58 protein-coding genes (1 of these 58 only partly in view) are annotated in these 55,142 nt (G+C 66.3%); 32 read left to right on the forward strand and 26 right to left on the reverse strand.

Going from position 1 to position 55,142, the window contains the following annotated elements; all coding sequences use genetic code 11:
* From HBE63_RS24405 to rraA, 3 genes are all read left to right on the forward strand, one after another.
* On the forward strand, positions 1-359 hold a 359-nt coding region (locus HBE63_RS24405), incomplete at its 5' end, for a hypothetical protein (RefSeq protein ID WP_166907047.1).
* 44 nt (positions 360-403) lie between these two features.
* Positions 404-1,168 carry a MerR family transcriptional regulator gene (locus tag HBE63_RS24410; RefSeq protein ID WP_166907048.1) on the forward strand — a complete coding sequence of 255 codons (765 nt, stop codon included), beginning with the start codon at positions 404-406 and terminating at the stop codon, positions 1,166-1,168.
* Positions 1,169-1,188: 20 nt separating this feature from the next.
* Positions 1,189-1,668, forward strand: a complete 480-nt coding sequence (rraA, locus tag HBE63_RS24415) for a ribonuclease E activity regulator RraA (protein WP_166907049.1) — start codon at positions 1,189-1,191, stop codon at positions 1,666-1,668.
* Positions 1,669-1,738: 70 nt separating this feature from the next.
* Here rraA and HBE63_RS24420 read toward each other — a convergent pair whose 3' ends face one another.
* Positions 1,739-3,208: an NAD(P)/FAD-dependent oxidoreductase gene (locus tag HBE63_RS24420; protein WP_166907050.1), complete on the reverse strand. Its 1,470-nt coding sequence runs from the start codon at positions 3,206-3,208 to the stop codon at positions 1,739-1,741.
* A 78-nt stretch (positions 3,209-3,286) separates the two neighbouring features.
* Here HBE63_RS24420 and HBE63_RS24425 point away from each other — a divergent pair, with 78 nt between their 5' ends.
* Positions 3,287-3,928 carry a TetR/AcrR family transcriptional regulator gene (locus HBE63_RS24425; RefSeq protein WP_166907051.1) on the forward strand — a complete coding sequence of 214 codons (642 nt, stop codon included), beginning with the start codon at positions 3,287-3,289 and terminating at the stop codon, positions 3,926-3,928.
* Positions 3,929-3,952: 24 nt separating this feature from the next.
* Entirely contained in the window at positions 3,953-5,158 is a 1,206-nt protein-coding gene (gene dinB, locus HBE63_RS24430) for a DNA polymerase IV (RefSeq protein WP_166907052.1), read from the forward strand.
* Here the strand turns inward: dinB and HBE63_RS24435 are convergent.
* Positions 5,155-5,586 (reverse strand): hypothetical protein, encoded by a 432-nt coding sequence (locus HBE63_RS24435; RefSeq protein ID WP_166907053.1) that lies wholly within the window; start codon positions 5,584-5,586, stop codon positions 5,155-5,157. The two genes, dinB and HBE63_RS24435, sit on opposite strands and share 4 nt — an antisense overlap.
* Positions 5,532-6,692 carry an FAD-dependent monooxygenase gene (locus tag HBE63_RS24440; RefSeq protein ID WP_166907054.1) on the reverse strand — a complete coding sequence of 387 codons (1,161 nt, stop codon included), beginning with the start codon at positions 6,690-6,692 and terminating at the stop codon, positions 5,532-5,534. Before HBE63_RS24440 ends, HBE63_RS24435 begins: the two co-directional genes overlap by 55 nt.
* Before the next feature lie 59 nt (positions 6,693-6,751).
* Between HBE63_RS24440 and HBE63_RS24445 the strand changes: the two genes are divergently transcribed.
* Both HBE63_RS24445 and HBE63_RS24450 read left to right on the forward strand, forming a co-directional pair.
* Positions 6,752-7,369, forward strand: a complete 618-nt coding sequence (locus HBE63_RS24445) for a TetR/AcrR family transcriptional regulator (protein WP_166907055.1) — start codon at positions 6,752-6,754, stop codon at positions 7,367-7,369.
* A gap of 61 nt (positions 7,370-7,430) precedes the next feature.
* Positions 7,431-7,721 (forward strand): YiaA/YiaB family inner membrane protein, encoded by a 291-nt coding sequence (locus HBE63_RS24450; RefSeq protein WP_064883028.1) that lies wholly within the window; start codon positions 7,431-7,433, stop codon positions 7,719-7,721.
* Here HBE63_RS24450 and HBE63_RS24455 read toward each other — a convergent pair.
* Together HBE63_RS24455 and HBE63_RS24460 are read right to left on the reverse strand one after the other, a co-directional pair.
* Entirely contained in the window at positions 7,710-8,717 is a 1,008-nt protein-coding gene (locus tag HBE63_RS24455; RefSeq protein ID WP_166907056.1) for a PHP domain-containing protein, read from the reverse strand. The genes HBE63_RS24450 and HBE63_RS24455 overlap by 12 nt on opposite strands.
* Before the next feature lie 9 nt (positions 8,718-8,726).
* Entirely contained in the window at positions 8,727-9,104 is a 378-nt protein-coding gene (locus tag HBE63_RS24460) for a thiol-disulfide oxidoreductase DCC family protein (RefSeq protein ID WP_166907058.1), read from the reverse strand.
* A gap of 80 nt (positions 9,105-9,184) precedes the next feature.
* On the opposite strand from HBE63_RS24460, the gene HBE63_RS24465 reads away from it, so the two are divergent.
* Complete coding sequence (locus tag HBE63_RS24465) at positions 9,185-10,819, forward strand: SulP family inorganic anion transporter (protein ID WP_166907060.1); 1,635 nt, start codon at positions 9,185-9,187, stop codon at positions 10,817-10,819.
* Here HBE63_RS24465 and HBE63_RS24470 read toward each other — a convergent pair.
* Positions 10,812-12,158: an NAD-dependent succinate-semialdehyde dehydrogenase gene (locus HBE63_RS24470; protein ID WP_166907062.1), complete on the reverse strand. Its 1,347-nt coding sequence runs from the start codon at positions 12,156-12,158 to the stop codon at positions 10,812-10,814. The two genes, HBE63_RS24465 and HBE63_RS24470, sit on opposite strands and share 8 nt — an antisense overlap.
* Before the next feature lie 150 nt (positions 12,159-12,308).
* Between HBE63_RS24470 and HBE63_RS24475 the strand changes: the two genes are divergently transcribed.
* The 5 genes from HBE63_RS24475 to HBE63_RS24495 all read left to right on the forward strand — a co-directional run bounded on the left by HBE63_RS24475 (position 12,309) and on the right by HBE63_RS24495 (position 17,213).
* On the forward strand, positions 12,309-13,160 hold the full coding sequence (locus tag HBE63_RS24475) for an LLM class F420-dependent oxidoreductase (RefSeq protein ID WP_166907064.1): 852 nt from the start codon (positions 12,309-12,311) through the stop codon (positions 13,158-13,160).
* 634 nt (positions 13,161-13,794) lie between these two features.
* Entirely contained in the window at positions 13,795-15,009 is a 1,215-nt protein-coding gene (locus HBE63_RS24480; protein ID WP_166907065.1) for an EspA/EspE family type VII secretion system effector, read from the forward strand.
* 20 nt (positions 15,010-15,029) lie between these two features.
* Complete coding sequence (locus HBE63_RS24485) at positions 15,030-15,353, forward strand: ESX-1 secretion-associated protein (RefSeq protein ID WP_166907067.1); 324 nt, start codon at positions 15,030-15,032, stop codon at positions 15,351-15,353.
* Positions 15,354-15,860 (forward strand): YbaB/EbfC family DNA-binding protein, encoded by a 507-nt coding sequence (locus tag HBE63_RS24490; RefSeq protein ID WP_166907069.1) that lies wholly within the window; start codon positions 15,354-15,356, stop codon positions 15,858-15,860.
* Positions 15,861-16,034: 174 nt separating this feature from the next.
* Complete coding sequence (locus HBE63_RS24495; protein ID WP_166907070.1) at positions 16,035-17,213, forward strand: hypothetical protein; 1,179 nt, start codon at positions 16,035-16,037, stop codon at positions 17,211-17,213.
* Between the two features lie 12 nt (positions 17,214-17,225).
* On the opposite strand, the gene HBE63_RS24500 is transcribed toward HBE63_RS24495, so the two are convergent.
* The 4 genes from HBE63_RS24500 to HBE63_RS24515 all read right to left on the reverse strand — a co-directional run bounded on the left by HBE63_RS24500 (position 17,226) and on the right by HBE63_RS24515 (position 27,085).
* Entirely contained in the window at positions 17,226-18,536 is a 1,311-nt protein-coding gene (locus tag HBE63_RS24500) for a glycosyltransferase 87 family protein (RefSeq protein WP_166907072.1), read from the reverse strand.
* A gap of 38 nt (positions 18,537-18,574) precedes the next feature.
* Entirely contained in the window at positions 18,575-20,041 is a 1,467-nt protein-coding gene (locus tag HBE63_RS24505) for a glutamate synthase subunit beta (RefSeq protein ID WP_166907074.1), read from the reverse strand.
* Positions 20,034-24,632: a glutamate synthase large subunit gene (gene gltB, locus HBE63_RS24510; protein WP_166907076.1), complete on the reverse strand. Its 4,599-nt coding sequence runs from the start codon at positions 24,630-24,632 to the stop codon at positions 20,034-20,036. Before gltB ends, HBE63_RS24505 begins: the two co-directional genes overlap by 8 nt.
* 395 nt (positions 24,633-25,027) lie before the next feature.
* Positions 25,028-27,085, reverse strand: a complete 2,058-nt coding sequence (locus HBE63_RS24515; RefSeq protein ID WP_166907078.1) for a heavy metal translocating P-type ATPase — start codon at positions 27,083-27,085, stop codon at positions 25,028-25,030.
* Between the two features lie 62 nt (positions 27,086-27,147).
* On the opposite strand from HBE63_RS24515, the gene HBE63_RS24520 reads away from it, so the two are divergent.
* Both HBE63_RS24520 and aqpZ read left to right on the forward strand, forming a co-directional pair.
* A complete protein-coding gene (locus HBE63_RS24520) occupies positions 27,148-27,948 on the forward strand; it encodes a PaaI family thioesterase (protein WP_166907080.1) in 801 nt (266 codons plus the stop codon).
* A 162-nt stretch (positions 27,949-28,110) separates the two neighbouring features.
* A complete protein-coding gene (gene aqpZ / locus HBE63_RS24525; RefSeq protein WP_166907081.1) occupies positions 28,111-28,884 on the forward strand; it encodes an aquaporin Z in 774 nt (257 codons plus the stop codon).
* A gap of 1 nt (position 28,885) precedes the next feature.
* Here the strand turns inward: aqpZ and HBE63_RS24530 are convergent, their stop codons facing one another.
* The 4 genes from HBE63_RS24530 to HBE63_RS24545 form a co-directional block, all read right to left on the reverse strand.
* Positions 28,886-29,710, reverse strand: coding sequence for a hydrolase (locus tag HBE63_RS24530; RefSeq protein ID WP_208301199.1), 825 nt, complete (start codon positions 29,708-29,710; stop codon positions 28,886-28,888).
* 50 nt (positions 29,711-29,760) lie between these two features.
* Positions 29,761-30,312 carry a Dps family protein gene (locus tag HBE63_RS24535; protein ID WP_166907083.1) on the reverse strand — a complete coding sequence of 184 codons (552 nt, stop codon included), beginning with the start codon at positions 30,310-30,312 and terminating at the stop codon, positions 29,761-29,763.
* A gap of 68 nt (positions 30,313-30,380) precedes the next feature.
* Positions 30,381-31,280: a DNA-3-methyladenine glycosylase gene (locus HBE63_RS24540; RefSeq protein WP_166907085.1), complete on the reverse strand. Its 900-nt coding sequence runs from the start codon at positions 31,278-31,280 to the stop codon at positions 30,381-30,383.
* Between the two features lie 9 nt (positions 31,281-31,289).
* Entirely contained in the window at positions 31,290-31,649 is a 360-nt protein-coding gene (locus tag HBE63_RS24545; RefSeq protein ID WP_166907087.1) for a DUF427 domain-containing protein, read from the reverse strand.
* Positions 31,650-31,702: 53 nt separating this feature from the next.
* Here HBE63_RS24545 and HBE63_RS24550 point away from each other — a divergent pair, with 53 nt between their 5' ends.
* Together HBE63_RS24550 and gjpA are read left to right on the forward strand one after the other, a co-directional pair.
* Complete coding sequence (locus HBE63_RS24550; RefSeq protein ID WP_166907089.1) at positions 31,703-32,158, forward strand: SRPBCC family protein; 456 nt, start codon at positions 31,703-31,705, stop codon at positions 32,156-32,158.
* A gap of 300 nt (positions 32,159-32,458) precedes the next feature.
* On the forward strand, positions 32,459-33,886 hold the full coding sequence (gene gjpA / locus HBE63_RS24555; protein ID WP_243858266.1) for an outer membrane porin GjpA: 1,428 nt from the start codon (positions 32,459-32,461) through the stop codon (positions 33,884-33,886).
* A gap of 72 nt (positions 33,887-33,958) precedes the next feature.
* On the opposite strand, the gene HBE63_RS24560 is transcribed toward gjpA, so the two are convergent.
* Positions 33,959-35,353 carry an FAD-binding oxidoreductase gene (locus tag HBE63_RS24560; RefSeq protein WP_166907090.1) on the reverse strand — a complete coding sequence of 465 codons (1,395 nt, stop codon included), beginning with the start codon at positions 35,351-35,353 and terminating at the stop codon, positions 33,959-33,961.
* A 52-nt stretch (positions 35,354-35,405) separates the two neighbouring features.
* Between HBE63_RS24560 and HBE63_RS24565 the strand changes: the two genes are divergently transcribed.
* Complete coding sequence (locus HBE63_RS24565; protein ID WP_166907092.1) at positions 35,406-35,879, forward strand: DUF4262 domain-containing protein; 474 nt, start codon at positions 35,406-35,408, stop codon at positions 35,877-35,879.
* A 109-nt stretch (positions 35,880-35,988) separates the two neighbouring features.
* A complete protein-coding gene (locus HBE63_RS24570) occupies positions 35,989-36,207 on the forward strand; it encodes a hypothetical protein (protein WP_166907094.1) in 219 nt (72 codons plus the stop codon).
* A gap of 68 nt (positions 36,208-36,275) precedes the next feature.
* On the opposite strand, the gene HBE63_RS24575 is transcribed toward HBE63_RS24570, so the two are convergent.
* From HBE63_RS24575 to HBE63_RS24590, 4 genes are all read right to left on the reverse strand, one after another.
* A complete protein-coding gene (locus HBE63_RS24575; RefSeq protein WP_166907096.1) occupies positions 36,276-37,094 on the reverse strand; it encodes a class I SAM-dependent methyltransferase in 819 nt (272 codons plus the stop codon).
* A 62-nt stretch (positions 37,095-37,156) separates the two neighbouring features.
* Complete coding sequence (locus HBE63_RS24580) at positions 37,157-38,176, reverse strand: NAD-dependent epimerase/dehydratase family protein (RefSeq protein WP_166907098.1); 1,020 nt, start codon at positions 38,174-38,176, stop codon at positions 37,157-37,159.
* 60 nt (positions 38,177-38,236) lie between these two features.
* Complete coding sequence (locus HBE63_RS24585; protein WP_166907100.1) at positions 38,237-38,743, reverse strand: nuclear transport factor 2 family protein; 507 nt, start codon at positions 38,741-38,743, stop codon at positions 38,237-38,239.
* A 42-nt stretch (positions 38,744-38,785) separates the two neighbouring features.
* Complete coding sequence (locus HBE63_RS24590; protein ID WP_243858267.1) at positions 38,786-39,190, reverse strand: hypothetical protein; 405 nt, start codon at positions 39,188-39,190, stop codon at positions 38,786-38,788.
* Between the two features lie 35 nt (positions 39,191-39,225).
* On the opposite strand from HBE63_RS24590, the gene msrA reads away from it, so the two are divergent.
* On the forward strand, positions 39,226-39,738 hold the full coding sequence (gene msrA, locus HBE63_RS24595; protein ID WP_166907102.1) for a peptide-methionine (S)-S-oxide reductase MsrA: 513 nt from the start codon (positions 39,226-39,228) through the stop codon (positions 39,736-39,738).
* A gap of 4 nt (positions 39,739-39,742) precedes the next feature.
* On the opposite strand, the gene HBE63_RS24600 is transcribed toward msrA, so the two are convergent.
* Positions 39,743-41,104, reverse strand: a complete 1,362-nt coding sequence (locus tag HBE63_RS24600) for a cytochrome P450 (protein ID WP_166907103.1) — start codon at positions 41,102-41,104, stop codon at positions 39,743-39,745.
* A 93-nt stretch (positions 41,105-41,197) separates the two neighbouring features.
* Between HBE63_RS24600 and HBE63_RS24605 the strand changes: the two genes are divergently transcribed.
* Entirely contained in the window at positions 41,198-41,782 is a 585-nt protein-coding gene (locus HBE63_RS24605) for a TetR/AcrR family transcriptional regulator (RefSeq protein WP_166907104.1), read from the forward strand.
* Here the strand turns inward: HBE63_RS24605 and HBE63_RS24610 are convergent.
* The gene (locus HBE63_RS24610; protein WP_166907105.1) at positions 41,759-42,328 is read right to left on the reverse strand and encodes a TetR/AcrR family transcriptional regulator; all 570 of its coding nucleotides are present in this window, start codon (positions 42,326-42,328) and stop codon (positions 41,759-41,761) included. The two genes, HBE63_RS24605 and HBE63_RS24610, sit on opposite strands and share 24 nt — an antisense overlap.
* A 54-nt stretch (positions 42,329-42,382) precedes the next feature.
* On the opposite strand from HBE63_RS24610, the gene HBE63_RS24615 reads away from it, so the two are divergent.
* The 3 genes from HBE63_RS24615 to HBE63_RS24625 all read left to right on the forward strand — a co-directional run bounded on the left by HBE63_RS24615 (position 42,383) and on the right by HBE63_RS24625 (position 44,208).
* Entirely contained in the window at positions 42,383-43,054 is a 672-nt protein-coding gene (locus tag HBE63_RS24615) for a class I SAM-dependent methyltransferase (RefSeq protein ID WP_166907106.1), read from the forward strand.
* 102 nt (positions 43,055-43,156) lie between these two features.
* The gene (locus HBE63_RS24620) at positions 43,157-43,549 is read left to right on the forward strand and encodes an XRE family transcriptional regulator (RefSeq protein ID WP_166907107.1); all 393 of its coding nucleotides are present in this window, start codon (positions 43,157-43,159) and stop codon (positions 43,547-43,549) included.
* Positions 43,546-44,208 carry an RES family NAD+ phosphorylase gene (locus HBE63_RS24625; protein ID WP_166907109.1) on the forward strand — a complete coding sequence of 221 codons (663 nt, stop codon included), beginning with the start codon at positions 43,546-43,548 and terminating at the stop codon, positions 44,206-44,208. Before HBE63_RS24620 ends, HBE63_RS24625 begins: the two co-directional genes overlap by 4 nt.
* A gap of 10 nt (positions 44,209-44,218) precedes the next feature.
* Here HBE63_RS24625 and HBE63_RS24630 read toward each other — a convergent pair whose 3' ends face one another.
* From HBE63_RS24630 to HBE63_RS24645, 4 genes are all read right to left on the reverse strand, one after another.
* Positions 44,219-45,301, reverse strand: coding sequence for a prenyltransferase (locus HBE63_RS24630; protein WP_208301200.1), 1,083 nt, complete (start codon positions 45,299-45,301; stop codon positions 44,219-44,221).
* Between the two features lie 9 nt (positions 45,302-45,310).
* Positions 45,311-46,033 carry a class I SAM-dependent methyltransferase gene (locus HBE63_RS24635; RefSeq protein WP_166907111.1) on the reverse strand — a complete coding sequence of 241 codons (723 nt, stop codon included), beginning with the start codon at positions 46,031-46,033 and terminating at the stop codon, positions 45,311-45,313.
* The gene (locus tag HBE63_RS24640; protein ID WP_166907113.1) at positions 46,027-47,298 is read right to left on the reverse strand and encodes a glycosyltransferase family 4 protein; all 1,272 of its coding nucleotides are present in this window, start codon (positions 47,296-47,298) and stop codon (positions 46,027-46,029) included. The genes HBE63_RS24635 and HBE63_RS24640 overlap by 7 nt, the downstream gene beginning before the upstream one ends.
* A gap of 129 nt (positions 47,299-47,427) precedes the next feature.
* Positions 47,428-47,883, reverse strand: a complete 456-nt coding sequence (locus tag HBE63_RS24645) for a PPOX class F420-dependent oxidoreductase (RefSeq protein ID WP_166907116.1) — start codon at positions 47,881-47,883, stop codon at positions 47,428-47,430.
* Between the two features lie 214 nt (positions 47,884-48,097).
* Between HBE63_RS24645 and HBE63_RS24650 the strand changes: the two genes are divergently transcribed.
* From HBE63_RS24650 to HBE63_RS24680, 7 genes are all read left to right on the forward strand, one after another.
* Positions 48,098-48,358, forward strand: coding sequence for a hypothetical protein (locus tag HBE63_RS24650; protein WP_166910157.1), 261 nt, complete (start codon positions 48,098-48,100; stop codon positions 48,356-48,358).
* Positions 48,359-48,394: 36 nt separating this feature from the next.
* The gene (locus HBE63_RS24655; protein ID WP_166907117.1) at positions 48,395-49,195 is read left to right on the forward strand and encodes a DUF427 domain-containing protein; all 801 of its coding nucleotides are present in this window, start codon (positions 48,395-48,397) and stop codon (positions 49,193-49,195) included.
* Between the two features lie 84 nt (positions 49,196-49,279).
* A complete protein-coding gene (locus HBE63_RS24660; protein ID WP_208301201.1) occupies positions 49,280-51,106 on the forward strand; it encodes a hypothetical protein in 1,827 nt (608 codons plus the stop codon).
* Positions 51,103-51,369: a hypothetical protein gene (locus tag HBE63_RS24665; protein WP_166907120.1), complete on the forward strand. Its 267-nt coding sequence runs from the start codon at positions 51,103-51,105 to the stop codon at positions 51,367-51,369. The genes HBE63_RS24660 and HBE63_RS24665 overlap by 4 nt, the downstream gene beginning before the upstream one ends.
* A complete protein-coding gene (locus HBE63_RS24670) occupies positions 51,366-51,806 on the forward strand; it encodes a hypothetical protein (RefSeq protein WP_166907122.1) in 441 nt (146 codons plus the stop codon). Before HBE63_RS24665 ends, HBE63_RS24670 begins: the two co-directional genes overlap by 4 nt.
* Positions 51,803-53,086 carry a hypothetical protein gene (locus HBE63_RS24675; protein WP_166907124.1) on the forward strand — a complete coding sequence of 428 codons (1,284 nt, stop codon included), beginning with the start codon at positions 51,803-51,805 and terminating at the stop codon, positions 53,084-53,086. The genes HBE63_RS24670 and HBE63_RS24675 overlap by 4 nt, the downstream gene beginning before the upstream one ends.
* Before the next feature lie 10 nt (positions 53,087-53,096).
* Positions 53,097-53,663 carry an isochorismatase family protein gene (locus tag HBE63_RS24680; RefSeq protein WP_166907126.1) on the forward strand — a complete coding sequence of 189 codons (567 nt, stop codon included), beginning with the start codon at positions 53,097-53,099 and terminating at the stop codon, positions 53,661-53,663.
* Here the strand turns inward: HBE63_RS24680 and HBE63_RS24685 are convergent.
* Positions 53,656-54,471: an enoyl-CoA hydratase/isomerase family protein gene (locus HBE63_RS24685; protein ID WP_166907128.1), complete on the reverse strand. Its 816-nt coding sequence runs from the start codon at positions 54,469-54,471 to the stop codon at positions 53,656-53,658. The genes HBE63_RS24680 and HBE63_RS24685 overlap by 8 nt on opposite strands.
* A 96-nt stretch (positions 54,472-54,567) precedes the next feature.
* Between HBE63_RS24685 and glgX the strand changes: the two genes are divergently transcribed.
* On the forward strand, positions 54,568-55,142 hold the beginning of the coding sequence (gene glgX / locus HBE63_RS24690; protein WP_166910158.1) for a glycogen debranching protein GlgX. It continues 1,543 nt past the right edge of the window; only the first 575 of its 2,118 coding nucleotides appear in the window; its start codon is at positions 54,568-54,570; its stop codon lies off the right edge, out of view.

A 55,142-nucleotide genomic window follows, 5' to 3' on the forward strand; every position in this document is an offset into this window, starting at 1 on the left:
AGAAAGCCGCGGCCAAGAAGACTCCGGCCAAGGCCGCGAAGAAAGCTCCGGCGAAGAAGGCCCCGGCCAAGAAAGCCCCGCCCGCTCCGCCTGCGGCTCCGTCCGCCGCCGCTGCGCCCCCGGCCGAGCCGGCGCCTGCTCCTGTGATCCCGTTGCCGGATGTCGCCAAGGCAGCCAAAGAGGCTGCCGCCCAAGCCAAGTCGACTGTCACCTCGGCCGCCAACCCGGTGTCGGGCCCGGTGCCGTCCCCGTTGGCCGACCCCCCGTCGTCCAAACTGCCGCTGGTGGCGGTGGTGGCCGTGGGTGTTTTGGCTCTGCTCCTGGTTGTGCTCAGCCGCCGAAATTCCGAGGACAGCTGACCTCGGCTTGACCCTGACGCGACGTCAGGGCCAATAGTGGCCTCATGCACGCAGGTCCGCAGGTGAGATCCGTCGGTGCGGTCGCCGCGCTGACGGAGATCTCGGTGCGGACCCTGCATCACTACGACCACGTCGGTCTGGTGGTGCCCAGCGTGCGTACCGCGGCGGGTTACCGCGGCTACACCGACGCCGATATCGAGCGATTGCACCTGGTGCTGGTGTACCGGTCGGTCGGGCTGGCGCTGGATCAGATCCGGTCTCTGCTCGACGATCCCGATGCCGACGTGCTCGCCCACCTGCAACGCCAGCACAGCCTGCTGTGTGATCAGGCCGAGCAGCTTCAGCAGACCATCAAGGCAGTGGAGGAATTGATGAGCGCCCACAACCAGGGAATTCAGCTCACCGCCGAGGAGCAGGTGGAGATCTTCGGCAGTGCGGTTTTCGACGAGTACGCCGAGGAGGCCGAACAGCGCTGGGCCGACACCGAGGAATGGAAGCAGTCCCGCCAACGCACCGCGCAGATGACCAAGCAGGACTGGATCGAGTTCAAGACGGAGAACGACGCGCTGCTCGCGGCACTTGCCGAGGGTAAGCGCGCCGGGGTACGGCCTGGGTCGGCGCAGGCGGACGAGCTGGCGGCCCGGCATCGCGCCAACATTTCCCGGTTCTACGACTGCAGCGACGACATGCACGTCTGCCTGGCGCAGATGTATCTGGCGGATGAGCGGTTCACCCGCTACTACGACGGAATCGAACCGGGCCTGGCCCAGTTCGTGCACGACATCATCGTGCAAAGCATCGCCGGCTAGCCGGCTGCGATAATCGCCGGGTGAGTATCGAACCGCGCGCCACCGCTGATCTGGTCGACGAGATCTACCCCGACGTCCGTAGCTGCGACCTGCAGTTGCAGAACTACGGCGGCAAGGCCATGTTCGCCGGGCCGATCACCACGGTGCGCTGTTTCCAGGACAACGCGCTGCTCAAGTCGATCCTGTCGACCCCGGGCAACGGCGGGGTGCTGGTGGTCGACGGCGACGGGTCGCTGCACACCGCGCTGGTGGGCGACATCATCGCCGGGTTGGCCGCAGACAACGGTTGGTCCGGGGTGATCGTGCACGGCGCGGTGCGCGACGCCGCCGCGCTGCGCACCATCGGCGTCGGGATCAAGGCGCTGGGCACCAACCCCCGCAAGGGCACCAAGACCGGCGAGGGTGAGCGCGACGTCGAGGTCAGCTTCGGCGGCGTGACCTTCGTCCCGGGCGAGATCGCCTATGCCGACGAGGACGGCATCGTGCTGGTCGCTCCCTAACCGCGAGCAGACGCAAACTCGCCCTTTTCTCACGGGAAAAGGGCGAGTTTACGTCTGCTGGGCTGGGAAACTAAACCTTCACGGTGGCACGGTGTTTGGTGAAGAGCAGCGACTCCTCGTCGACCTTGCCGTAGCGGATGGTGCGCATGTCGAAGAAGTAGTTCTGCTTGAGCTTCCACGGCGCTTCCGAACCTGACTTCGGCAAGGTGTCCATGGCGCGCCGGAAGTAGCCCGGGGTGAAGTCCATGAACGGCAGTTCGTCGACACTGCCACCGGGGTGCTGCGGCTCGACGCGGTCGAAACCGTTGGCGTCCATGTAGTTCAGCACGCGGCAGATGAACTCTGACACCAGATCGGCTTTCAGCGTCCACGATGCGTTGGTGTACCCGAACGTGATGGCCATGTTTGGCACACCGGAGAGCATCAGGCCTTTGTAGGTCATGCTCTCGGTCAGGTCGATCGGCTGACCGTTGCGGTACGCCACTGCGCCGCCGAACAACTGCATGTTCAGACCGGTTGCGGTGACGATGATGTCGGCCTGCAACTCCTCACCGGAGGTCAGCTTGATGCCGGTTTCGGTGAAGGTGTCGATGGTGTCGGTGACAACGCCGGCCTTTCCAGAGCGGATGGCCTTGAACAGATCCCCGTTGGGGGCCAGGCAGACTCGCTCGTCCCACGGGGCGTAGCTGGGGCTGAAGTGCTTGTCGTAGTCGAAGTCCTGGGGCAGGCGGCGGGTCCCCATCTTGCGCAAGAACTGCTTGAAGATCGACGGGAAGCGGCGTGCGATCTGGTACTGGCCGGTGCTGTAACCGATCTGCTTCCACCGGTTGACGAAGTGCGCCAGGTCCTTCGGCAGGTACTTGTTGGTCTTCACGGCCACCGGATCGACCAGCGGCAGCGACCCGACGTAGGTGGGCGAGCGCTGCAGCATCGTGACGTGTCCGACGCCGCCGCTGACCAGCGACGGGATCAGGGTGATGGCGGTGGCGCCGGAACCGATCACGACCATCTTCTTGCCCGTGTAGTCCAGGTCCTCGGGCCAGTGCTGCGGGTGGACGATCTGGCCCTTGAAGTTCTCGGCCCCCGGGAACTCGGGCGAGTAGCCCTCGTCGTAGTTGTAGTAGCCGCTGCACACCGACAGGAACGACGCGGTGATCTGCTTGGCTTCGCCGTTGTGCTCGACGCTGACGGTCCAGCGGTTGTCGGCATCCGACCAGTCCACCGAGAGGACGCGGTGGCCCGTGCGGATGTGGTTCCTGATGCCGTTCTCGTCGGCGGCCTCGTTGATGTAGTTCCAGATCGACTGTCCGTCGGCGATGGACTTGGCCGATTCCCACGGCTTGAACCGGAACCCGAGGGTGAACATGTCCGAGTCGGAGCGGATACCCGGGTACTTGAACAGGTCCCAGGTGCCGCCGATGTTCTCGCGACGCTCGAGGAGTACGTAACTCTTGGTGGGGCAGCGGTCCTGCAGGTGCCAGGCCGTGCTGATGCCGGAGATGCCGGCGCCGACGATCACAACATCGAAATGTTCGGTCATGGGACCGACGGTATCAACACGGTGTTGAGTGGGTCAACAGTATGTTGATAAATTCAACACAGTGTTATCGTGCTGGATGTGACCACCTCCAGTACGGCGCGCGCCCCGCGCGGTCGCCGCGCCGCCCGGCCGTCGGGCGACGACCGTGAGGCGGCCATCCTCGCGACCGCCAGGCAGCTGCTGGAGACCAAGAAATTCACCGACATATCGGTCGATGACCTGGCCAAAGGCGCCGGAATCTCCCGGCCCACCTTCTACTTCTACTTCCCCTCGAAGGAAGCCGTGCTGCTGTCGCTGATCGACCCGCTGATCAAGCGGGCCGACACCGGATTCGACAGTGCACTGGAAGACATGCCGACCGATCCCAAGCGGGCCATCCGGCACGGGATCGAGATCTTCGTCAGCTCGTTCGGGTCACATCCGGCCACCGCACGCGCCGGCACCGAGGCACTGAACAGCAGCCCGGAGTTCCGCGTGTTCTGGTCCGGGCTGATGCAGAAATGGATCAACCTGACTGCGGCCCTGATCGCCGCCGAGCGCGACCGCGGCGCCGCCCCGGACACTATTCCCGCCATGGACCTGGCGACCTCGCTCAACCTGATGAACGAGCGCACCATCATGGCGGCGCTGGCCGCCGAACAACCCGCGGTCGACTACGACAAGGTGGTCGACACCCTTGCCCACATCTGGCTGACCAGCATCTACGGCGAGGCCCGCTAACCCGTCCGGCGCCTATGCGAACATATGTTCGTGTCCGAACCTGCGGCCATCCTGCACGCTGATCTCGATTCGTTCTACGCATCGGTCGAGCAGCGCGACGACCCGGCGCTGAGAGGCCGCCCCGTGATCGTCGGCGGTGGCGTGGTGCTGGCGGCCAGTTACGAGGCCAAGGCGTTCGGGGTCCGCACCGCGATGAGCGGTGGCCAGGCCCGGGCGCTGTGCCCGCACGCCATCGTGGTGCCGCCGCGAATGTCGGCATATTCGGAGGCCAGCGGGCACGTGTTCGAGGTCTTCCACGACACGACGCCGGTGGTCGAGCCGCTGTCGGTGGACGAGGCGTTTCTCGACGTGTCCGGGTTGGGCCGGGTGTCCGGCACTCCGGTGGAGATCGCCCGACGGCTGCGCGAACAGGTCAGCGAGCAGGTGGGCCTGCCCATCACTGTCGGCATCGCGCGGACAAAGTTCCTGGCCAAGGTGGCCAGCCAGGTGGCCAAGCCGGACGGCCTGCTGCTGGTGCCGCCCGATCGCGAGCTGGCGTTCCTGCACCCACTGCCGGTGCGCCGGCTCTGGGGTGTGGGCGCCAAGACCGCCGAGAAGCTACACGCCCACGGCATCGAGACCGTCGCCGACGTGGCCGAGCTGCCCGAGTCGGCCCTGCGCCCCATGGTCGGCGGCGCCATGGCGCGACAGCTCTATGCGCTGTCGCGCAACATCGATCGACGCCGGGTGACGACGGGGGTCCGGCGGAGTTCCGTCGGCGCCCAACGCGCACTCGGGCGGCGCGGCAACACGATGTCGGCCGCGGAGGTGGATGTCGTGGTGGTCAACCTCGTCGACCGCATCACCCGCCGCATGCGGGGAGCGGGGCGTACTGGTCGGACCGTCGTATTGCGTTTGCGCTTCGACGATTTCGGGCGGGCCACCCGGTCGCACACCATGCCTCGGGCCACCGCCTCGACCGATGCGGTCCTGGGTGCGGCCCGCGCGCTGGTGACCGCCGCCGCGCCGGTGATCGCCGAGCGGGGGCTGACCCTGATCGGGTTCGCGGTGTCCAACATCGACCACCAGGGCAGCCAGCAGTTGGAACTGCCCTTTGACTCGGAACCAGATCCGGTGGCCATCGACGGCGCGATCGACGAGGTACGTCATCGGTTCGGCAATGCGATGTTGACCCGTGGCGTACTGGTCGGCCGCGATCCCGGTCTGGAGATGCCGACGCTGCCCTACTAGACCAGTTGCGCGGCAACGAATCCGGCCAGCAGCACGGCGAATCCACCGATCTCGCCGGCGATGAGGGCCAGCATCCCCGCATGCAGGCCTGCGGTGGGCCGCTCGAACTGGTTGGTGGTGTCACGCTTGGCGCCGTGCTCGATGTAGGCGGCGATGGCCACGACGAAAAAGAACACGAGCACCATTGCGGCGGTGAGGTTAACCCAGGTGGGCCAGGCGCTGAGTTCGACGAATACCGCGACCAGCAGCGTCGCGAACGAATACAGCAGGGCGGCTCGGTGGGCGATGTCCACGTAGGGGTGGGCGAGGTGGTTCTCACTGGTTGCCATCTGCCGGTACTTCCACACACCCAGCACCAGGGCCAGTAGGAAGATCAGGCCGGCGGCGAGCAGGGTGATGACGGTGTCGATGCCGAGTTCCGCGTGCATCGCGTGAGTTTACGAGCTTGTCGAATACCGCCGGTCACCCGTAGTGCGGCATTGCGCGCCAGCACACCGGAAGCGGTGGCCGGGACGATCACCCGGGAACCCGGACCCATCCGGCGCTGCCGCGGCATCACGAGGCGGCGGTGTCGACGCTCGTATTCGCGCAGGGCCGTCGCGGGGTCGTCCCGGTTGGCCGCCACGCAGTCGGAAAGCGTTGCCGCACCGGCGATTGCCAGGCTCGATCCGTCCCCGAGCAGCGATACGCATGAGGCCGCGTCACCGAGCAGAACGATCCGCCCGCACGACCAGGTGTCCATGCGGACGCGGCTGACCGAGTCGAAGTAGAGGTCGGGGGCCTCCCGCATCTGCCGCAGCAGGTCGGGCACCCGCCATCCCATGCCGGCGTATGCGTCGGCGACGACGTCCTTGTGCGCCGACGAGTCGCGGTGGTCGAAGTCCGGCAGCGCCCGGTGGCGGAAGATGAACGCGGCGATGCCGCGACCGGTCGCCGGGTGCACGGCCGCCATACGTCCGGGCTCGTTGTACATCAGGACGGTGTCGCCGTCCGCCGCCTCGGCCAGGTCGACGGTGGCGACGTACATGCCGAGGTGCTCGATGAAGCCCGTTCCGACCACCAATTCCCGTACCCGCGAATGCAACCCGTCGGCGCCTACCACCAGATCGAATTCCTGCGGGCCGGCCTGCTCGAAGGTGACCTCGACGCCAGTGGCGTTCTGACTCAGCGAGGTGACCGTGTCGCCGTACCGGTATTCGGCGGCGTCGCGCCCGGCGTCGGCCAGGATGGCGGCCAGATCGCTACGGGGAATCTCGATTCCTTTCCCCAGTTGCATCGGCGCCCACCCGATGCGCCGGCCGCCCCGGTCTACGGCACTGAGCCCGGTGGCCCGGGTCGCCGCAGACCTGAGCGCAGGCAGCACTCCCATGCGCTCCGCGACGCCGTACGCCGGACCCCGCACGTCGACCGGACTACCACTGGACCGGTCACCACCGGCGCGTTCGACGACCGTGACCGCCATTCCCGACCGGGCCATCCAGAACGCCGCGGTCGAGCCGGCCACCCCCGCACCCACGATGAGCACCGTGTTCATCTCTGCACCTTTCTGCAGTTAGTGCAATATTGCACTAACTGCAGTTATACACTCGATGCATGCCCGCCGATACCGCCGCCGCCTCGCTACGCGAGCGCAAGCGCGAACGCACCCGCGCCGCCATCGTCGACGCCGCGCTCAAGCTGTTCGCCGCCAACGGATACGACGGCACGACGGTGGCCGATATCGCCGCGGCCGCTGATATCGCGCCGCGCACGTTCTTCAGCTATTTCGCCAGTAAGGACGACGTGTTGTTGCCGGGTGCCGACGCCCGGGTGCATGCCGCCCTCGACGCCATCGCGGAGCGCGGCCCCGAGGATCGTCCTGCCGATGTGCTACTGCGGGCCCTCGGCTCGGTGATCGACGGCGGCCACGACTTCGCCGACAAAGAGGGTGCGCTGCGCTTCCGGCTGGTTCAAACCATTCCGGCGATTCGGGGACGTGCACTGCAGTACCAGCTCGACGCCCAGCGGGAGATCGCGCAGCACCTGCAGGCGGCGTACGCCGACGAGCTCGACACCGTCGCCGCGGGTGCCATCGTCGGGGCCTTTGTCGGCGCGGTAACCGGCGCCGTCCAGGCCATGGTCGACACCGGCATACCCGCCGGCCACGAGGCCCGCGCCCGGGCCTTGCGGCGGGCCACTGAGATCGCGCTGCGGCCGTGGCAGCGGAATTGACCACGAAATCTGAGTAATGTCCCCCATCCACAGCACCACGGACTACGACAAGCTGCGAAACATGAACGCATTCAACGACTCATCCAGGGTCACCGCCGCATTCTTCCTCCAGGCCGCCATCGCCTTCGGGGCGAGTTTTCTCGGTCTGCTCGGCGGGGTCCTGTTCCTGCCACTGGATCTGTGGCAGCGACTGTTTCTGGCGATGACCGTCCTGTTCCTCGTGACGAGCTCGTTCACCCTGGCCAAGGTGATCCGCGATCAGCAGGAAGCCACCACCATCCGGGTGCGGCTCGACGAGGCCAGGATGGAAAAGCTGATCGCCGAACATAATCCGTTCACCTCAGCCGCCTGAGGCCCATTCCAGAAGCTGTTCTGCCGGCCAGGTGTTCACGATCCGATCGATCGGCACCTCGGCCTCCTGGGCACGCTGGGCTCCGTATCCGAGGAACTCGAGCTGGCCCGGCGCATGGGAATCGGTGTCGATGCTGAAGACGCAGCCGATGTCCAGCGCGTGCTTCAGCAGCCGGGTCGGTGGGTCGCGCCGCTCGGGCCGGGAGTTGATCTCGACGGCGGTGCCGTGGTCGAGGCACGCCGTGAAGACTTTCTCCGCATCGAATTTCGACTCCGGCCGCACGCCGCGTCCGCCGGTGACCAGCCGTCCGGTGCAGTGCCCGAGGACATCGGTGTGCGGATTCGAAACGGCCTTGATCATGCGCCGGGTCATGGCCGCGGAGTCCATGGCCAGTTTGGAGTGCACGCTGGCCACCACGATGTCCAAGCGTTCCAGCAGTTCGGGTTCCTGGTCCAACGATCCGTCTTCGAGAATGTCGACCTCGATCCCGGTCAGGATGCGCATCGGCGCCACCAGCTCGCGTAGCTCCTCGATGACGTCGAGTTGCTCGCGCAACCGGTCCGGGGACAGCCCGTTGGCCACTCGCAGCCGCGGGGAATGGTCGGTCAGCGCGCAGTACTCGTGACCCAGGTCGCGCGCGGCCAGCATCATCTCTTCGATCGGGGCGGATCCGTCCGACCAGTTGGAGTGGACATGCAGGTCACCCCGCAGTGCGGCGCGCACCTCACCTCCACCGAGATCCTCAGCCGCCGAACGTAATTCGACGAGCGTATCGGGCTCCCGACCGGCCCAGGCCTGGGCAATCACCTTCGCGGTCTTGGGTCCCACGCCCGGCAGCGTCTGCCAGCTGTTCGACGCGCCCAGCCGTTCCCGTTGCGCGTCGGTCAGCGCCTCGACGGTGTCGGCGGCATTGCGATAGGCCATCACACGCCGCGGGTCCTCGCGCGCGCGGTCCTTGTAGTACGCGATCTGGCGCAGTGCGGTCACCGGATCCATGCGCACCGCTCAGCAGTCCCCCGGCCGCGCGGCACAGTGCGGCGTGGCGCCCGGGAACCGGTAACGGTGGTTCGCCACCCAGCGGTAGGCGGCGTTCTGCAGCTGACGCACACCGGGAATCCGATACAGCCCCAACGGAATCCGGGTACCCATACCGGCCGACACGGCGGCGTTGATCGCTTCGGCACCGCGGTACACCTCGCCCGAGGAGTCCTGCCACCACGCCGCTTCGGTGAGCTCGTCGGCTGTCACGCCAAGCCGCTGGGCCGTGCCGGGCCGTTGAAACGGCTCGATGTGCAGCCCGCCGGTCCGTTGCCGCCGCACCAGGGAGTTGACGCTGCGGGTGCACATGCCGCAGTTTCCGTCGAAGTACAGGACGCCGCTCATACCTCCAGTGTGCCCAGCGTTTGCGATGCCGTACAGTGGATTGCGAAATCGTTCAATCCATAAATCCGTCAGGCAAATCCTTGATCAGGACTACGGCCGGCACCTTGGGCCGGCTACTGCCCCACCGCGACGACTACAGCGAATTGCCACGCTCGTGGCGCCGCGACATCCTCGCCGGTGTGACCGTCGGCGTGGTGGCACTGCCGTTGGCGTTGGCATTCGGGATCAGTTCGGGCGTGGGAGCCGCCGCAGGGCTGGTCACGGCAGTGGTGGCCGGCCTGGTCGCGGCCGTGTTCGGCGGTTCCCATGTGCAGGTGTCCGGCCCGACGGGGGCGATGGCGGTGGTTCTCGCGCCGATCGTCGCGCTGCACGGGCTCGGCAGCATCGCCCTGGTGACCGTTGCGGCGGGCCTGATAGTGCTGGCAGCCGGGGCCACCGGTCTGGGCCGGGCAGTGACGTTCATTCCGTGGCCGGTGATCGAGGGGTTCACCCTGGGCATCGCGACGATCATCTTCCTCCAGCAGGTTCCCGCCGCCTTCGCCCAGCAGGCCCCGGCCGGTGAGCGCACGCTGCCTGCCGCGTTTACGGCGATCGCCCACGCGGACTGGACCGCCGCGGCGAAAACCCTTGGGGTGGTGGCTGTCGTCGCGCTCCTCATGGTCGCCCTGCCCCGGCTGCACCGGGCCATCCCCGAATCGCTGACCGCGGTGATCGTGGTTACCGTCCTGGTCTCCGTCCTCCACCTTCCGGTCGCCGCGATCGGTGAGTTGCCGTCACACCTGCCCACTCCGGTGCTCCCCCACGCCGACCTCGGCGCCTTGCGCACCCTGCTGGGTGCCGCGCTGGCGATCGCCGCACTGGCAGCCATCGAATCGCTGCTGTCGGCGCGGGTCGCCGCCACCATGTCGCCGACCGGACCGTACGACCCCGATCGTGAGCTGGTGGGTCAGGGCCTGGCCTCGGTTGCGTCCGGAGTTTTCGGCGGCATGCCCGCCACCGGCGCGATCGCCCGCACCGCGGTCAACGTCCGGTCCGGCGCGAGGACGCGGGTGGCGGCGATCGTGCACTCGCTCGTCCTGCTGGGCGTGGTGTATCTGGCCACCGGCCCGGTGTCCACCATTCCGCTCGCCGCGCTGTCCGGTGTGCTGATGGTGACGTCGTTCCGGATGATCTCGGCGGGCACGATCCGGAAGATCCTGCGCTCCACCCGATCCGATGCATTGACGTTTCTGCTGACCGCCGCGGTCACCGTGTGCTTCGACCTGATCGAGGCCGTCGAGATCGGCGTCGTCGTCGCCGCGTTCTTCGCGTTGCGTTCGGTGGCGCGGCGCAGCAGCGTGGTTCGCGAGGAGCTGCCCGCCCCGCGGTTGCCCGGGGACGATCAGATCGCGCTGCTGCGGCTCGACGGCGCGATGTTCTTCGGTGCGGCCGAACGCATTTCGAGCGCGATCGCGGACGCCGAGCATCCGCAGACGTCCGTCGTCATCATCCGGATGTCGCAACTCGGCATGCTCGATGCCACCGGCGCCCACACACTGGCGGAGATCGCCACTGAATTGGAGGCCCGCGGTATCACGGTGATCATCAAGGGCGTTCGCCCCGAACACGCCGAGTTGCTGACCAACGTCGGCGTGTTCGAGTCACTGCGACACGAAAACCACCTGCTCGACTCGCTGGACGATGCGGTCGAACACGCACGAACGCACGTCAGGTGACCGTACGGATCAGCTTCTTGTTCACGAACTCGTCCATGCCGAACTTGCCGAGCTCGCGTCCGAAACCGGACCGCTTGATGCCACCGAACGGCAATTCGGCCCCTTCGGCGCCGACCGCGTTGACGAACACCATGCCCGCATCGATCCGGTCGGCTACCCGCGCGGCCTGATCCGCGTCGGTGGTGAATACGTAGGAGCCCAGTCCGAACGGGGTGTCGTTGGCGATTTCGACTGCCTCGTCCTCCGAGCCGGCCTTGTACACCACGGCCACCGGGCCGAACAGCTCCTGGCGGTAGGCGTCGTTGTCCTCGGTGACGCCGGTCAGCACAGCCGGTGGGTAGAAGGCACCGCGGCGCTCACCCGCCGCGGTCAGCTTCGCGCCCTGATCGACAGCGGCCTTGACCTGTTGCTCGAGTCGCTCGGCGGCCAGCTCCGAGGACAGTGGAGCGATCCCGTCGGCGGCAGCCAGCAGCTTCTCGGTGAACTTGGTCAGGAAGTCGTCGTAGATGTCGTCGGCGACGATGAACCGCTTGGCGGCGTTGCAGGCCTGCCCGGTGTTCTCCATCCGGCCCTCGACAGCGGCCTGGACGGTCGCGTCGATGTCATCGGTGGACAGCAGGATGAACGGATCGGAGCCACCGAGTTCCAGCACGCACTTCTTGAGGTTGCGGCCGGCGATCTCGGCCACCGCGGCACCCGCCCGTTCGGAACCTGTCAGCGATACCGCGGCCACCCGGGGGTCTTCGATGATCTGGGCAACCTGGTCGTTGGTGGCACGGATGTCGACGTAGGCGCCCTGCGGCAGACCGGCCTCCAGGAAGATCAGCTGCAACAGCTCGGCGGATTCGGGGCATTGCGGGGCGTGCTTGAGCAGAATTGTGTTGCCCACGATCAGGTTTGGACCGGCGAAGCGGGCCACCTGGTAGTAGGGGTAGTTCCACGGCATGATGCCGAGCAGCACACCGACCGGGCCTCGCTTGACCACCGCAGCGCCTTCGCCTTCGAGCAGGGTGATCTCCTCGTCGGCGAGGAATTTCTCCGCGTTGTCGGCGTAGTACTGGTAGATGGCAGCGCTGAAGTCGACCTCGCCGAGGGCCTGGTCGCGCGGCTTGCCCATCTCACGGACGATGACGTCGGCGAGTTGCTCGCGGCGCTGCTCGTGCAGGGCGGCGACCTTACCGATGAGCGCGGCCCGCTCGGCCACCGTGGTGGTACGTGCCCAGGTGCGGCCAGTCTTGGCAGCAGCCTCGATCGCGGCCTGGATCTCGGCGTCGGTCGAGGTCGGGTAGGTGGCGACCACCTTTGCGGTCGCCGGATCGGTGACTGCGTACTCGCTCATGTTCACTCCCAGATGGTCTGATCGCGGGATTCCGCATATTTCCCAGCCTGAGACTACCGATCGCAGCGGCCAGATGGCACCGAAGATACGGAATCAGCACGGCCCGGATCCTCTGGAATGAATGCTGCGACGGGACTAGTTTCTGATGACGTGCGCTTCGCCTTCAAAACATCCCCGCAGAACACGACCTGGGCCGACATGCTTGCCATCTGGAAAGCGGCCGACACGATCGACGTCTTCGAATCCGGCTGGACGTTCGACCACTTCTATCCGATCTTCTCCGACTCGTCCGGTCCCTGCCTCGAGGGCTGGACGACGCTGACCGCGCTGGCGCAGGCCACTGAGCGGTTGCGTGTCGGCGTGCTCGTCACCGGCATCCACTACCGCCATCCCGCCGTGCTGGCGAATATGGCTTCGGCACTCGACATCGTCTCCAACGGCCGCCTGGAGCTCGGCATCGGCGCCGGCTGGAACGAGGAGGAGTCGGGCGCCTACGGAATCGAACTGGGCTCGATCAAGGAACGCTTCGACCGGTTCGAGGAGGCCTGCGAGGTTCTCAAGGGCCTCCTGACCCAGGAGACAACGACGTTCGACGGCAAGTTCTACCAACTCAAGGATGCCCGCAACGAGCCGAAGGGCCCGCAGCAGCCGCATCCGCCGTTCTGTATCGGCGGCAGCGGTGAGAAGCGCACGCTGCGCATCACCGCGAAGTACGCCGACCACTGGAACTTCGTCGGCGGCCCGCCTGAGGAGTTCGCCCGTAAGCGCGATGTGCTCGCCGCCCATTGCGCCGACCTCGGCCGCGATCCCAAGGAGATCACCTTGTCGGCGCACGTGCGCCTCGGTGAGGACCGCGATTACGCGAAGGTGGTCGACGAGGCCGCGGCGCTGGGCGCCGAGGGCCTGGATTTGGCGATCATCTACCTGCCGCCGCCCTACGATCCTGCCGTACTGGAACCGTTGGCCGAGGCGATCAGAGATTCGGGCCAGCTGACCCGCTGACGCATATAGTTACGCCCTCGGATCGGCGCTTATGCGTCGGTTCGAGGGCGTTGTGAATTGCATTCAGCAAACAGCAACGGGGTGCGAGCCCACCGGGCCCGAAGGGACGGATACCCGTCAAACCCCGAAGCGAAGTAGCTCGTCTGCCGTGGCCAGGCGTTCGTTCTTGGCCGGGAACTCACGACTCTTCATCGGGTGACGGAACAATGACCAGGCAAAACGACTCATCCGTGACCGGCTGATCGGATTGATGTACACGGTGATCACTCCTGCGAATTACTGGTTGCTGTACCCGTAGTTCCACGTTACCGCAGCACTCTCACCACGTCATTAAATACCCGACATCCGGCAAACAGTGCGAGGCACGCCGCAAAAAAATCAGATGTTTCTGATGAGACTAATGTGGCGAATGAGGTGGCAAGATCGAGAGAATGGGAGATGTGGATCACGTTTCAGCACTTGTGGGGACGCCGTCGACCTGTGATGCAAGACACAACAGTTAATTAAGAGATCTCTCAAACTTGCCTTCGGCCGAGACGCGCGGCCGGGTGCGATTTCAGTGCGCGGTTCAAATTGCCGCGCTGGTTCCTGCGATCGCGCCGCTAAACTTTCTTCCAGGCAAGGGGGCGCGTTCATGGGTTTTCTCGACCGTTTTACCGACAGCGTGACGGATTTCGCGAACGGTCCTCTCAAACTCGCCAGCGGTGTAGTCAACGGCGCGAAGGACGGGGCGAGTCTCGTCGACAACCTCCTCGACGGGGACATGGGCGGCGCTCTTCAAGACGGCTTCAAGCTTGCGGACGACCTCGGAGACATCGGCGAGGGCCTCACAAGCCTCGGATTCGGAGTAGGACCACTGCCGACGGGATTCAACTCGATGAAGAGTCTCGTACCAGCCGAGTCCAAGATCCTATGGCTCGCTCAATTGGCGATCGACGGCATGAAGTTGACCACGGGATCGGGAAACCCCACTAACGGCGACGAATTCCGTGGCTCGAGTGAACGTCTCGCGACGGTTGTGGACACCCTCATCGCCGCAGAGCCGCATACGGACCGGTGGGATGGAACCGCCTCGCAGGTCTACAACGCGGTGAACGCCTCGCATCGACGCGTCACTTTCGAGGTAGAGGACGCTGACCTCGAAGTTGCAAAAGTCCTCGACATCGAGGCGGAACAGGTTGGCCGTACCCGGGAAACCCTCGACGACCAGATCGACTGGCTCAAGGCCTACGACTACGCGACCATGGCAATGAATGCCACGGGACCGAGTGCCGCACTAAAGATGGCATTGGATACCGTCGCTGCCGCCACAGCAACGGGAATCGCGGGTTCCGCGATCGGCGTCCTGTTCAAGAACAGCTTGGAGAACGCCTCGCGCATCCGCGACCATCTCGGCGGGTACGAAGGCGCGGCAAAAGACACCTCAGGGAAGCCCATGGGAGGGTGCGAAGTCTTCGCGGTGCCGGATCAGGACGATCCCGACGAACAGCTAGCTCGCCCCAAGAAGGAGACGCCGCTACCAGACTCCCATGCCCCAACCAAGGCGCCGTCGCGATCGGATTCCAAGACTACCTACACGGTGCCCAGCCCGGAAGAACCGATCGTCTACGGCCCACCGGCTACGCCTTACGGGAATCCAGCGCCCTTGAGCCCGACCACGCCGAGCACGCCCCCACCCACGACATCAAAAGCTCCCGCGGCTGCGGGACCGCCACCCGCTGCCCCGACCGCCCCGCAGCCCAAGGCCCCGGCAGCGGCTGCACCCGCCGCTCATACCAGCCAACGCGCGCCCGTCGCCCCACGTGCTCGCGGCGATGGCGCAACCCCCGTACCCACTGCCCGATCCTGAACTACGCCGAAAGAATCTCAATGCCAACCGATTACGAGAAGAACCTCTCGGTCCTCACCGATCACATCCGACACCTGGCCGAGAAGCAACACACGGCAGTCGACCAGATCACGGGAGCGAATCGGTCGATCGTCGACCCGGCGCGGAATGTTCTGGATACCCACGGACTCGTGTGCGGTGCAACTAATCTCGCCGTGGCAGCGGTTGAAGCCGCCCGTCGGACGGCCGGCGGAAAGATAGAGAAGGTATCCACCGAGCTCGCCGAGAAGTTGACCACCGCGGCCGCCAATTACGACAACACCGATTCCGCCGAAGGCGGGAACATCAATACGTGCGGGGTGTGAGTGGGCGACAACTGGGATGACGACCCCTGGGACGACGAAACCGACGATGTTGAACACGAATCGTCGCTCGATGCGCTCGACTTCACCAACCCGACCGAACAGCCCGGCGATAACTCGGAATTGGCGGCGCCGACTCCTGACGCCGCCGCCGCCGACGACGACGCCATCCTAGCGATGTTCTTCACCGTGACGAATCCCCCGGGGACAGTGTCGGTCAGTGCGTTGGCGAGTGGGCAGCCCGCACATGTCGACCTCTCACCGCGAGTAGCCGATATGACTGAATGCCAACTCGCCGACGAGATCCTCGTGATTGCGAGGCTCGCTGCACAGCAAGCCCTGGCTGGCCAGAACCTGATTCTTTCGAGTGCTCTGGAGCAATTGGGCGTCGATCGAACCTCGATCCGCAACCATCTGGAGCACGATGCAGGGCTACCGTCGCCCGAAGTCGTGCTCGCCGAGAAAGCTCAGATCTTCGCCACCCGATACCGAGATGACGGAGACGACTGACTGATGGCTCAACCGCTCCCGCCCAAACGACGCTCACGCTGGCCGTTCATCGTCGCGGCACTCGTCACGGTCGTCGTTGTCGTTGTCGGTGGCATCGTCTGGTGGTCCTCGGCAGGCGCTGAAGCCTGGGCACGGCATCGCTGGACGCCCCCGGAGCAGACCTTCCTGTCGTCGATGCACACAAATCCGGTTCCTGGGTGGAAGATTGACGTCGCAACCCTCGGGTTGCCAGCGGAGTCGAGAATCACCGTCGGCGACGACCCGAGCCTGCCCGGCCCCATCATCGAAACGGAAACGTCTCGCGCCTATCTCGTCGCCAGTAGTCCCGGACCCACACCGCAGTGGTGGCTGACCGGAGTTGACGCCAAGGACGGCCGCCGGTTGTTTCCCCCGGTGGCGTTGAGCACGACGACAGCGGCACCGAGTTGCTTCATCAACGGAGCGTCGGTGATCTGCATCTCGGATGATTTCCACCGGTCCACGGCCTGGGTAATCGATGGGCAGACCGGCGGGCTGACGTTTACCGGAGCGACGGAAGTGCGCCTGGTCAGTTGGGAGAAGCATTCAGCGAGGCAAACGGGCAACTACCTGGTAGCGGTGACTGAACATGAAGGCATCTACGGCGTGGGACCCCAAGCCCAGACGACATGGTTCGTACCTGGGGCAGGCGTCGTCGCCGAACACAACAGTGACGTCGCTTTCCAGGGAACCGGTCGCGAAGATGGCGCAACGCTGTTTTCTCTCACGGACGGTGAAGTGCTCGACCCGCAGTTTCCAGACAACACCGAATTGCTCAATACCGCATTCTTCAGTGGCGGTTTTGCACAGCAATTCACCGAGAAACCTGGGCACGATTTCGTCCAGTTATTTGACGGCACTGGGAAACTCACGACTAACAAGCGCTTCGAAGGCACCCTGAGGAGTACAGCGGGCAATCTGATCGGTATCGGAGACTCCCACAGCTACGTCGTCTACACCCTGCAAGGCGAGAAATTGCTCGACCTGTCCGGCGGCCACCTCCAATTGATCGGCACCACGCTGTGGGTCAGTGAGACCGACAAATCTACTCAGCAAACCCTCTATCGACCGTATGACATGCGGACGGGCGACAAGGGCGAGCCGTGCGAATTCAACTTGGGGACTGGCTATCTCGGATCCGACGGGACGGTGGCGGTGCGCGCTCCGGTCAATCCGAAGTCCGACCTGCTGGCGGATGCCTGGGATCTCACGAAGTGTGAACGAGTGTGGTCGATTCCGAGGAACGGACCACTGGGCCGGATTACCCGACTGGGCGACACTTTGGTCCGCCTGTCCGACGACGGGACCGAACTGTTTTCTCTTGTGAGTCCGTAATCGCAGGCCCGCTCAGGCGCGCGCCAATTCCTCGTCAAGGAACTCCGGCGGATAGTCGTCGAGGTCGTCGGACGTCATGGAGATCTCGTCGGGATCGTCTCGCTTTGCCGTCGCGCTCAGACGTAACCAACCCACGACGGCGATCACGAAACACACGAACGTCAGCGGGTACCACCCGCTCGCGAGCTGCCCGACCCAGAACCGCCGCAGGTCCAGAAAGTTCCAGTACATGCCGCTGAAGTACATGGTGGTGTGATTGCGCCCGGGCCGGTGCAGCGTCCACATGAAAGTCATCGCCAGCAGGCCGGCGGCCCGGTAGGCCCAGCCGCGGGCCCACTGACCCTGTGTCGTACACGCTTTCGCGACGAGCCAGAAGATCGCGGGGGCGAACCACACCCAGTGCGCCGCCCAACTGAACGGCGATACCGCGCAGCCGGTCAGGCCCACCAGCACCACCGCCAGCGCACGTTCCCCTCGTCGGTGCGCCCACGTCGCGGTGGCGAGGCAGGCCGCAAGTACCACTAGGCTCACCACGATCCACAACCATTCCGGCCGCGGGTTCGGTGCGAAGTACCTGGCGAGAAATCCGTTGATCGACTGGTTCGCCAGATGTTCGATGGAGCTGATGTGGGCGGTGTCGCCGAGGTGGCTCCAGAACCAGGCGCTGTCTCGCGGCAGCAGCGGCCAGGTGAGCGCAGCGGTCGCGACGAAAGTGACTGCAGCAGTGGCCGAGGCACGCCACTGCCGGGTGAGCAACAGGTATGGCAGGAACACGAGCGGAGTGAGCTTGACACCCGCGGCCAGGCCCAGCCCGATCCCCCGCCACCGGGCCCCGTCGGGGCGCAACAGGTCGAGGATCACCAGCGCCACGAGCAGGACATTGATCTGTCCCCACCACAACGTGGCCTGCACCGGCTCGACATCGACGACGATCACCGCGAGCGCAGCGCTCATCACCCCGAGCCTCAGATCCGCGCGGATCCCGGCCAGGCGCAGGATGCGCCATGCGATGAGGGCCAACAAGCAGATCGACAGCGCCAGCAGCACGTACTTGGCGACGTCGAAACCGAGCCAGGCCAGCGGCGCGAGGATGAAGGTCGCGAACGGTGGATAGACGTACCAGGCCCCGCGCAGTGCCGGTTCCTGGTACAGACTCCTGCCGTCCCAGGACGCGTGCACCGCGGCGCGATACGTGTCCAGGTCGAAGTTGTTCTCGGTCAACCCGAAGAAATGCGTGCCGAACGGAACCAGATGGTTGTGTACCAGCACCGCCAGGACAGCCATCAGGACTGCCCCTGCGACGATGCGTCGTCGCAGCCTCATCTCTTCCCCCCGGACTTGGCGAGTCGACCGGCAGAGGCCTAGCGCTGCGGCGCAGCCGTCGGCTTGATCACCACCGGCAGGGCAGACTTGCCCATCAGGTAGCGATCGACGCCTGCGGCGGCGGCCCGGCCTTCGGCGATCGCCCATACGATCAGCGACTGTCCACGACCCATGTCACCGGCGACGAATACGCCGGGCACCGAGCTCTGGAAGTTGTCGTCGCGGGAGACGTTTCCGCGGTCGGTCAGCTCGACACCGAGCCCCGTGAGGAGACCGGCCTTTTCGGGACCGACAAAGCCCATCGCGAGCAGCACCAGATCGGCCTTGAGCTCAAAGTCGGTCCCTTCGACCTTCTCGAACTTGCCGGCGTTCATCTTGACCTCGTGCGCGCGGAGGCCGGTCACATGTCCGTCGGAGCCGGTGAATTCCTCGGTGTTGACCGAGAACACGCGCTCGCCGCCCTCTTCGTGAGCCGAGGACACCCGGAACATCAAGGGATAGGTGGGCCACGGCGTCGAGTCTGCACGGGTCTCCGGCGGCCGCGGCATGATCTCGAACTGGTGGATGTTCGCCGCGCCCTGACGGTGCGAGGTGCCCAGGCAGTCCGCGCCGGTATCGCCACCGCCGATGATGATGACGTGCTTGTCCTTGGCGGTGATCGGCGGCTGGCCGCTCTCGTCGAGGACGTCGTCGCCGAGCTGCACCCGGTTGGCCCAGGGCAGGAATTCCATAGCCTGGTGGATGCCATCGAGCTCGCGGCCCGGGATCGGCAGATCACGCCATGCGGTGGCACCGCCGGCCAGCACGACCGCGTCGTAGTTCAGCCGCAGCTGGGCCACGGTGATGTCGACGCCGACGTTGACGCCGGGCCGGAACTGGGTGCCTTCGGCAGCCATCTGTTCCAGGCGCCGGTCGATGTGGCGCTTTTCCATCTTGAACTCGGGGATGCCGTAACGCAGCAGGCCGCCGATGCGGTCGGCGCGCTCGAACACCGTGACGGTGTGGCCGGCCCGGGTGAGCTGCTGGGCGGCGGCCAGTCCGGCCGGTCCGGACCCGACGACGGCGACCTTCTTGCCGGTCTGCACGTCGGGCATCTTCGGAACAACCCAGCCCTGGTCGAAGGCGTTGTCGATGAGCTCGACCTCGACCTGCTTGATGGTCACCGGATCCTGGTTGATGCCAAGGACGCACGACGCCTCGCACGGGGCAGGGCACAACCGGCCGGTGAACTCCGGGAAGTTGTTGGTGGCGTGCAGCCGCTCGATCCCGTCGCGCCACCGGTCCTTGTAGACCAGGTCGTTCCACTCGGGGATCAGGTTCCCCAGCGGGCAGCCGTTGTGGCAGAACGGGATACCGCAGTCCATGCATCGCGATGCCTGGTCTTGCAGCTTGTCGTGGGAGAAGTCCTCGTAGACCTCTTTCCAGTCCTTGAGGCGCAGCGGAACTGGCCTGCGGGTCGGTAGCTCCTTGGACGTGTGCTTGAGGAAACCGCGCGGATCAGCCATTGGCCGCCGCCATGATCGCCTCGTCCACGTTCACGCCGGCCTGCTCGGCCTCGGCGATCGCAGCCAGCACGCGCTTGTAATCGCGCGGCATGACCTTCACAAAGTGCTTCAACTCGTTATCCCAATCAGATAGGACCCGTTGTCCCACAGCCGAATCAGTTGCATCGACGTGGGCGGTGAGAATGCCCTGCAGCCACTCGACGTCAGAGGCCTCCAAGGCTTCCAGCTCCACCATCTCGGTGTTCAGGTTCTCGCCCAGCACACCCGCCGGGTCGTAAACATAGGCGACACCGCCGGACATACCCGCCGCGAAGTTGCGGCCGGTGGGCCCGAGGATGACGACCTTGCCACCGGTCATGTATTCGCAACCATGGTCACCGACACCTTCGACGACCGCGTGGGCGCCGGAGTTACGGACCGCGAACCGCTCGCCGACCTGGCCGCGCAGAAACGCCTCGCCGCTGGTGGCGCCGAAGAGCACCACGTTGCCGGCGATGATGTTGTCCTCGGCGGCAAAACCTGCCGGTGCTTCGTCGGCGGGGCGGACCACGATCCGGCCGCCGGACAGGCCCTTGCCGACATAGTCGTTGGCGTCACCGTAGACGCGCAGCGTGATGCCCTTGGGCACGAACGCGCCGAAGCTGTTGCCGGCCGACCCGTCGAAGTTGATGTCGATGGTGCCGTCCGGAAGCCCCTGCCCGCCATAGACCTTGGTCACCTCATGGCCGAGCATGGTGCCGACCGTGCGGTTGACGTTGGTGATCTTGGTGGAGAAACGGACCGGAGTGCCCTTGTCCAGGGCGTCGCGGCTCTGGACGATCAACTGCTGATCCAGCGCCTTGTCCAGACCATGGTCCTGACGCGAGCTGCAGTACAGATCCTGGTTCATGAACGCCGACTCGGGCTCGTACAGCACGGGCGTCAGGTCCAGCTTGTGGGCCTTCCAGTGCTCGGCGGCCTGGGTGGTGTCCAGCGCGCCGACCTGTCCGACCATCTCGGTGACGGTGCGGAAGCCCAACTGCGCCATGAGCTCACGGACTTCTTCGGCGATGAACATGAAGAAGTTCTCGACGAACTCGGGCTTGGCGTTGAATCGCTGCCGCAGTACCGGGTTCTGGGTGGCCACACCCACCGGGCAGGTGTCGAGATGGCAGACGCGCATCATGATGCAGCCCGCCACGACCAGTGGGGCGGTGGCGAAGCCGAACTCCTCGGCGCCCAGCAGGGCGGCGACCACCACGTCGCGGCCGGTCTTGAGCTGACCGTCGACCTGGACCACGATGCGGTCACGCAGGCCGTTGAGCAGCAGGGTCTGCTGGGTCTCGGCGAGCCCGAGCTCCCACGGGGCGCCCGCGTGCTTCTGCGACGTCAGCGGGGTGGCACCGGTACCGCCGTCGTGGCCGGAGATCAGCACCACGTCGGCGTGCGCCTTCGAGACACCGGCGGCGACCGTTCCCACACCATTTTCCGAAACCAGCTTCACGTGCACACGCGCGGCCGGGTTGGCATTCTTCAGGTCGTGGATCAGCTGTGCCAGATCCTCGATCGAGTAGATGTCGTGGTGCGGCGGCGGCGAGATCAGGCCGACACCCGGGGTCGAGTGCCGCACCTCGGCCACCCACGGGTACACCTTGTGCCCCGGAAGCTGGCCGCCCTCACCAGGTTTCGCACCCTGGGCCATCTTGATCTGGATGTCAGAGCAGTTGGTCAGGTAGTGGCTGGTCACCCCGAACCGACCGGAGGCCACCTGCTTGATGGCGCTGCGACGCAAGTCGCCGTTCTCGTCGGGCTCGAAGCGGTGCACGCTCTCGCCGCCCTCACCCGAATTCGACCGCCCGCCAAGGCGATTCATCGCGATGGCCAGAGTCTCGTGCGCCTCGGCCGAGATCGAGCCGTAGCTCATGGCGCCGGTGGAGAACCGCTTGACGATCTCGGAGGCGGGTTCCACCTCGTCGATCGAGATGGGCTGGCGCACAGCCTCGTCGCCACTGCGGAACTTCAGCAGGCCGCGCAGTGAGGCCATCCGCTCACTCTGGTCGTCGACCAACGCGGTGTACTCCTTGAAGATCGAGTACTGGCCGGTACGCGTTGAATGCTGGAGCTTGAACACCGTGTCCGGGTTGAACAGGTGGTACTCACCCTCGCGACGCCACTGGTACTCACCGCCGACCTCGAGCTCGCGATGCGCGCGCTCGTCGGGACGGTCCAGGTAGGCCAGTGAGTGGCGGGTGGCGACGTCGGCGGCGATGTCGTCGAGGTCGATGCCGCCCACCGGGCAGCTCAGCCCGACGAAGTACTGGTCGAGCACGTCCTGGGAGATGCCGATGGCCTGGAACAACTGCGCACCGGTGTAGGAGGCCAAGGTGGAAATGCCCATCTTGGACATCACCTTCAGCACGCCCTTGCCCGCGGCCTTGACGTAGTTGGCCTTGGCTTGATCGCTGCTGATTCCGGCGATCACACCGCGGTCGACCATGTCCTCGATCGACTCGAAGGCCATGTACGGGTTGACCGCGGCGGCACCGAAGCCGCACAGCATGGCCATGTGGTGCACCTCGCGGGCGTCACCGGCCTCGACCACGAGGCCGACCTTGGTGCGGGTGCGCTCGCGGACCAGGTGGTGGTGCACCGCGGCCACGGACAGCAGCGACGGGATCGGCGCCATGGTCTCGTTGGATTCACGGTCGGACAACACGATGATGCGGGCGCCCTCGCGGATCGCCTCCGAGACCTTGGCGCGGACGTTGTCCAGCGCCTCTTTGAGTCCCTGGCCGCCCCGGTTGACCGGGTACAGGCAGCGGATCACTGCGGCACGCATGCCGTGCTTGTGGCCCCGGACCTCGTGGTCGGGGTCGACGCAGATCAGCTTGGACAGGTCGGCGTTGCGCAGGATCGGCTGCGAGAGCACGATCTGCCGGCACGATTCGGGACCAGGATTGAGCAGGTCGCCCTCGGGCCCGATCACGCCCTGCAGGCTGGTGACCACCTCTTCGCGGATGGCGTCCAGCGGCGGGTTGGTGACCTGGGCGAACAGCTGCTGGAAATAGTCGAACAGCATCCGCGGCCGGGCCGAGAGGATGGCGACCGGGGTGTCGGTGCCCATCGAACCCAGGGCCTCGGCGCCGGTGCGCGCCATGGGCGCCACCAGCAGGTTCAGCTCCTCGTAGGTGTAGCCGAAGATCTGCTGGCGCAACACCACGCGGTGGTGCGGCATCCGGACGTAGTCACCCGGCGGCAGCTCGTCGAGGGGGAACAGGCCCGCCTCGATCCACTCCTGGTAGGGCTGCTCACTGGCCAGCTGAGCCTTGATCTCCTCGTCGGAGACGATGCGGCCCTGGGCGGTGTCCACCAGGAACATCCGGCCGGGCTGCAGCCGCAGCTTCTTGACGACGGTGGACGGGTCGAGCGGCAGCACGCCGGCTTCGGACGCCATCACGACCAGACCGTCGTCGGTCACCCAGATGCGGGAGGGGCGCAGGCCGTTGCGGTCAAGCACGGCGCCGATGACGGTGCCGTCGGTGAAGCACACCGAGGCGGGTCCGTCCCAGGGCTCCATCAGCGAGTCGTGGAATTCGTAGAAAGCGCGGCGGGCGGGATCCATGGACTCGTGGCGTTCCCACGCCTCGGGGATCATCATCAGCACGGCGTGCGGCAGGCTGCGGCCACCGAGGTGCAGCAGCTCGAGCACCTCGTCGAAACGTGCGGTGTCCGATGCGCCAGGGGTACAGACCGGCACGATCTTGTCGAGCCCGTCGGTGCCGAACACATCGGTGCGGATCAGCGCCTCACGGGCGCGCATCCAGTTCTCGTTACCGGTGACGGTGTTGATCTCGCCGTTGTGGGCGATCCGCCGGAACGGGTGGGCCAGCGGCCAGGACGGGAACGTGTTGGTGGAGAAGCGGGAGTGCACGATGCCCAGCGCGCTGGTCATCCGCTCGTCCTGCAGGTCCAGGTAGAACGCCTTGAGCTGCGGGGTGGTCAGCATGCCCTTGTAGACGAAGGTCTGACCGGACAGGCTCGGGAAGTACACCGTCTCGCGCCCTGGGCCGTCCTGGCCCGGTCCCTTGGTGCCCAACTCGTGCTCGGCGCGCTTGCGCACGACGTACGCCTTGCGCTCCAGGTCCATGCCGGAGGCGCCGCCGATGAACAGCTGCCGGAACGTCGGCATGGCGTCGCGCGCCAGCGCGCCCAACGACGAGTCGTCGGTCGGCACCGGACGCCAGCCCAGCACCTTCAGGCCCTCGGCCTCGACGATCTTCTCCACGGCCTCGGCGGCCGTGGACGCGTCACGCGACGACTGCGGCAGGAAGGCGATGCCGGTGGCGTAGCTTCCCTCGGACGGAAGATCGAAGCCCTGTTCCTTGCACACCTCGCGCAGGAACGCATCTGGAACCTGCAGCAGGATGCCTGCGCCGTCGCCGGTGTTCGGCTCTGCGCCCTGGGCACCGCGGTGCTCCAGGTTCACCAGTGCTGTGATCGCCTTGTCCACGATGTCGCGGCTCCGGCGACCATGGATGTCCGCCACCATTGCCACACCGCACGCATCATGTTCGTACGCGGGGTTGTACAGCCCGACCTTGCTGGGCGCCATTCCCACCTTGCCCTTCAACACGCTTCTACGAAGAAGCCGGCTCGGCGTGGGTGGCCTCCGTGCAGCACTGGACGACGGCTATGTCCCACACGCCATAAGTGGAGAAAACGATAAGGCAACTACCGTGGCAGATGCCAACTTAGCCAAGCCTAACTATGCTGGTTTGGCAACTTTGGAACCCGCTCGCCAGCCAGTCGCGGAAATGGCGAATACCGCTGCAGCCCTTACCATTTCAGGTCGACCCCAACGGGGGTGACCCATCCCCCGGCGGGGCCGATCGCCGCCCCATACGTCAATTTAGTTTGCTATGCAGATCACACTAGCCCGTTATAGTGCCGTTATATCAATACTCGATATTTGCAGGAAAGCTTAGTCAGATTCTTAGATTTGGGTCGTCAACGTCCCGAGACCTGTGCGACGCTGCGCACGCCCGTCTCGGGCCGTAGGTCGAGACGACGAAGCGACTGCGCGTTGAGTGCCACGACGACTGTCGACGCTGACATCAATATCGCGCCGACCGACATCGGCATTACAAAGCCCAGCGGAGCGGCCACCCCGGCGGCCAACGGGACCGAGATCAGGTTGTAACCCGCTGCCCACCAAAGGTTCTGCTTCATCTTCCGATAAGACTGCCGGGACAGCTCGATCACCGAGAGCACCGATCGCGGATCGGAGCTGGCCAGGATGACGCCTGCCGAGGCGATGGCGACGTCGGTGCCCGCGCCGATGGCGATGCCGACGTCGGCCGCAGCCAGCGCCGGCGCATCGTTGACACCGTCACCGACCATGGCCACGGTCAGGCCCTCGCCCTGGAGCTCGGCGACCTTGGCGGCCTTGTCCTCGGGCCGCACACCAGCGAACACCCGGTCGATACCCAGCTCCGAGGCCACCGCGGAGGCCACCGGAGCAGCATCGCCAGTGATCATCACCACTTCGACACCCAGATCGTGCAGCGCATCGACGGCCTGACGGGATTCCGGCCGGATCTCGTCGGCCAGCGCCAGTGCGCCGGCCACTTCCCCGTCGACCAGCACGTGCAACACGGTGGCGCCGTCCCACCGCGCGCTGTCCGGCAGGGAGGGTTTCCCGACCTGGTCGAGCAGCGCGGGCCCGCCGACCTGCACCCGACGACCACCGACCAGGGCACTGACACCGATCGCGGGTGAGGAACTGAAGTCGCTCGCTGCCGATACATCGAGGTTGCGCCGCCGGGCCGCGTCGACGATGGCGCGGGCCAGTGGGTGTTCGGAGTCGGCCTCGGCGGCTGCTGCCAGCGCCAGCACATCGTTTTCCGGGCGGTCGGTAGCCGCCATGGCGGTAACCGTCGGCTCCCCCCTGGTCAGGGTGCCGGTCTTGTCGAACAGCACTGCCCGGACGGTGCGCATGGTTTCCAGCGCCAACCGGTCCTTGATCAGCACGCCACCGCGGGCCGCCCGCTCGGTCGCGATGGACACCACCAGCGGGATGGCCAGGCCGAGGGCGTGCGGGCACGCGATGACCAGCACCGTGATGGTGCGAACGACCGCCTGATCAGGTTCACCGAGCAGCGTCCATGCCAGCGCCGTCAGCACCGCCGATCCCAGGGCGAACCAGAACAGCCAGCCCGCAGCCCGGTCGGCCAGCCGCTGTGCCCGCGACGAAGAGTTCATCGCCTCGCCGACCAACCGCTGGATGCCGGCCAGAGCGGTGTCGTCGCCGACGGCCGTCACCCGGATCCGTAGCCCGGAGTCCGTGGCGACGGTGCCCGCGACCACGTCGTCGCCCACGCCCCGTCGCACTGTGCGCGACTCTCCGGTGACCATCGACTCGTCCATGTCGGCCGCACCGTCGGTGATCGCGCCGTCAACCGGCACGCTGCCTCCTGGCCGGACTATCACCAGGTCGCCGACCCGGAGATCCGCCGGGGCCACGGTGACCACCCGCTCGGCGTCGCCGTCACCGTCGACGCGCTCGGCCTCGTCGGGCAGCAGCGCGGCCAGCGAGTCCAGGGCGGAGGTGGTCTGGGCCAGTGACCGCATCTCGATCCAGTGCCCCAGCAGCATGATCACGATCAGCAGCGCGAGCTCCCACCAGAAGTCCAATTCGTGGTGCAGCACACCGAGACTCGCGCCCCAGGAAGCGACGAAGGCGACGGTGATCGCCAATCCGATCAGCAGCATCATTCCCGGTGCACGCGAACGCATTTCGCTGACCGCACCGGCCAGGAACGGTCGGCCGCCCCAGACGTACATCAAGGTACCGAGCACCGGCGAGACCCAGTGCGCGCCGGGGAAATCCGGGATCGAGTAGCCGAGAAGCATCGCGAACATCGGTGACAGAGCCACGGTCGGCACGGCCAGCGCCGCCATGACCCAGAACAGCTTCCGGAACTGGGCGACGTGGCCCCCGTGGCCGGCATGCCCCGCGTGACCGGTGTGTTCGTGCTCGTGCATCGCATGTTCGGGCGTGGTCATATCGCCACTGTATACCCCTAGGGGGTATCTGCCCACCGCGGTGGGCGTAACTGTTGACGGCGATGCACTATCCGCTGAATACCCCGTTGGGCCGCATGGGCATACAAACCCTTGAGGAGAGCCCGGACCGCTGCGTGGCCTCCAGCCCCGTGGGCGGCCTGCTCAATCCCCTGACGCGGGTGCCGACCATCGCTCCGCTGGCGATGCTGGTCGATCACATCGGCGGCCTGATCAACCACCTCCGCCGCAACGACGACGAGTGGACCGTGTCCAGCGAGCTGGCCATCGAGCTCACCCCGCATGCGATAGACCTGGTCACGGCCACACCGGAGGTTCCGGTGGTAGCGACCGCCCGGCCGTTCGGCCCGAAGGGGACCGCGTCGTTGGGACTCTGCGAGCTGACCCACGGAGGCCAGTTGGTGGGGACGGCGACGGTGCGGTCCTTCCACATCCACGCGCCGGGACACATCATCGAGTGGCCCACCGGCTCCACCGAGGGCGCGCCACCCGCAGCGCTCGAAGACCGAATGTCGGTCCAGATTGCCGAGACCGGTGGCGGCGCCGCGGTATTGCGGCAACTACGGGACCCGGTTATCAACAACAGCATCGGCGTCGTGCACGGCGGGGTGTCGGCGGCGGCACTGGAACTCGTCGGCTCTGCGGCACTGGGTGACGGCGCCGGCGAGCCCTGGAGGACGGCTTCGCTGCGGGTCAATTACCTGCGTCAGTTCCGTGGCGGTGACGAATCACGTTACGAGGCACGCACATTACGGGTCGGACGCAGCTCCGGGGCGGTCGATGCGCAAGCCATCGGCGATGACGGGGCGGTGGCGCTGGTGGCCAGGCTGACCGCATACCGCTGAGCCACGCCGGGAAAACGGGCTCTGGTGTCGGGCCGGTCTCGGTGCCGCTACGTAAATTTCGATCCGCCAACGATTCGGCCACGACGGTCTCGCCATCCTCCAATGGCATGTGACGCTCCGGTCAGTGCATGTCCGACCGACCCGAGCGCGGAGGAGTTCACCATGAACAGACCCACAATGGCACATCGATTGGCAGCCGAATTCATCGGAACGTTCTGGCTGGTCCTGGGCGGTTGCGGTAGCGCGGTCTTCGCCGCGAAGGTTATCTCCGACGGCATCTCGGTGGGAATCGGATTCCTCGGAGTCGCTCTCGCGTTTGGCCTGACAGTGCTGACCGGCGTGTATGCGTTCGGCACCATCTCCGGCGGGCATTTCAATCCGGCGGTCACGCTCGGCGCCGCGTTGGCCCGCCGCGTCGAATGGGCCGCCCTTGTGCCCTACTGGATTTCGCAAGTCATCGGCGGTCTGCTGGCCGGCCTGGTGATCTACGTGATCGCCAGCGGCAAGGACGGTTGGTCCGCCACCGGCAACATGGCCGCCAACGGCTACGGTGAGCACTCCCCCGGCGGGTATTCACTGGCCGCGGTGCTACTCGCCGAGGTGATCCTCACCGCGGTGTTCCTGCTGGTCATCCTCGGTTCGACCGATGACCGCGCGCCGAAGGGCTTCGCGGGTCTGGCGATCGGGCTCACCCTCACGCTGATCCACCTCGTCGCGATCCCGATCTCCAACACCTCGGTCAACCCGGCCCGCTCCACGGCAGTCGCCTTCTTCAACGGCAACGGTGCGCCCGCGCAACTCTGGGCGTTCTGGCTCGCGCCGCTGGTCGGCGCGGCAATCGCCGGTCTGGCCTATCCGTTCCTGTTCGGTGTGGCCGAGGAGCTGGCCGAACGCCCGGTGCGCGAGGATGCGCTGGACCGGCAGGATGGCCGCTAGATCAGGTGAGGTGGTCGAATTCACCACTGACCCAACGGATATGGGTATCAGCTGATCGGTGCACTACATCCTTGGCGCCGCTGTCTATCTCGTCGCCGCCAAGGGTGTAGAGCCGGTCGTAGTGGTACGCATCGAGCCGATTCACGATCCGTTGCACCACCGCAGCCGACAACGGGACATGCTTGGGGAAGTTTCGCTGGAACGACACCCAGTTCCTGGCGAGCCCACCGGAGATGGTGTCGCCGACCAGCAGGGTGCCGTCGCGCGTGAGCGCCACCGAACTGCCCCGCATGTGGCCACCGACGTGGATCAGCCGCACCCCGGCCAGCGGTTCGGTCTCGTCGGTCCACAACTGGATGTGCGGATCGGGAGCCGGTAGCCACTCGGCATCGAGGGCGTTCACATAGACCGGCACGCCCCCGAACGCCCGGCTCCAGCTCAATTGCGCACCGAACATGTGCGGATGGCTCGTCGCCACCGCCGCGACGCCGCCGAGGCGGTGAACCAGGCCGAGGATGTCGTCGTCCAGGTAGCTCGGCGAATCCCACAGCAGATTTCCGTGCGCGGTCTGCACCAGGAACGACCGGTGCCCGATGGCGAACCTAGGCACCCTGCGCAGGCTGTGCACTCCGCGCCCGTGGTCGACATATTCAGTTTCGTGCGGGTCCGCGGCCAATGCCGCGAGCGTGGTCCAACTGCCGTGCGGCGGAAGGTCACCACGCTCCTCGATCGAGACGACCTCGGACGTCAGCACACAACTTTCCGCCGGCGCGACAGTGGAATCCGGATGTTCCACACCACATCCGGTGCATATCCAGGTAGGCATGCCCCCAGGCTGGCACCTCAACAGCGGTTGAGGTCAACAGCGTGCAGCGGTTACGCGCTCTTGCGGCGTGCCTTGCCTGCCGCACCTCGCTCGGTGGGTGCGCCCTCGTGCGCCAAGGTGCCCCCGGCGCTCTCCAGATGCGCCCGCACGAACCACTGGAACTTCTCCAGTTCGGCGGCGTGGTCGATGAGGACGTCCTGGGAGACCAAGTCGAGATCTTCGAGCTTCGCGATGGCCTTGCGGATGTCCTCGATGACCCCGTTGTAGACGAGGTCGAGGGCCGCGAGGTGGGCCTGCACGTTGTCGCGTCCGACGGAGTAGTCGTCCCAGGTGCGGTCGGCGACGATCGCGCCCGGAGTGCCCTTCGGGGATTTGCCCAGCGCGGCGATCCGTTCAGCCACCTCATCGGCGTAGCCCCGGACCAGTTCGACCTGCGGGTCGATCATCTCGTGCACCCCGATGAAGTTCGGGCCGACGACGTTCCAGTGGACGTGTTTGAGCGTCAGGTGCAGGTCGTTGTAGGTGCTGAGCTGCTTCTGCAGCAGCTTGGCCACCTCGGCCCCCTGCTTGTCGGTCAGGCCGGGAATGGTGAACGCGGTCATTGCGGTTCCTTTCGGTTCACGATCAGTCGCGTTCGGTGTACCCGGCAACCACGCCCGGCAATCACCGGCTACAACGCAGGCAGGTTCGGGATGGCCTGACGCGCCCCGAAGCGTGGATTGTGGGCCAGCCCACTGGCTTCCAGTAACCGCACGGCCCGCTGTCGGTGCGGACGCAGCGGTTCGAGCAGTTCGATCATGGCCGCGTCGTCGATCGGCCGGCCCAGAAGACTGCGTCCCACCATGGTGGACAGGTGGTAATCACCCACCGAGATCGCATCCGCATCGCCGAATGCGCGTTGCACGGTTTCCGCCGCGGTCCACTCCCCGACCCCGGGTAACGACCGCAGCGCCATGCCGGCCCGCTCGGCGGTCAATCGTTCGAGGGAATCAGCGCGCTGGGCGCACCCGACGACCGTGCGGGCCCGTCCCGGGTCCACATTGGCCCGGTGGAATTCCCACGACGGCATGCGCCGCCACACCTCTGCGCTCGGCATCACCCGCATTCCGGACGGGGCGGGCCCGGGGGCTGGCGCCCCGTACTTGCTCACCAACCGCCGCCAGGCCCACCAGGCGTCCATACCCGAGACCCGCTGCTCGATGATCGCGGGTATCAAGGCCTCCAGTACCCGGCCACTGCGTCCGAGCCGCAGGTGCGGCACCCGCCGATGCGCCTCTGCGATCGTCGCCTCCACCGGTTCGAACCCGCCGGCATGGTCGTCGGCGCCGATCAGAGCCGGAAATCCGTCCAGGAATTCCGCACTGCCGGGTCCCCATGCCTCGCAGTCCACCGTGTCGGGCGCCGAGGCGGTGATCCGCGCGGTAACTGGGCCGCCGCCCATCAAGCTGGTGCGCCAGATCGCGCCGTCGGCACCGACCCGCTGGCAGGGGTTCCCGCTGCTGCGGCGCCACGGAGCCAGCGTCAAGCCCGGACTGGCCGGGCCGTCGAACGTGACGCTGATGGAGGGCACCGCACCAGGCTAAGCCAGGGTGACGTCCGCTTTGTCCGGGTAGAACGCCACGTGACCGGCGATCTCGGCAACAGCCGGGTACGGCTGTTCGTACGTCCAGATCGCGTCTTCGACCCCGCCGACGTGGTAGTAGTTCGCCTCGCCCTTGAAAGGACAGTAGGTGGTCGTGTCGCTGCGGGTCAGGGCCTCCGACACCACATCGGCGCGCGGGATGTACTGCACCGCCGGGTAGGTGGATTCCTGGAGGGTCAGCGCATCGTCGGTCTGGGCGACGATCGCGCCGCCGATGGTGACGATGACCCGACGGCCGGTCGGAGTGATGGTGATGGGGTGGGCTGCGCTCGGCTGCAGCACCTGGCGCTCGGTCATGTGAACTAGAACACGCAAGGTCACCCGATTCTTCCGGTGAATACCATCGGATCATGACTGCTCCCGTGAAAGCCACCGTGTCCATCGCCGCTGATCCCGCTGCGGTGTATGCCCTCATCACCGATCTACCCACCCTGGCCTCGCTTGCCGAGGAAGCTCACGCAATGGAGTGGCAGAGGGGCAGCACGGCCGCCCCCGGTTCAGTTTTCAAAGGACAAAACCGCAATGGATCGAAAAACTGGAGCACGGTCTGCACCGTCACCGACGCCGAGCCAGGCAAAATATTCGCGTTCGATGTGAAGTCCTTGGTGTTCCCGGTCGCGCATTGGCGCTACGACATCGCCGCCACCGATGGTGGCTGCACGGTGACCGAATCCACCTGGGACCGCCGCGCCGGCTGGTTCAAGAAGGTCGCGGGGCTGGCCACCGGGATCTCGGACCGTGATGGTGCCAATGCCGAGCACATCAAGCTGACCCTGCAGCGCCTGAAAGAGCGTGCTGAAAGTTAATTTGTTGCTGCACAGTCAAATTCGGCGTGGCGTCGGCAACCGGCGACGGTTTCGATCGTGACGATGGCGGCGTGATCCGTCCAACATTCCCGCGCCTGACTGCGCGGGTTTGAGGACGGGGTGGGCTGATCCCTGCGCGCACGCGAGGGGCGAACCGGGCGTGGCTCACGCGGCCGCCCCCGGGCAACGGTTACCGGGCAGCAGGCTCGTTCGAGCGATCTCTTTGATTTCTCAACGAATCAACCTACTGATGAGTAAGGTTCCCAATTTGTCGAGACCCGTCGGCACAAAAGGAGCCCAATGCATACAAATTTGCGGCCAAATCTGCGGCCGTTTGCCACCGCCAGTATCGCGCTCGTCGGCGCGACCGCCATCGCCATGACCCCGGTTGCGGCTTTGACGGCGCCCCCCGACATCAAGGTCGCCAACCCGGCGGTACAACTCAGCGCCGCAATCGACCCCATCACGCCGTGGTTGGAGGTCTTCAACAACGCGGAGGTCAACCTCGCGAACCTGGCCGACGCCTGGCTGACGGCACCCGCCCCGGTGCTGCAGCAGGTCATCGCCAACCAGATCGGCTACCTCTCCCAACTCCCCGACTTCCCGGCGATCATCGGGCAGATGGCGACCAATCTGGAGGCGGCAGTCAAGGCGCCGTTCGCCATCGACTTGAGCACGTTGGAGAGCACGAACCGGCTTCTGAGTCACCGGTCTTTGTTCACCATCCTGCAAGCCCTGGGAGATGAGTCGCCGATCCCGGCCGCACTCCAGCCGCTGATCGATTTTTCGACGACCTACACCAGCGGAATCCTCCTCGGCCTGGTCGGACCTGTCATCAGTCCGGTGCTGGCCCTGGCCGCCAGCGTGAGTGCGATCGCGGAGAACCTCGGCGGCGAGACCCCCGACTTCCAAGCGGCGGTCAGCACCTTGATCAATACCCCCGCCGCGATGGCCGATGCCTTCCTCAACGGCGGACAATCGCTGGACCTCACCCCGGTGCTGGACGCGTTGGGCTTGGATCTGGATCCGGGGCCCGGCACCGATGTGACGAACGTCGGCATCACCTTCGGCGGCCTGCTGAGCCCGGGCGGGTCCATCTTCAACGCCCTCGACTTCGACATCACGATTGCCAATGTCATCAAGGTCAACATTCCCGGACAAGGGCCGGGGGCCATCGGTTCACTGATCGGCCTCGGCCAAGCGGTCGCGAAGGCCATCGGATGGGACGGTACGGGCAACCCGCTGGCGCCGCCGCTGAAGACGCCGGAGACCTCGTCGGCCGAAACGCCAACGGCCGCACTGGCGCAGGCAAATGACATCGCGCCCCGGGCTTCCCGGACCGTCACGTTGGACGCCCCTGCGCGATCCGTCACGGCGGCCGACAAGGTGCTCGCCGAGTCCGCTTCTTCGGGAACAACGGCCGCATTGGCAGCCGTAAAGGAGGCAGCCGCACCGGTCGAACAGGCGAGCTCACCGGTCGAGGCAGCAGACGAGTCGACCGGCAAAGAAGCCACTGCGACCAAGGCGTCCGAGACCAGCCCCCAGCCGAAGCGGAGGGACCTGGCGAACCGCATCACCAGTCGGATCAAGTCGGCATCCGAGCGGACGGGCGCTAGCAGCTCAAAGCTGCGCCACGCCCCCAAGAAGTCGGCGGCGGCGAAGGCCGGCGCCGGAACGCGTTCCGGCACAGGCACAGCGAAGTCGTCAGGCGGAAAGTCGGACAACTAGTGCCGATGTCGCGCAGTTAGGCGGGTGGCGGTTGGGCGAACCACCGCCACCACCAACTGCGCGGTTTCGGGATCAGTGCGGCTTGCGGGTGATGATGTCGGCGACCCGTGCGATCGGCGAGGTCTGGGCCCGTCCACCCGCCTCATGCCGGTCGGCCAGTTTGTAGGCGACATAAAGCCCGCGCACCCCGAGCCAGCGCAGCGGTTCGGGTTCCCAGTTGCGTGATCGGTGCCCGACCCACGGCAGTTCGGTGATCGGGGTGGCACGTCCCAGTACCAAGTCGGCAAGGGTGCGCCCGGCCAGGTTGGTCGCGGTGACCCCATGCCCGACATACCCGCCGGCCCAGCCGAGTCCGCTGGCCTTGTCCAGCGCCACACCCGCCTGCCAGTCGCGCGGGACGCCCAGCACCCCGCACCAACCGCGGGCGATCGGAACGTCGCGCACCTGCGGCAGGATCGAGTGCAGCACATCGGTGAGCAGCCCGATGGTGCGCGCGGGCACCTGCCCGTCGACGTCGGTGCGTGAGGCGTAGCGGTAGGGGACACTGCGCCCACCGATGGCGATGCGATCGTCGACGGTGCGCTGGGCATAGAAGAAACCGTGCGCACTGTCCCCCACGGTTTCGCGCCCGTGCCAACCGATTTCGTCCCACAACGCGCCCGGGATCGGGTCGGTGGCGATCATCGAACTGTTCATCGGCAGCCAGGTCCGGCGTAGCCCGGGCAGTGCCGGGGTGAAGCCTTCGGTGGCGCGCAGGACGATCGGCGCCCGCACCGTTCCCCGGGCGGTGACGGCGCGGCCCGGCGCGATCTCGGTCACCGGGGTGTCTTCGTAGATCGTCACACCGTGACGTTCTACTGCCTCCGCCAGCCCGCGGACCAGCCGGGCCGGCTGGATCCTGGCACAGTGCGGGTTGTGGTAGGCCGAGACCACACCGTCGAGGCGAATGCGCTCAACCGCTTGCTCTTTCGTCAGCTCGGTGACATCGACACCCCACGACCGTTCCTCGGCCATCGCGGCGGCAAGCCGGGCGGCCTGGGCAGGTTTGCGGGCGATTTCCAAGGTGCCGCCCTTGACCGCACCGGCGTCGATCCCCTCGCGGTCCGCCACTGCGATGACCTCGTCGACAGCCTCGTTTAGTGCGTGCTGCCAGGCAAGCACGCGGTCGCGGCCGTGCTGCTCGGCCATCCGCTGCCGGTCGCCCGGTGCCAGTCCGGACAGCCAGCCGCCGTTGCGACCCGAGGCCCCGAAGCCGGCGAACTGCGCCTCCAGCACGGTGATCCGCAACGACGGATTCGCCTGTTTCAGGTAGTAGGCAGACCACAGCCCGGTGTATCCGGCGCCGACGATGCAGACGTCGGCGCCGCGGTCACCCGGTAGCGCCGGCCGCGGCGCGGGCAGCGTGTCGAACCAGTGGGAGACCTGACCGTTGACCGTGGTGGGCACCGCTGGATTCTGCCAGGACATGTCGGACCTCGGGAGGAATGTGGACGCCAAGTAGCAACGAAAGGGGCACCCCATGTGTTGGACCTGTGATCACCCGGAAGCCACCAGGCAGGACTACCTGGATTTGCTTCGGGCGAAGACGCTGAAACGGGGCTGGGCGCTGCAGTACGTCGAGGACGACCGTCGACCGTTCGCATACACCATCGGACTCACCGAAGCGGGGCTTCCTGAGCTGGTGGTCACCGGGTTGCCGCCGCTGAAGGCAATGCAAGTGCTGAATTCGGTGGCGGACTACATGGTGCACGAGACCGAGCCTGCCCCCGGCGACACCATCACGCTGCCCGATGACTGGTTCGCCGAATTCGTCGAAGTCGCCGAACCCACCGCACATCTCGCCTTCGCAGTGGAGTTGTGCGGCCCCGACATCCGTGCGCTGCAAGTCGTCTGGTGGGATCGACAAGGCCACTCACCATGGTGTCCTGAGTTCAATCGGGCCGGCCCACGCCAACCGGTCCTTGGCATGCGCGGACCCGGCGGCGCCCCGTGAACATGCTTATTTCTGCCATGAGGCGATCAATCTCTGCCACCGGAAATTGACCGGCTGACCTCTCGGTTTACATAGTCATAACCGGCATGAGACAGAGAGAAGCAGGGAAATGAAGAAGTTCGGATTCGCCGCCATCGCCGCCAGCGGACTGAGTGCAGCGGTCCTGGGCGTGGCCGCACCGGCCCTGGCCGCTGAGCCCACTCACGTCGCAGCCCCCAGCAGCGTCACCATCTCTGCGGGCGTCGACCACCTTGGCTGGCTGGACCAGGTCCACCACAAGCCGACAGTGCCGAAGGTGGACACCACCGTCCGCCACAGTGGTCGGTGACATCGAAAGCGACAAGAGGGGCAGCCCGGAAAGGGCTGCCCCTCTTTGCTTTACAGAGCTCTCGAGGATCAGAAGGCGTAGCGGTGATACTGCGCCATGTACCGCAGCACCGGGACCGGCTTCATGACGGCCAGCATCAGCCGGTAGTACCAGGGCAGGATGTTGAACACAGGATCGTCGAAAGGCGATACCCGGGCCAGCAGGCGGGTGCCCGGCACCGCCCGCAGGATGTCTTCGGGCTTGTTGATCGCCCAGTGCAGTTTGGCCCCCGACCGGCGCACCACGGTATTCATCCACTGCGATTTGACCCCAAGCGTATTGAACGCATCGAATTGCAGCTCCCCGGAAGGGAATCCGTCGACGATGCGCCGCAGGAGCGCCACCCCATCGTGTTCGGTGAGGTACATCGTGAGCCCCTCGCCGAGCATCAGGGTCGGCCGGTCGGCCGGAATGTCGCGTAGCCAGGCCGGATCGGTCACCGACCCGGCGACGACGTGATAGTGCTCGGCTGCCGGATACAGCTGCTCGCGCAGGTGCGCGACGTCGGGGTAATCGATGTCGTACCACTCGACTCCCGGCCCGGGCTGCACGCGGAAGAACCGGCCGTCCAGACCGCACCCCAGGTGCAGCACCACTGCCTCGGGGTGCACCGCCAGGAACTGCCGAGTCCAGCCGTCGAAGTGGGCGCTGCGGGTGGTCACCGAAGGCGACGTCGCCTCCCTGATCGAGGTACGGCTCCAGTCGTAGTCGATGCGGTCGGCGATCTCTTTGGCCAACTGGTCACCCAGGATCGGGTTGGGCATCCCGGCGTCGAGCGCCTTGGCGTAGAACGTGGCCAGCATGGTCTGCGGCGCCCCGGTGAGGTCGACTTTCAGCTTGTCGGTCATATCGCCAGGTTAGGCCGCAATACGCTTGCCGCCCAGTGGCTTAACACCTCTCGGCGTGGTGTTCAGCTGCTCTTCTGCGCCCGTTTGGCGGCGCGCAGGCCCACCCAGAACTTTGCCGCCTCGGCGATCGACTCCTCCACCGGCCTTGGCTGCCAACCGAGTTCACGCACCGCCTTCGAGTGGTCGAGTTCCGCCTCGGCCCGCATGAGCCGCAATGATTCCAGCGACAGCCGCTCGTCGGTGCCACGCAGCTTGCCTTTGAGGGTGCCGGCCGCAGCCAGTAGATACGACACCGGCAGCGGAAGGGATCGCTGCGGAGGTGCGACGCCGGCGGCCTCGGCAGCCAACCGGGCCACCTCGGCGTTGCTGATCATCTTCTCCGAGATGAGGTAGCGCTCACCCGGGGCGCCCCGCTCGGCGGCCAAGAGCATGGCGTGCGCCGCGTCGTCGATACCGACGGCCTCCAGGTCGATCCCGCTCATCACGAACGGCAGCTTGCCGAACGCGGCTCCGGCGATGATCGCACCGTGCGGGGTGCGGCCCCAGTCCCCGCTGCCGTAAGTGGTGGACACGCACATCGCGACGGCGGGTAGCCCGCGTTCGCGCGCGTACTCCAGCACGAGATCCTCGGCCTGCACGCGCGAGCGCACGTACGGCGTCACCCCCTGCAGGTCGATCACGTCGTCCTCCGAGGAGCGCTTGCCGCGCTTCCGCCCAACAGTGACGTAGCTGCTGGTGTAGACGAACTTGCGCAGACCGTCGATCCCAGCAGCGACGTCGAGCACGTTGCGGGTGCCCTCGACATTGGTGCGAAACAGCGGTGCCGGGTCACGCAACCAACCGCGGGCGTCGACGACGCAGTGGTAGACGACGTCACACCCGGTCATCGCCTCGCGCAAGGCCTCGGTGTCGAAGACATCGCCAAGAACCCGCGTCACCGGCAGGTCATCGATCCCGACGGTGTTGGCGTTCGGCCGCACCATGGCCCGGACCTCGGAACCGTCTTCAGCACTTGCGACCAACTGCCGCAACACATGGGAGCCCAGGAATCCGTTGGCACCGATGACCAGCGTGGCGCTCATCTGTGCTGTCTCCTCTTCGCGCAAGCGCTCATCTGTGCTGTCTCCTCTTCGCGCAAGCGCTCATCGGCCGCCCCCGAACTTCTTGAGCCACGCCTCGGCCTCGTCGGTCAACGTGCCGAGTTCGGCGGCCTTGCGGCACCACTTGCGGGCCGCGGAGGCGAACCGCAGCGGGTTGTAGACATCTTCCTGACGTGACCACAGGCCCTCGCCCGCGTAGGTCAGGATCGAGATGTTGGTGGCGCTGATGATGGTGCCGTCACCGGGGTCGCGCATGGGGTTGTCCAGCTCGCAGATGATTCGCCCGCTGGGTTCGTCGATCACCGACCACAGCGACGGGAATGACGTCATGTAGCTGCCCGGGAAAGTGGTCATGGTCTTCCAGATCCAGGGCCGCACCTGCTCGCGGCCCTTCATGGTGCCCACCGCGTGCTCGATGTAGTCGACGTCGACCGTGTAGTGGTCGGCCCACACATCCCAGTTCTTGGTCTGCGCGGCCCGGTCCACGGTCTGCTCGAACGTTTCAAAGGCAGCGGCGAGTTCATCGCGGCTGAAAGACCTGCTCGTCACCCCAAAACTAGAACACGTTCTACCGGGCTTTGTCGAGGCCTGTCACTCCACCGTCAACACCTGGCGGGATCCCAGCGGGGCCTGCAGGGCCACCTCGGCGGTGCCGTGCACGGCGAGTGCGATGCACATGCGACCGACGGACTCCGGTGGTGTCCCGCCGCGAAGATCGATCGTGACGGCGTCGGCGGTCTCTTGCGTGATCAGATGCACGCCGAAGCAATCCGGGGTACCTGCGGTGAAGTTGACCAGCAGGCGTTCCTGGTCGCGGCTGAACGATTCGATCCGGGTCAGGTGGGCGTCGACGATCGCCGGGTTGTTGACGAAGAGGGTCCGGGCGGGATCAGGCGCCACCTCGGGCACCGCGACCGGGGTCGGATCGGCGGCCGCGGTAGGGCAGCCGGCCGCCAGGAGTAAACCGACGAGTACTGCGGTTACAACTACACGCATGACCACCACCGTAACCACGGAGCACAATGGGGCACATGGGTAACTATTCGACAGCGATCCTGGCCGGCGGCTGCTTCTGGGGTATGCAGGACCTCATCCGCAAGCAACCCGGCGTGGTCTCCACCCGCGTGGGGTACACCGGTGGTCGCAACGACCACCCGACGTATCGGAACCACCCGGGCCACGCGGAGGCCGTCGAGGTCGAGTACGACCCGGCGCAGACCGACTACCGCGCACTGCTGGAGTTCTTCTTCCAGATCCACGATCCGTCCACCAAGGACCGGCAGGGCAACGACGCCGGCACCAGCTACCGGTCGGCGATCTTCTACCTCGACGACGAGCAGAAGCGCGTCGCGCTGGACACCATCGCCGACGTGGACGCGTCGGGACTGTGGCCGGGCAAGGTGGTCACCGAGGTGACCGCGGCGGGTGATTTCTGGGATGCCGAGCCCGAACACCAGGACTATCTGCAGCATTACCCGAACGGGTACACGTGCCATTTCCCGCGTGCGGGCTGGAAGCTGCCCAAGCGTCAGACCGCCGGATAGCTGCTCAATCCCCCAGCGGAGTAGCGCGGCGATGCATGACGATGCGCCCGCCCGCCGCAGGGGTGTAGGCCACACCGCGGGAGTGCACTTTCTCGCCCGGTGCGGCGGTGGTCTCGATGACGAAGTGCCGCAACACCGTTCGCAGCACCACGTCCATTTCCACGTTCGCGAACACGGCTCCGACGCAGCGCCGGGTGCCGCCACCGTACGGCAGCCAGCCCAGGCCGGGCCGGCTTCCGACGAACCGCTGCGGATCGAACCGGTCCGGATCGGGGAATTCCTTTTCGGACTCCTGGATCTGCGAGATAGCCACGATGATGGAGTGTCCGCGCGGAATCTCCCACTCTCCCAGCCGGATCGATGGCGCATAGACGTGGCGGCCGGAGAAGTCGATGACGGTGCGGTTGCGCTGCACCTCCAGGATGGTGGCCTGACGGTATTCGTTGCCGTCGGTGGCCGCCTCGGCCTCCAACTCGGCCAGCACCCGGGGATGGCGGCTGATCCGTTCGAAGGCCCAGCCCAGGGTTGACGCCGTGGTTTCGTGCCCGGCAGCCAACAGCGTCAGTAGCTCATCGCCGATGTCCTTGCGGGACATGGCCGATCCATCCTCATACGTGCTACGCAGCAGCAAGGCCAGGATGTCGTCGCGCTGGTCGAAGCCCGGGTCGGCTTCGACCTTGTCGATCAACCGACCGAGGACGGCGTCATACTCCCGGCGGTATGCGGCCAGCCGGCCCCACGGACTGAACCGGCCGTAGGTGCGGCGCGGGGTGGGCACCACCACGAGCCGCGAGCCCAGGGTGACCCAGGGCGGGATGATCCGGCGCAACTCGTCGAGTTGCTCACCGTCGGCGCCGAACACCGCGCGCAGGATCACGTTGAGCGTGATCCGCATCATCGGTTCGAGCGTCTCGAACTCCTGTCCCTGCGGCCAGTTCGCCGATTCCCGCAGGGTCTCCTCTTCGAAGATCTGCTCGTAGTTTCGGATGCTCTTGCCGTGGAACGGCGGGGTGAGCAGCTTGCGGCGGCGACGGTGATCGGTGCCGTCGAGGGCGAACACAGATCCGGATCCCAGGATGCGGCTCAAGTTGGGCTGAATGTTGCCGACATCGTCGGTGTTGGCCGCGAAGAGCTGCTTGGCCAGCTGGGCATCGGCAACCAAGACGGTGGGTCCGAAGATCGGGAGCTTGAGGCTGAAGACATCGCCCTGACGCCGGGCGACCTGTTTGACCACCCAGCGCCTGGCCAGGGCAAAGCCGATGGCCTGCAAGGGTTTCGGAAACCGCGCCGGTGGCGGTATCCGACCTGGGACGGTGCTCGCGGTGGGGTTATCGGTGGTCTTCTGAGCAGCTACGAGCTCGGTCATACCATCTCCAGCCAGTCCTGGTACCACGTAGTACCAATGGGTTGTGAGGTACGGTACTACCAGGTACCAGGCAGCGCAAGGGGGTTGGACTCGATGACCTACCGGTTGCGCTTGCTCGACGGACTCGCCACGGCGATCAACGACAAGGGCTATCGCGAGACCACGGTGGCCGACATCGTCCGCCACGCCCGCACGTCCAAGCGCACGTTCTACGACCAGTTCGGCACCAAGGAAGACGGCTTCCTTGAGCTGTTGCGCGCCAACAACGCCGCGCTCGTCGACCGCATCCAGGCCGCCGTCGACCCCGAGGCGTCGTGGCCGGACCAGATCGGACAGGCCGTGGGCGCCTATGTCGACCACATCGCGTCCGCCCCGGCCATCACCCTGAGCTGGATCCGCGAACTGCCCGCACTGGGCAGCAGGGCGCGACCGCTGCAACGCGAAGCCCTGCGGGAGCTGACCGATCTGCTGATCGAGCTCAGCAGCAGCGCGGGCTTCCGGCGCGCCGGCCTGCCCAGGCTCACCGAGCCGATGGCCATCATCCTGCTGGGCGGTCTACGCGAATTGACCGCGCTGATCGTCGAGGACGGCGGGGACATCCGGGAGATCTACGGGCCCGCGGTCGCCGCATCGACGGCGATCATGACTGCGAATTCAGCTCAGCACCAACCGCGCTGACTTCTCCAACCGCTGTGAGACACCGGCATAGGACTCATACCCCATCCCGGCCCACACCAGGGTGCCGGTGTAGAGCAACTCGAGCGCTTCGATCACGTCGAGATCCACATCGGGACCCAGCGCCGAGACCAACCGGCCCCGGATGTCGGCCCCGATGCGCTGCCGCAGCGCCTCCACATCGGGATCCTTGCCGAGCAGGGCGTTGGTCACCGCGCCGGCGAACTCCGGTTCGCCGGCCAACAGCGATGCGATGTGCTGGAGCACCTCGACCACCCGGGTGGCCGGATCGGCCGACTCGTGCGCGGCCGGTGGGGCGGCGGAGAGCCTGCGCCAGAACACCTCGGCCACGAGATGTTCCTTGGAGGAGAAGTAGGTGTATGCGGTCGCCGCCCCGACCCCGGCCTCGGCGGCCACGCGGCGCACGGTCAGCCCGGCGAATCCGTCCCGGCTGATCAGCTGCAAAGCCGCCTGTCCCAGCCGCTCCACGGTGTCGGCCTGCCGTGCGCTCAGGCGGCGGCGCGTCGACTCCAGGGCCGCATCAGACACGTGTCCGGACGCTACTACAACAGCCCCTGGCCAGCAACGGTAGGTTGGGCATTCATGAGCACCGCTGACACCACCCTGCCGCCCCGCGCCGAGCGCTTGTTCACCCTTGCCGAGCAGGTCACCGGTTTCATGCCGGCCGACGAGGGGCACGCCCTCTACGGCGCCGGAGTGCGCTATCTCGGGGGCGGGGTCGGGGTCGAGATCGGCACCTATTGCGGCAAGTCGACGGTGATGCTGGGAGCGGCCGCGCAGGAGACGGGCTCGGTGATCTACACCGTCGACCATCACCACGGCTCGGAAGAGCATCAGGCCGGCTGGGAGTACCACGACAACACCATGGTGGATCCTGTGACCGGACTGTTCGACACGCTTCCGACGATGCGCCACACCCTGGACGCCGCCGGCCTGGACGAGCATGTGGTCGCCGTGGTCGGCCGCTCGCCCGTGGTGGCCCGCGGCTGGCGAACGCCGTTGCGGCTGTTGTTCATCGACGGTGGCCACACCGAGGAGGCGGCGCAGCGGGACTTCGACGGCTGGGCCCGCTGGGTCGAGGTGGGCGGCGCGCTGATCATCCACGACGTGTTCCCCGATCCCAACGACGGCGGCCAGGCGCCGTTCCACATCTACCAACGCGCCCTGGCGACCGGTGCCTTCGACGAGGTCACGGCGATGGGGTCGATGCGGGTGCTGGAACGGACCTCAGGCGAACCGGGCGTGCTCGACTAGGCCAACGCCAGACTTCGAACTAGATCGGGTGTGGTTCAAGGGGGTGTTTGAGGGGTATAGTTACGGGTGAAATCACCGGGTGTTATCGAATGGAGGTGTGGAATGGCCGTCCTGACCGCCTCCGCAGCCGAGCAGCTCGATTTCGAGGCGACATCACTAACGATCAGCGAGATTGCGGAGTACCTGCAGTACACGGTGGGCCAGCGGGTCGCTGCGGCGATCGCCGGCCTGGCCGACGCGAAGCAAATTGGCCGCTACGCTCGTTCCCATTCTCGTCCGCACGGCACTACCGAGCGACGCCTGAGGGAGGGCTACAAAGTCATCCGGATGCTCGCCGACGCCTATGACGCGACCACCGCAAAGGCATGGCTGTTCGGCACAAACAGTCGCCTGGACGACCAAGCCCCGATCGAGGTGCTGGGCGCAGCGACTGAGTCCGTAGATTTCACGATGGTCGTACAAGCCGCTCGACAGGTGGCTAGCTTTCAAGGGTGAGTGAAACCATCCGGACCCGACCATTGTGGCGGGTCGGCTATCACGCCGCGCCGTTGGAATTCACGCCACTGGACATCTACGCGTTCAATCATCGGTTCGATGACACTGCCGAGCTACATCGTTTCCGCACAATGTATTTCGCTGACTTTCAGGAGACCTGCCTGCGCGAGGTACTAGCGGACTTCCGCCCGAACCTGGCAGCCATCCAACGCCATATCGCTCGGTACGGGCCCGGCGCCGTCGACGACATTCCGACGGCGCCAGTAACTGCGAAATGGCGACGAGAGAACGTCCTCGTGTCCGCCACACTCGCACTACACGGCGGGTTGGTCGACTTATTCGACCCCGCTACCCGGCAGGCACTGGAAGGTCGTCACCGGGCGCTGCTCGTCGCCCATGACATGGAACACCTTGACCTCCACGAAATTACGGCCAAACGTCGTATCGTTACCCAGACCATCGCTGGCGACCTCTTCGAACAAGGTGCCGCGGGCGTGCGGTTTCCATCTCGGCTCGATGGCGGTACGTGCATCGCGCTGTTCGAGCATAGAGGTATGCCTCGGCAGGCCGGCCCTGTCATGGCCCTGACAGACCCCGCGCCCGGAGCTTTGACAACGGTAGCGAGCGAGTGGAATCTACAAATGGAGCGAGCACAGTAGCGTAGCTGGACTAGCGGTCACCGGCCTTCCGGCCCGCCACGCACTCACAGTCGTACTCGCCCTCCAGGCCGCGTGGCAGCCCGACACCCCGGAAGATGCCGCTGGCCGCGGTAGTCGAGGACAACGCGTCGGCAGCCAGGATCATGGCCGCACCGGTCCAGGTGGTGCGTTCCTCGGGCCAGCGCTTGCCGTCGGCGAAAACCAGGCCGGTCCAATAAGATCCGTCGTTCTCGCGGAGGTGCTGCATGGCCGCGAACTGCTCGCCGGCCCGCCGGGTATCACCAATTGCGTCCAGGGCCATCACCAGTTCGCAGGTCTCCGCACCGGTGACCCAGGGCCGGTGATCGACGCACCGGATGCCCAGTCCGGGCACCACGAAATCTTGCCAACGGTCGTCGATCCGCGCTCGGGCAGCCGCCCCGAGCAGCGCACCGCCGAGCACGGGGTAGTACCACTCCATCGCGTGGGTGTCCTTGGCGGAGAACGCCTCAGGATGAGCGGCGATGGCGTGGCCGAGGCGCCCGACGGCGACCTCCCATTCCGGCTGGGGGTCGTCGAGATAGTCGGCGAGCGCCAGGCCGCACCGGATGCTGTGGTACACACTTGCGCAACCGGTCAGCAACGCCTCCTCCACCACCCCGGACGGACTTGCGGCCCAGTAGATCTCGCCGCCCGAGGCCTGCAGACCCAGCACGAAATCGAGTGCCCGGGTCACCACCGGCCACATCAACTCGGCGAAGGCGCGGTCCCCGGTGATCAGCACGTGATGCCAGACGCCGGTGGCCACGTAGGCACAGAAGTTGCTGTCGCTGTTGGCGTCCTCGATGACCCCGTTGCGCAGTTGGATCGGCCAGGAGCCGTCGGCACGCTGCACGGTGCGGCACCAGTCGAAGGCCGCGCGAGCCGGTTCGATCAACCCGGCCACGGTCAGGGCCATGGCGTTCTCCACGTGGTCCCACGGGTCGGTATGGCCGCCGTCGAACCACGGCAGGGCGCCGGAGGATTCCTGGGTCGCGGCGATTGATCGAGCCGTCTGCAGGCAGTCTTCCGGTGTCAAAACTCCGGGCACACCGGGGATCTCAGGAGCTAGCACAGCTGGGGCCTACCCGTTGAATTCAGGCTTGCGGAAGTAAAGTGCCACGCTCTTGCCGATCACCGGGTTCAGCACCGACTCGGCGGTGCGGGTGAGCCACGGTCGGCCCATCATGTCCCACACCAGCAGCTGGTGGTAGGCCTTGACCGCAGGGTGGTCGTTCTTCTCAGTGCCGACAAGACATTTGAGCCACCAGTACGGCGAGTGCAGTGCGTGCTCGTGGTGCGTGTGGGTGAGCGTGAGCCCGTGCGCCAGGACCTTGTCGCGTAGCTCGTCGGCCTTGTAGATGCGGATGTGACCGCCCTCGTTGGCGTGGTACTCGTCCGACAGCAGCCAGCACAGCTTCTCCGGGAGCCAGCGTGGCACCGTGATGGCCAGCGAGCCACCGGGTTTGAGGATACGCACCAGTTCGGCGATGGCCCGGTCGTCCTGCGGGACGTGCTCCAGGATCTCCGAGGCGATGACGCAGTCGAAGCTGGCGTCGGTATACGGCAGGTCGAGTGCGTCACCTTTGACGGCCTCACCCTTGGCCGACAGCGGGACCTCGCCCTCTTCCCGCATGGCCTGCAGCATCGTGTCGACGTCATTGAGATCTGATTCGCTCTGATCGAAGCCGACGACAGACGCCCCGCGCCGGTAGGCCTCGAACGTGTGCCGGCCCGCGCCGCAGCCGACGTCGATCACCGTGGTGCCGGGACCGACACCGAGGCGGTCGAAATCGACGGTCAGCATTGCGTTTCCTTCATTTCTGCTCCTCGCGTGCGCGGCCTACCCACCCGCTCGCGGGCCATCTCGTATACCGATACCGTCTGTGCGGCAACGGATTCCCAACTGAAGACATCAAGCGCCCGCTGTCGCCCGGCGGCACCGAGCTTGCGGCGCTCCAACGGCGAGTCGAGCAGTTCACCGAGCACCGCGGTGAGCTCGTCAACATCGGCGGGGCGCACCAACCGGGCGCAGGCACCGTCGTCACCGACCACTTCGGGCAGTGCACCCGTGCGGCTGGCCACGATCGGGGTGCCGCTGGCCATGGCTTCCACGGCGGGCAGCGAGAAGCCCTCGTAGAGCGACGGGATGCAGGCCACCTCCGCGGAGGCCAGCAGCGAGGCGAGCTCCCCATCACTCAGCCCGCTGGAACTGTGCACGATGTCGGAAATGCCAAGTTCGGCAATGAGTTTCTCGGTCGGCCCGTTCGGTTCGAGCTTGGACACCAACTGCACATCGAGATCGCGTGCCACCCGCAGCCGGGCCACCGCGTGCAGTAGATGGCTGACCCCTTTGAGCGGGACGTCGGCGCTGGCGATCGCGATGATGCGCCCGCTCACCCGGCGGTCGCTGGGCTTGAACAGTTCGGTGTCCACCCCGAGCGGCACGATGTGCAGCTGATTCGGCGTCACCCCGAAGTCCTCGGCGATGTCGGCGGCCGAGGACGACGACACGGTGAGCAACTCGGGGATCCTGCGGGCCACCTTCTTCTGCATCTCGGCGAACCCGTACCAGCGCCGAACCAGCGGCTTGCGCCACCACTTGGCAGCGGCGATCTCGACCACCCGGTCGCGGGTGATCGGGTGGTGCACGGTCGCGACGACCGGCAGGCCGAGGCCGGCGATCTTCAACAGTGCCGAGCCCAGGCTCTGGTTGTCGTGGACCACGTCGAACTCGTCGCGGCGCGCCGCGAGGATCCGGGCGACGCGCATGGTGAACGTCCGGGGCTCCGGGAACCCGGCGCTCCACATCGTGCCCAGTTCCAGAGCGTCGATATGGTCGCGGATCTCACTGGGCCTGGGCACGCGGAACGGGTCCGGTTCGCGATAGAGATCGAGGCTGGGAACCTTGGTCAGCGCGACCCGCGGATCCAGACCCTCGGGATACGGCTGACCGGAGAACACCTCGACGTCATGGCCGAGTTCGGCGAGCCCGCGGCTCAGATAGCGCACATAGACGCCCTGACCACCGCAATGAGTCTTGCTCCGATAGGACAGCAACGCGATACGCATAAGAAATCACCCGACGGCCGGAATCGTGCTGAGCTGGGAATACACGCTCACGCGTCGACTCCGAACCCTCTGGACATGTGTCCAGACTATAGTTTGACCTGCTATCCAACGCAACGCGTCGGCCAGCGCTCAGGCCGGAGGAAAGCCACCCGTGGCAACGGGACCCCAGTGCGTGGGTGTGATCCGGATCAGGCACTTGCCCTGGTCCAGCATCGCCTGCCGGTACTCATCCCAATCGGGGTGTTCGCCGGCGACCGCGCGGAAGTAGTCGACGAGCGGTTCCACCGCGTCAGGCAGGCCGATCACCTCGGCGTCGCCGTCGACTTGCACATACGGTCCGTTGAACTCCTCGGACAGCACCGTCACGCTGGCCCGGGGCGTGCGCCGGAGGTTGGCTGCCTTCGCCCGCTGCGGGTAACTTGCGATCACGATGCGCCCCTGCTCGTCGACCCCGCCGGTCACCGGCGAGGTCTGCAGCGAGCCGTCGGCCCGGAACGTGGTGAGCACCATGTGGTGGCGTGGGCGCACGAAGTCCAGGAGTTCGTCAATTCCCACGGTGTCGGCGGTCGCATACTTTCGGGCCATGCCTCGACGGTAGTCAAGTTGTCGGCCAAGGCAATCGGGGCAGGCATCACAGCGATCCGGTCATCTGATCGATCAATTCCTGCCATCGGAACTAAAGCTCCTGAGCTGCCGGTTTTACCTGGCATCTGGCCGCGTATCGAGACGCCGCCAACCAGAAGAGGAGGACGATCCCGTGCGAAACACAATCGGAAAGTCGCGAGTCGTCGCCGCGGCCATGAGCGGGCTGGCAGCTGTCGTCATCGGATTGGCCGGGCCGGCCGTCGCCCCCGCGACAGCGGCACCCAACGGCCCCAGCAACGCTCAACAGACCATCAAAGAGCTGCAGTCCCAGGGTTACACGGTGATCGTCAACCGGGTGGGTTCGTCACCGCTGGACCAGGCGGCGGTCGTGGCCGTGCGGCCGGGTCCCAACTTCAGCCGCACCGACACCCTGAGCGCCGTCACGCAGCGCACCGTTTACGTCGACGTCAAGTAGCAGACAGCCACTGCCATCGCCGTCGATAATGATCCGATGGCAGTGAAGATGGACGACCTGCTGGGCAGCGAGTTGGGTGCGCTGCGATACCAGCCCACTACCAAACGAATTCGGGTCTGCCTGGGCGGTGAGCCGGTGGCCGACACCGGCAAGGCGGTCCTCGTCTGGGAGCCGCGCCGGGTGGTCCCGACGTATGCGGTGCCGCGTTCGGCATTGACGGCACAACTGGTTCCGGCGGGCGGGGACGTGGGCGACGACGAGATCCCGGGCTTCCTGGATCCTTCGGTGCCCTTCACCGCGCACACCTGCCCGGGCACAGCGTTCGACGTCATCGCCGGCGACGAAACCGGCGCGGCCGCAGCCTTTCAGCCCGACGACGCAGATCTGAACGGCTATCTGATCCTGGATTTCTCGACCTTCGAATGGCGTGAGGAAGACGAGGCGATCGTCGCGCACCCGCACGACCCGTTCCACCGGATCGACATCCGGCGCAGTCGTCGACGTATCCGCGTCGAACTCGACGGACGGGTGTTGGCCGAATCGTGCGATCCCATGCTGCTATTCGAGACCGGGCTCCCCACCCGCTACTACCTCCCCCGCGAAGACGTCGCCACCGCACTCGTGGTGAGCAACACCGTCACGTACTGCGCGTACAAGGGCCGGGCCACCTACTACTCCGCTCCCGGCGGAGCCTCCGATCTGGCCTGGGCCTATCACGAGCCGCTTATCGACGCGGTGCCGGTCGGCGACCGCATCTGTTTCTTCGACGAGCACGTCGATGTTTTCGCGGACGACGAGCGGGTGGATCGTCCCGTCACACCGTGGAGCAAGCGGTAACGGTAAAACGGAACGTCTGTTTGCGGCCGCCCGGTTCTGGCAACATCTGTCACCGATACCACTGTCAGTTGACCGGAGGTCATGATGGGCTCAACGGACGTCACGCTCACCGCGGCCACCGGTACTGAAGGCGGTGGGGCCGCGCTCGACCAGGTGATCGGCATGTCGGTGGTCGCCCTGATCGTCACCATCGCGCTGCTGTGGATCGGGTATCTGCACCGCAACCGGCGCATCACCTGGCTCAACAATTTCGCCGAGTGGTTGGGCCGCAAGTTCCACCGCCCGCCGTGGGTGGCGCTGCAGGTGTTCCTCTTCACCGCGACCATCATCTGCGCGCTGTTCGGCTTCATCTGGGATGTCAGCCTGCACATCGGCAAGGGACGCGACGCCGGCCCGCTCGCCAACCCCGCGCACTATTTCATCCTGATCGGGCTCTTCCTGCTCTTCATTGCCGGCTCGATGGCCATCGTGCTGCCCTACGACAAGCCCGGGCCGGCAGCCATCCGGATCACCCGCAGTTGGTACGCCCCGGTGGGTGGTGTGCTGATGGCGCTGTGTGGCCTGTATGCCCTCATCGGTTTCCCGCTCGACGACATCTGGCACCGCATCTTCGGCCAGGATGTCACCCTCTGGGGCCCAACCCATTTGATGCTCATCGGCGGCGCCGGGTTGTCGTTGATCGCCGTGCTGCTGCTCGAGCATGAGGGCCGGGTGGCGATGGGACCGGACGCAGGCGAGGACAGCAAGTTCAACAAGTTCCTCTACTTTCTGTCCTTCGGCGGTCTGTTCATCGGCCTGTCGGTGTTCCAGATCGAATACGACTTCGGCGTCGAGCAGTTCCGCTTGGTGCTGCAGCCCATGATGATCGCCGCGGCGGCGGCCTTGGCGGCGGTCGCCGCGCGGCTCGTGCTCGGCCCCGGCGCGGCCTTGATCGCCGCCGGGTTCGCCATCGTGCTGCGCGGGGCGGTGGCCTTCGTCGTCGGCCCGGTACTCGGAGGCCCGATCAGTTGGTTTGCCCTGTATCTCGGCCCCGCACTGGTGGTCGAACTCATCGCACTGACCCCACTTGTCAAACGCCCCATGCTCTTTGGTGCCGTGAGCGGACTCGGCGTCGCCACCGTCGGGCTGTGGCTCGAATCGTTGTGGATCGGCGCGGTATACCACTATCCGTGGCCGACCAGCATGTGGGGCGAGGCGCTGGCCATGGCAATTCCGGTGGCGATCGCCATGGGCCTGTGTGGCGCGCTACTGGCCCTGGTCCTTACCGGTCAGCCACTGCCCCGTCCCGCGGTGGGGATCTCCATCGTGGTGGCGACCGTGCTGGTGATCGGGGGCGCGGTGGCCAACGGGCTGCGCACCGAGGTTCCCGAAAACGCCAGCGCCACCATTACTTTGACCGACCTGCCGGCTCACAACGGGCAGCGCACGGCATCGGCTGATGTCCAGATCACCCCGGCCGGCCTGGTCAGCGACAACCCGGAGTGGGTGTCGATCCTGGCGTGGCAGGGTGGCCTGGCCAACGATCGCGGCCTGATGATCGACCGGTTGGAGAAGGTGGGCCCGGACCACTACCGCTCGACGCGGCCTATCCCGGTATCCGGGAAATGGAAGACCCTGCTGCGCGTGCAGGACGGAACGACCATGACCGGTGTACCGATCTTCCTGCCCGCCGACCCGGGCATCGGTGCCACCGAGACCCCGGCGCTGAGCTCGAGCAGCCGTGAGTTCGTTCAGGAGCTCACGATTCTGCAGCGTGAACGCAACCTGGATCCTCCGTCGTGGCTGTACAACGTGGCGTCACTGGTGGTGCTGGTGTGCACGCTGATCCTGATCGCCGGACTGACCTGGGGGGCGGGCCGGATCAACGCCCGGGAGCTGGCTGCGGGCCGTGAACCCGCCGAGCTCACATGACGTATCAGGCCGACCACACATTGCTGCTGGCCTTGCCCGCGTTCGCGCCTGCTCTGGTCGTTGTCGGCGTCGTGGTGTACGTCGCCATGCGGGACCGCCGCGGCGAGCCGCGTAGTGACGACGGCGGCGAGCCGCGTAGTGACGACGGCGGCGAGCCGCGTAGTGACGACGGCGGCGAGCCGCGTAATGACGACAGCGGTCGTGAGGGCGGAGACGTTCAAGATGAAGGTACGGACTCCTCAGGCGAAGATGGTTCACCGTGATCAACCTCAAAAGCAGTGTCATCGTCCTGGCGTCCGCCCTCGCCCTGGTGACGGCCGGTTGTGGCGGCTCCGGCGACTCTCAGAAGGCCGACGGCTCAGCCGGTTCGGCCACTCCCTCGGCGACCACCGTCGGTCCATCGGACATGACCAACCAACAGCAGGCCCCCGCCCGGCTGCTGATCGACGTCACCATCAAGGCCGGCCAGGTCACCCCGACCAACGAGCAGCTGAAGGGCAGGGTCGGCCAGCCGATCGTGGTGCGGGTCAACAGCGACGCCGCCGACGAGCTGCACGTGCACTCGAATCCCGAACACAGCTTCAAGATCGAGGCACGTAACGGTCAGCAGTTCCAGTTCACCGTCGACGTGCCCGGCACCGTCGACATCGAGCTGCATCACCTGAACCGCACGATCGCCAGCGTGCAAGTGCAGCAGTGACGCCCGCGTCGACCGCTCTTCTGGCCCACGGTCTGGGCGGTTCGACCGACCTCCCGATTCCCTACACGTATGCGCTGATCGGTGCGGCGTGGACGCTGACGTTCACCTTCGCGGTGGTGGCGCTGGCCTGGCGCCGGCCCCGGTTCGATCCGGACAAGCCGGGTCTGCGGCTGCCGTCCTGGGTGACGACGGCGGTGGACTCCCCCGTGACCCGGTGGGGCGTGGGCCTGCTCTCGCTCGCATTGACCGCCTGGGTGGCCTACACCGGGTTCGCCCGGCCGCCGGGTGCCAATCCGTTGCCGGGTGTCTTCTACGTCCTGCTGTGGGTGGGGTTGGTCGCCGCCTCGGTGCTGTTCGGCCCGGCGTGGCGGCTGATCTCGCCGGTACGTGCGTTGTCCCGGTTCCTACCGATGGGTGGCCGAAGCTATCCCAACCGGCTCGGCTACTGGCCGGCGGCCGCAGGGCTGTTCGCGTTCGTGTGGCTGGAGTTGGCCAGCCCGGATCCGGGATCGGTTGTGGCCATTCGCATCTGGCTGCTGTTCTACCTCGTGGTGACGCTCGCCGGCGCGTGGTGCTGCGGTCAGCGCTGGCTGGAAAGCGCCGACCCGTTCGAGGTGTACAGCACGGTCGCATCGAAGCTCTCGCCGCTGCGCCGTCACGACGGCCGGTTCGTGCTCGGCAACCCGTTCGATCACCTGCCGTCTCTGACGGTGCGGCCGGGGCTGGTCGCCGTGCTGGCGGTACTGCTCGGATCCACTGCGTTCGACAGCTTCTCGGCGATGCCGCAGTGGCGCAACTTCGTCGACGCGCATTCGGGATCGCCGCTGGGCTCCAGCCTGATCCGCACCGCGGGTCTGCTGGTGTTCGCCTCCGCGGTGGCGGTCACGTTCTGGGCGGCCACCCGCACCACGGGCGGGGTCGATCGCGAGCTGCGACGGAAATTACCTGGGCTGATGGCGCATTCGCTGATCCCGATCGTCATCGGCTATGTGTTCGCGCACTACCTGTCCTATCTGGTCGAGCGCGGCCAGCAGACGGTGATCCTGCTGTTCGGGCTCCATGATCTGCAGGTCAGCTACTTCCTGTCCAGTCACCCGACGCTCTTGGCCAGTCTCAAGGTCGGGTTCGTCCTGGCCGGTCACGTGGCCGGCGTGATCGCCGCGCACGACCGGGCCCTGCGCCTGCTGCCGAAGCAGCATCAGCTCACCGGCCAGCTCGCCACCATGCTGGTGATGGTCGGCTACACCTTCACCGGGCTGTACCTGCTGTTCGGCGGGTAGCGTCGGGACCATGTCGTCCAGGCAGACCCGGGCACTCGTCGTCGTCGATGTGCAGAACGATTTCTGTGAGGGTGGCTCACTGGCGGTCGGCGGTGGTTCAGCGGTGGCGCGGGGCATCACCGCACTGCTGGCCACCGATCACGGGTACGACCATGTGGTGGCCACCAAGGATTTCCACATCGACCCGGGTGAGCATTTCTCCGACACCCCTGACTACCGGACGTCGTGGCCGCGGCACTGCGTCGCCGATACCGCGGGGGCGGCGTTCCACCCCGATCTCGATGCGACCACGGTGGAGGCGGTGTTCGAGAAGGGCCACCGTTCGGCCGCCTACAGCGGGTTCGAAGGGGTCGACGCTTCCGGGACACCGCTGGCGGACTGGCTGGCCGAGCGCGGCGTCGAGGCGGTCGACGTGGTGGGCATCGCCACCGACTACTGCGTCGCGGCCACCGCCGCCGACGCGGTGAAGGCGGGGCTGCACACCCGCGTGCTGACCAGGCTGACCGCAGGCGTCGCCCCCGAGAGCAGCACTGCGGCGCTGGCCGAATTGCGTTCCGCCGGGGTGGAAATCACTTAGTGGGGTCGACGGGCCGGCCCGTCCAGCGCGGGTCCCGATGCTCGACGTAGGCACGCACACCTTCGCGCGCGTCGTCGTGTGCCATCAACTGCAGGTGTATCTCGGTCTCGCGGGCGCCGACCCCCGCGCGGTCGAGGTCATACGAATCCCACAGCAGCCGCTTGCTGGCCGCGACCGACATCGGCGCGGTGTTGACCGCGATGTCGTGTGCCAACTCCAACGCCGCGGGCAGCACCTGCTCAGCCGGGAGCACGCGGCTGCCCAGGCCCAGTTCGACCGCGCGATGTCCGTCGAACGTGGCTCCGGTCAACAGGATCTCCGCGGCATTGGCCAGGCCCACCAGCCGGGGCAGCACCCAGTGCGAGTAGGCGTCGCCGACCATGCCGCGCCGGACCTGCACCACGCCGTACCGGGCATCGGCAGCGAAAAACCGGACGTCGCACTGCAACGCCAGGGTCAGCCCGATGCCGATGGCGTGTCCGTTGACCGCAGCGATCACCGGCTTGTCCAGGGTCCAGGCCGGCACAGCCAGGCCGGCAGCGCTGAACTCCTGCCCCGGTTCGGTGAACGTCTGCTCCCCCGCGCCGAGATCCGCGCCGGCGCAGAACGCCGGCGGAGCCCCGGTCAGCACGATCGCCCGGATCGCATCGTCCGCGTCGCACCGCAGGTAGGCGTCGGCCAACTCCTCGCGCATCCCACCACCGAAAGCGTTGCGCTGCTGCGGACGGTCCAGCGTGATGATCGCGACAGAATTGTCGACGGTGACCCGCACCGTCCGGTACTCGGGCAGATCAGCGCTGATGGTCACGGCTGACTGTACCGCCGCAGATTCACCCGGCCGCAGGTCCCCGAGCGCCGTATCGTCGATTTTGTGACCTCCACGGATCAAGCTGACCGAAGCGCGCTGGAAACGTGGCGGGGCAAGCCCTACCCGCTGGGGGCGACCTATGACGGCTCGGGTACCAATTTCGCGTTGTTCAGCGAGGTGGCCGACCGGGTCGAACTGTGCCTGTTCGATCCCGACGACTCCGGAGCGCTGCGGGAGACCCGGGTGACGCTGCCCGAGGTCGACGGATTCGTCTGGCACGGCTTCATTCCCGGGATCGAGCCGGGCCAGCGCTACGGCTACCGGGTGCACGGCCCCTACGATCCGGCGTCCGGGCAGCGCTGCAACCCGAACAAGCTCGTGCTCGACCCGTATGCCAAGGCCATCGAAGGTGCCTTCGACTGGGATCAGCCGCTCTTCTCGTACAACTTCGACGACCCGGACAGCCGCAACGACGACGATTCTGCGCCCAACATGCCGAAAGCCGTGGTGATCAATCCGTACTTCGACTGGGGCGTCGACCACCCGCCCAGTCACGAGTACGCCGACACCGTCATCTACGAAGCTCACGTCAAGGGCCTCACCCAGACCCACCCGGACATTCCCGAGCAGCTACGCGGAACCTATGCGGCTGTCGCACACCCGGTCATCGT

This window comes from Mycobacterium sp. DL440 (assembly GCF_011745145.1).
Taxonomy (GTDB): domain Bacteria; phylum Actinomycetota; class Actinomycetes; order Mycobacteriales; family Mycobacteriaceae; genus Mycobacterium.

What these genes read in the sequence shown, in the direction of transcription:
- HBE63_RS24410 (WP_166907048.1), top strand. Translation starts at nt 404, where the DNA reads ATGCACGCAGGTCCGCAGGTGAGATCCGTCGGTGCGGTCGCCGCGCTG.
- HBE63_RS24420 (WP_166907050.1), bottom strand. Translation starts at nt 3,208, where the DNA reads ATGACCGAACATTTCGATGTTGTGATCGTCGGCGCCGGCATCTCCGGC.
- dinB (WP_166907052.1), top strand. Translation starts at nt 3,953, where the DNA reads ATGTTCGTGTCCGAACCTGCGGCCATCCTGCACGCTGATCTCGATTCG.
- HBE63_RS24435 (WP_166907053.1), bottom strand. Translation starts at nt 5,586, where the DNA reads ATGCACGCGGAACTCGGCATCGACACCGTCATCACCCTGCTCGCCGCC.
- HBE63_RS24440 (WP_166907054.1), bottom strand. Translation starts at nt 6,692, where the DNA reads ATGAACACGGTGCTCATCGTGGGTGCGGGGGTGGCCGGCTCGACCGCG.
- HBE63_RS24445 (WP_166907055.1), top strand. Translation starts at nt 6,752, where the DNA reads ATGCCCGCCGATACCGCCGCCGCCTCGCTACGCGAGCGCAAGCGCGAA.
- HBE63_RS24450 (WP_064883028.1), top strand. Translation starts at nt 7,431, where the DNA reads ATGAACGCATTCAACGACTCATCCAGGGTCACCGCCGCATTCTTCCTC.
- HBE63_RS24455 (WP_166907056.1), bottom strand. Translation starts at nt 8,717, where the DNA reads ATGGATCCGGTGACCGCACTGCGCCAGATCGCGTACTACAAGGACCGC.
- HBE63_RS24460 (WP_166907058.1), bottom strand. Translation starts at nt 9,104, where the DNA reads ATGAGCGGCGTCCTGTACTTCGACGGAAACTGCGGCATGTGCACCCGC.
- HBE63_RS24470 (WP_166907062.1), bottom strand. Translation starts at nt 12,158, where the DNA reads ATGAGCGAGTACGCAGTCACCGATCCGGCGACCGCAAAGGTGGTCGCC.
- HBE63_RS24480 (WP_166907065.1), top strand. Translation starts at nt 13,795, where the DNA reads ATGGGTTTTCTCGACCGTTTTACCGACAGCGTGACGGATTTCGCGAAC.
- HBE63_RS24485 (WP_166907067.1), top strand. Translation starts at nt 15,030, where the DNA reads ATGCCAACCGATTACGAGAAGAACCTCTCGGTCCTCACCGATCACATC.
- HBE63_RS24495 (WP_166907070.1), top strand. Translation starts at nt 16,035, where the DNA reads ATGCACACAAATCCGGTTCCTGGGTGGAAGATTGACGTCGCAACCCTC.
- HBE63_RS24500 (WP_166907072.1), bottom strand. Translation starts at nt 18,536, where the DNA reads ATGAGGCTGCGACGACGCATCGTCGCAGGGGCAGTCCTGATGGCTGTC.
- HBE63_RS24505 (WP_166907074.1), bottom strand. Translation starts at nt 20,041, where the DNA reads ATGGCTGATCCGCGCGGTTTCCTCAAGCACACGTCCAAGGAGCTACCG.
- gltB (WP_166907076.1), bottom strand. Translation starts at nt 24,632, where the DNA reads ATGGCGCCCAGCAAGGTCGGGCTGTACAACCCCGCGTACGAACATGAT.
- HBE63_RS24515 (WP_166907078.1), bottom strand. Translation starts at nt 27,085, where the DNA reads ATGACCACGCCCGAACATGCGATGCACGAGCACGAACACACCGGTCAC.
- HBE63_RS24520 (WP_166907080.1), top strand. Translation starts at nt 27,148, where the DNA reads ATGCACTATCCGCTGAATACCCCGTTGGGCCGCATGGGCATACAAACC.
- aqpZ (WP_166907081.1), top strand. Translation starts at nt 28,111, where the DNA reads ATGAACAGACCCACAATGGCACATCGATTGGCAGCCGAATTCATCGGA.
- HBE63_RS24530 (WP_208301199.1), bottom strand. Translation starts at nt 29,710, where the DNA reads ATGCCTACCTGGATATGCACCGGATGTGGTGTGGAACATCCGGATTCC.
- HBE63_RS24535 (WP_166907083.1), bottom strand. Translation starts at nt 30,312, where the DNA reads ATGACCGCGTTCACCATTCCCGGCCTGACCGACAAGCAGGGGGCCGAG.
- HBE63_RS24545 (WP_166907087.1), bottom strand. Translation starts at nt 31,649, where the DNA reads ATGACCGAGCGCCAGGTGCTGCAGCCGAGCGCAGCCCACCCCATCACC.
- HBE63_RS24550 (WP_166907089.1), top strand. Translation starts at nt 31,703, where the DNA reads ATGACTGCTCCCGTGAAAGCCACCGTGTCCATCGCCGCTGATCCCGCT.
- gjpA (WP_243858266.1), top strand. Translation starts at nt 32,459, where the DNA reads ATGCATACAAATTTGCGGCCAAATCTGCGGCCGTTTGCCACCGCCAGT.
- HBE63_RS24560 (WP_166907090.1), bottom strand. Translation starts at nt 35,353, where the DNA reads ATGTCCTGGCAGAATCCAGCGGTGCCCACCACGGTCAACGGTCAGGTC.
- HBE63_RS24565 (WP_166907092.1), top strand. Translation starts at nt 35,406, where the DNA reads ATGTGTTGGACCTGTGATCACCCGGAAGCCACCAGGCAGGACTACCTG.
- HBE63_RS24570 (WP_166907094.1), top strand. Translation starts at nt 35,989, where the DNA reads ATGAAGAAGTTCGGATTCGCCGCCATCGCCGCCAGCGGACTGAGTGCA.
- HBE63_RS24575 (WP_166907096.1), bottom strand. Translation starts at nt 37,094, where the DNA reads ATGACCGACAAGCTGAAAGTCGACCTCACCGGGGCGCCGCAGACCATG.
- HBE63_RS24580 (WP_166907098.1), bottom strand. Translation starts at nt 38,176, where the DNA reads ATGAGCGCCACGCTGGTCATCGGTGCCAACGGATTCCTGGGCTCCCAT.
- HBE63_RS24590 (WP_243858267.1), bottom strand. Translation starts at nt 39,190, where the DNA reads ATGCGTGTAGTTGTAACCGCAGTACTCGTCGGTTTACTCCTGGCGGCC.
- msrA (WP_166907102.1), top strand. Translation starts at nt 39,226, where the DNA reads ATGGGTAACTATTCGACAGCGATCCTGGCCGGCGGCTGCTTCTGGGGT.
- HBE63_RS24600 (WP_166907103.1), bottom strand. Translation starts at nt 41,104, where the DNA reads ATGACCGAGCTCGTAGCTGCTCAGAAGACCACCGATAACCCCACCGCG.
- HBE63_RS24605 (WP_166907104.1), top strand. Translation starts at nt 41,198, where the DNA reads ATGACCTACCGGTTGCGCTTGCTCGACGGACTCGCCACGGCGATCAAC.
- HBE63_RS24615 (WP_166907106.1), top strand. Translation starts at nt 42,383, where the DNA reads ATGAGCACCGCTGACACCACCCTGCCGCCCCGCGCCGAGCGCTTGTTC.
- HBE63_RS24620 (WP_166907107.1), top strand. Translation starts at nt 43,157, where the DNA reads ATGGCCGTCCTGACCGCCTCCGCAGCCGAGCAGCTCGATTTCGAGGCG.
- HBE63_RS24635 (WP_166907111.1), bottom strand. Translation starts at nt 46,033, where the DNA reads ATGCTGACCGTCGATTTCGACCGCCTCGGTGTCGGTCCCGGCACCACG.
- HBE63_RS24640 (WP_166907113.1), bottom strand. Translation starts at nt 47,298, where the DNA reads ATGCGTATCGCGTTGCTGTCCTATCGGAGCAAGACTCATTGCGGTGGT.
- HBE63_RS24645 (WP_166907116.1), bottom strand. Translation starts at nt 47,883, where the DNA reads ATGGCCCGAAAGTATGCGACCGCCGACACCGTGGGAATTGACGAACTC.
- HBE63_RS24650 (WP_166910157.1), top strand. Translation starts at nt 48,098, where the DNA reads ATGAGCGGGCTGGCAGCTGTCGTCATCGGATTGGCCGGGCCGGCCGTC.
- HBE63_RS24655 (WP_166907117.1), top strand. Translation starts at nt 48,395, where the DNA reads ATGGCAGTGAAGATGGACGACCTGCTGGGCAGCGAGTTGGGTGCGCTG.
- HBE63_RS24660 (WP_208301201.1), top strand. Translation starts at nt 49,280, where the DNA reads ATGGGCTCAACGGACGTCACGCTCACCGCGGCCACCGGTACTGAAGGC.
- HBE63_RS24665 (WP_166907120.1), top strand. Translation starts at nt 51,103, where the DNA reads ATGACGTATCAGGCCGACCACACATTGCTGCTGGCCTTGCCCGCGTTC.
- HBE63_RS24680 (WP_166907126.1), top strand. Translation starts at nt 53,097, where the DNA reads ATGTCGTCCAGGCAGACCCGGGCACTCGTCGTCGTCGATGTGCAGAAC.